General features: G+C 71.4%; 55 protein-coding genes (1 of these 55 only partly in view). 22 read left to right on the forward strand and 33 right to left on the reverse strand.

Annotated elements, in window-relative coordinates; genetic code table 11:
* Window positions 1–110 precede the first annotated feature (110 nt).
* The 15 genes from ACZ516_RS15155 to ACZ516_RS15225 all read right to left on the reverse strand — a co-directional run bounded on the left by ACZ516_RS15155 (window position 111) and on the right by ACZ516_RS15225 (window position 17,467).
* Entirely contained in the window at window positions 111–782 is a 672-nt protein-coding gene (locus ACZ516_RS15155) for a response regulator (protein WP_469010504.1), read from the reverse strand.
* Window positions 779–2,125: a sensor histidine kinase gene (locus ACZ516_RS15160; protein ID WP_469010505.1), complete on the reverse strand. Its 1,347-nt coding sequence runs from the start codon at window positions 2,123–2,125 to the stop codon at window positions 779–781. The genes ACZ516_RS15155 and ACZ516_RS15160 overlap by 4 nt, the downstream gene beginning before the upstream one ends.
* 61 nt (window positions 2,126–2,186) lie before the next feature.
* The gene (locus ACZ516_RS15165) at window positions 2,187–3,002 is read right to left on the reverse strand and encodes an ABC transporter permease (RefSeq protein ID WP_469010506.1); all 816 of its coding nucleotides are present in this window, start codon (window positions 3,000–3,002) and stop codon (window positions 2,187–2,189) included.
* Entirely contained in the window at window positions 2,999–3,946 is a 948-nt protein-coding gene (locus ACZ516_RS15170) for an ATP-binding cassette domain-containing protein (protein WP_358585008.1), read from the reverse strand. Before ACZ516_RS15170 ends, ACZ516_RS15165 begins: the two co-directional genes overlap by 4 nt.
* A gap of 141 nt (window positions 3,947–4,087) precedes the next feature.
* Window positions 4,088–5,866, reverse strand: coding sequence for a P-loop NTPase family protein (locus ACZ516_RS15175; RefSeq protein ID WP_469010507.1), 1,779 nt, complete (start codon window positions 5,864–5,866; stop codon window positions 4,088–4,090).
* Window positions 5,856–7,259, reverse strand: coding sequence for an ATP-binding protein (locus ACZ516_RS15180; RefSeq protein ID WP_361083447.1), 1,404 nt, complete (start codon window positions 7,257–7,259; stop codon window positions 5,856–5,858). The genes ACZ516_RS15175 and ACZ516_RS15180 overlap by 11 nt, the downstream gene beginning before the upstream one ends.
* 46 nt (window positions 7,260–7,305) lie before the next feature.
* Complete coding sequence (locus ACZ516_RS15185) at window positions 7,306–8,865, reverse strand: SCO6880 family protein (protein ID WP_358913113.1); 1,560 nt, start codon at window positions 8,863–8,865, stop codon at window positions 7,306–7,308.
* On the reverse strand, window positions 8,862–10,232 hold the full coding sequence (locus ACZ516_RS15190) for a hypothetical protein (protein WP_358585013.1): 1,371 nt from the start codon (window positions 10,230–10,232) through the stop codon (window positions 8,862–8,864). Before ACZ516_RS15190 ends, ACZ516_RS15185 begins: the two co-directional genes overlap by 4 nt.
* On the reverse strand, window positions 10,222–11,067 hold the full coding sequence (locus ACZ516_RS15195; protein ID WP_469010509.1) for a DUF8175 domain-containg protein: 846 nt from the start codon (window positions 11,065–11,067) through the stop codon (window positions 10,222–10,224). Before ACZ516_RS15195 ends, ACZ516_RS15190 begins: the two co-directional genes overlap by 11 nt.
* Before the next feature lie 233 nt (window positions 11,068–11,300).
* The gene (locus ACZ516_RS15200; protein WP_055570172.1) at window positions 11,301–11,609 is read right to left on the reverse strand and encodes a hypothetical protein; all 309 of its coding nucleotides are present in this window, start codon (window positions 11,607–11,609) and stop codon (window positions 11,301–11,303) included.
* A gap of 297 nt (window positions 11,610–11,906) precedes the next feature.
* The gene (locus ACZ516_RS15205) at window positions 11,907–13,367 is read right to left on the reverse strand and encodes a hypothetical protein (protein ID WP_469010510.1); all 1,461 of its coding nucleotides are present in this window, start codon (window positions 13,365–13,367) and stop codon (window positions 11,907–11,909) included.
* A gap of 756 nt (window positions 13,368–14,123) precedes the next feature.
* Window positions 14,124–14,807, reverse strand: a complete 684-nt coding sequence (locus tag ACZ516_RS15210; RefSeq protein WP_469010511.1) for a DUF4232 domain-containing protein — start codon at window positions 14,805–14,807, stop codon at window positions 14,124–14,126.
* 194 nt (window positions 14,808–15,001) lie between these two features.
* Window positions 15,002–15,682, reverse strand: a complete 681-nt coding sequence (locus ACZ516_RS15215; protein WP_469010513.1) for a hypothetical protein — start codon at window positions 15,680–15,682, stop codon at window positions 15,002–15,004.
* Window positions 15,683–15,767: 85 nt separating this feature from the next.
* Complete coding sequence (locus ACZ516_RS15220) at window positions 15,768–16,811, reverse strand: hypothetical protein (RefSeq protein WP_469010514.1); 1,044 nt, start codon at window positions 16,809–16,811, stop codon at window positions 15,768–15,770.
* Window positions 16,808–17,467: a hypothetical protein gene (locus tag ACZ516_RS15225; RefSeq protein WP_469010516.1), complete on the reverse strand. Its 660-nt coding sequence runs from the start codon at window positions 17,465–17,467 to the stop codon at window positions 16,808–16,810. Before ACZ516_RS15225 ends, ACZ516_RS15220 begins: the two co-directional genes overlap by 4 nt.
* 291 nt (window positions 17,468–17,758) lie before the next feature.
* Here ACZ516_RS15225 and ACZ516_RS15230 point away from each other — a divergent pair, with 291 nt between their 5' ends.
* Both ACZ516_RS15230 and ACZ516_RS15235 read left to right on the forward strand, forming a co-directional pair.
* A complete protein-coding gene (locus ACZ516_RS15230; RefSeq protein ID WP_358698731.1) occupies window positions 17,759–18,748 on the forward strand; it encodes a C40 family peptidase in 990 nt (329 codons plus the stop codon).
* 279 nt (window positions 18,749–19,027) lie between these two features.
* The gene (locus ACZ516_RS15235) at window positions 19,028–19,741 is read left to right on the forward strand and encodes a phosphatase PAP2 family protein (RefSeq protein WP_361083464.1); all 714 of its coding nucleotides are present in this window, start codon (window positions 19,028–19,030) and stop codon (window positions 19,739–19,741) included.
* A gap of 63 nt (window positions 19,742–19,804) precedes the next feature.
* Here the strand turns inward: ACZ516_RS15235 and ACZ516_RS15240 are convergent, their stop codons facing one another.
* Window positions 19,805–21,376 carry an FAD-binding oxidoreductase gene (locus ACZ516_RS15240; RefSeq protein WP_469010517.1) on the reverse strand — a complete coding sequence of 524 codons (1,572 nt, stop codon included), beginning with the start codon at window positions 21,374–21,376 and terminating at the stop codon, window positions 19,805–19,807.
* Between the two features lie 72 nt (window positions 21,377–21,448).
* Entirely contained in the window at window positions 21,449–21,604 is a 156-nt protein-coding gene (locus ACZ516_RS15245; protein ID WP_358585032.1) for a hypothetical protein, read from the reverse strand.
* A 152-nt stretch (window positions 21,605–21,756) separates the two neighbouring features.
* Between ACZ516_RS15245 and ACZ516_RS15250 the strand changes: the two genes are divergently transcribed.
* Window positions 21,757–22,581: an SCO4651 family lipoprotein gene (locus ACZ516_RS15250; protein ID WP_361083468.1), complete on the forward strand. Its 825-nt coding sequence runs from the start codon at window positions 21,757–21,759 to the stop codon at window positions 22,579–22,581.
* 95 nt (window positions 22,582–22,676) lie between these two features.
* Window positions 22,677–22,868, forward strand: a complete 192-nt coding sequence (locus ACZ516_RS15255; RefSeq protein ID WP_358698533.1) for a hypothetical protein — start codon at window positions 22,677–22,679, stop codon at window positions 22,866–22,868.
* Between the two features lie 592 nt (window positions 22,869–23,460).
* Here the strand turns inward: ACZ516_RS15255 and ACZ516_RS15260 are convergent.
* Window positions 23,461–23,820, reverse strand: a complete 360-nt coding sequence (locus ACZ516_RS15260) for a metal-sensitive transcriptional regulator (protein ID WP_358585038.1) — start codon at window positions 23,818–23,820, stop codon at window positions 23,461–23,463.
* A 198-nt stretch (window positions 23,821–24,018) separates the two neighbouring features.
* Here ACZ516_RS15260 and ACZ516_RS15265 point away from each other — a divergent pair, with 198 nt between their 5' ends.
* A complete protein-coding gene (locus ACZ516_RS15265; RefSeq protein ID WP_358585040.1) occupies window positions 24,019–24,639 on the forward strand; it encodes a DUF47 domain-containing protein in 621 nt (206 codons plus the stop codon).
* Between the two features lie 7 nt (window positions 24,640–24,646).
* Window positions 24,647–25,645 (forward strand): inorganic phosphate transporter, encoded by a 999-nt coding sequence (locus tag ACZ516_RS15270; protein WP_361083471.1) that lies wholly within the window; start codon window positions 24,647–24,649, stop codon window positions 25,643–25,645.
* 116 nt (window positions 25,646–25,761) lie between these two features.
* Here ACZ516_RS15270 and pstB read toward each other — a convergent pair whose 3' ends face one another.
* The 8 genes from pstB to mshD form a co-directional block, all read right to left on the reverse strand.
* Window positions 25,762–26,538 carry a phosphate ABC transporter ATP-binding protein PstB gene (gene pstB / locus ACZ516_RS15275; RefSeq protein WP_358585043.1) on the reverse strand — a complete coding sequence of 259 codons (777 nt, stop codon included), beginning with the start codon at window positions 26,536–26,538 and terminating at the stop codon, window positions 25,762–25,764.
* Between the two features lie 54 nt (window positions 26,539–26,592).
* Window positions 26,593–27,666 (reverse strand): phosphate ABC transporter permease PstA, encoded by a 1,074-nt coding sequence (gene pstA, locus ACZ516_RS15280; RefSeq protein WP_361083474.1) that lies wholly within the window; start codon window positions 27,664–27,666, stop codon window positions 26,593–26,595.
* Window positions 27,663–28,685, reverse strand: coding sequence for a phosphate ABC transporter permease subunit PstC (gene pstC / locus ACZ516_RS15285; protein ID WP_358913130.1), 1,023 nt, complete (start codon window positions 28,683–28,685; stop codon window positions 27,663–27,665). The genes pstA and pstC overlap by 4 nt, the downstream gene beginning before the upstream one ends.
* 112 nt (window positions 28,686–28,797) lie before the next feature.
* Entirely contained in the window at window positions 28,798–29,925 is a 1,128-nt protein-coding gene (gene pstS, locus ACZ516_RS15290) for a phosphate ABC transporter substrate-binding protein PstS (RefSeq protein WP_358585049.1), read from the reverse strand.
* Window positions 29,926–30,102: 177 nt separating this feature from the next.
* Window positions 30,103–30,558 (reverse strand): NUDIX hydrolase, encoded by a 456-nt coding sequence (locus ACZ516_RS15295; protein ID WP_469010519.1) that lies wholly within the window; start codon window positions 30,556–30,558, stop codon window positions 30,103–30,105.
* On the reverse strand, window positions 30,555–31,565 hold the full coding sequence (locus tag ACZ516_RS15300) for a CHAD domain-containing protein (protein WP_361083784.1): 1,011 nt from the start codon (window positions 31,563–31,565) through the stop codon (window positions 30,555–30,557). The genes ACZ516_RS15295 and ACZ516_RS15300 overlap by 4 nt, the downstream gene beginning before the upstream one ends.
* A gap of 1 nt (window position 31,566) precedes the next feature.
* A complete protein-coding gene (locus tag ACZ516_RS15305; RefSeq protein WP_469010520.1) occupies window positions 31,567–33,930 on the reverse strand; it encodes an RNA degradosome polyphosphate kinase in 2,364 nt (787 codons plus the stop codon).
* A gap of 530 nt (window positions 33,931–34,460) precedes the next feature.
* Window positions 34,461–35,390, reverse strand: a complete 930-nt coding sequence (mshD, locus tag ACZ516_RS15310) for a mycothiol synthase (RefSeq protein ID WP_361083485.1) — start codon at window positions 35,388–35,390, stop codon at window positions 34,461–34,463.
* A 246-nt stretch (window positions 35,391–35,636) separates the two neighbouring features.
* Here mshD and ACZ516_RS15315 point away from each other — a divergent pair, with 246 nt between their 5' ends.
* Both ACZ516_RS15315 and ACZ516_RS15320 read left to right on the forward strand, forming a co-directional pair.
* Window positions 35,637–37,475: a bifunctional metallophosphatase/5'-nucleotidase gene (locus ACZ516_RS15315; protein WP_358913140.1), complete on the forward strand. Its 1,839-nt coding sequence runs from the start codon at window positions 35,637–35,639 to the stop codon at window positions 37,473–37,475.
* A gap of 67 nt (window positions 37,476–37,542) precedes the next feature.
* Window positions 37,543–38,892, forward strand: coding sequence for an LmeA family phospholipid-binding protein (locus ACZ516_RS15320; RefSeq protein WP_469010521.1), 1,350 nt, complete (start codon window positions 37,543–37,545; stop codon window positions 38,890–38,892).
* 23 nt (window positions 38,893–38,915) lie between these two features.
* Here the strand turns inward: ACZ516_RS15320 and ACZ516_RS15325 are convergent, their stop codons facing one another.
* From ACZ516_RS15325 to ACZ516_RS15345, 5 genes are all read right to left on the reverse strand, one after another.
* Window positions 38,916–40,331, reverse strand: a complete 1,416-nt coding sequence (locus tag ACZ516_RS15325; protein ID WP_361083489.1) for a sensor histidine kinase — start codon at window positions 40,329–40,331, stop codon at window positions 38,916–38,918.
* Window positions 40,328–41,065: a response regulator transcription factor gene (locus tag ACZ516_RS15330; RefSeq protein WP_358584807.1), complete on the reverse strand. Its 738-nt coding sequence runs from the start codon at window positions 41,063–41,065 to the stop codon at window positions 40,328–40,330. The genes ACZ516_RS15325 and ACZ516_RS15330 overlap by 4 nt, the downstream gene beginning before the upstream one ends.
* Window positions 41,066–41,137: 72 nt before the next feature.
* Window positions 41,138–42,163 (reverse strand): S1C family serine protease, encoded by a 1,026-nt coding sequence (locus ACZ516_RS15335; protein ID WP_469010523.1) that lies wholly within the window; start codon window positions 42,161–42,163, stop codon window positions 41,138–41,140.
* A 146-nt stretch (window positions 42,164–42,309) separates the two neighbouring features.
* Window positions 42,310–43,332, reverse strand: a complete 1,023-nt coding sequence (locus tag ACZ516_RS15340) for a LacI family DNA-binding transcriptional regulator (protein WP_320590568.1) — start codon at window positions 43,330–43,332, stop codon at window positions 42,310–42,312.
* A 53-nt stretch (window positions 43,333–43,385) separates the two neighbouring features.
* A complete protein-coding gene (locus tag ACZ516_RS15345; RefSeq protein WP_469010525.1) occupies window positions 43,386–44,150 on the reverse strand; it encodes a response regulator transcription factor in 765 nt (254 codons plus the stop codon).
* Between the two features lie 264 nt (window positions 44,151–44,414).
* On the opposite strand from ACZ516_RS15345, the gene ACZ516_RS15350 reads away from it, so the two are divergent.
* The 8 genes from ACZ516_RS15350 (at window position 44,415) to ACZ516_RS15385 (ending at window position 49,677) form a co-directional block, all read left to right on the forward strand.
* Entirely contained in the window at window positions 44,415–45,260 is an 846-nt protein-coding gene (locus tag ACZ516_RS15350) for an alpha/beta hydrolase (RefSeq protein WP_469010526.1), read from the forward strand.
* A gap of 13 nt (window positions 45,261–45,273) precedes the next feature.
* The gene (locus ACZ516_RS15355) at window positions 45,274–45,528 is read left to right on the forward strand and encodes a MoaD/ThiS family protein (RefSeq protein WP_358584814.1); all 255 of its coding nucleotides are present in this window, start codon (window positions 45,274–45,276) and stop codon (window positions 45,526–45,528) included.
* 5 nt (window positions 45,529–45,533) lie between these two features.
* Window positions 45,534–46,802: a hypothetical protein gene (locus ACZ516_RS15360; RefSeq protein ID WP_469010527.1), complete on the forward strand. Its 1,269-nt coding sequence runs from the start codon at window positions 45,534–45,536 to the stop codon at window positions 46,800–46,802.
* Between the two features lie 131 nt (window positions 46,803–46,933).
* Entirely contained in the window at window positions 46,934–47,686 is a 753-nt protein-coding gene (locus ACZ516_RS15365) for an LmeA family phospholipid-binding protein (protein WP_358698813.1), read from the forward strand.
* 199 nt (window positions 47,687–47,885) lie between these two features.
* Entirely contained in the window at window positions 47,886–47,966 is an 81-nt protein-coding gene (locus ACZ516_RS15370) for an Ms5788A family Cys-rich leader peptide (protein WP_351229977.1), read from the forward strand.
* Window positions 47,967–48,121: 155 nt separating this feature from the next.
* Complete coding sequence (locus ACZ516_RS15375) at window positions 48,122–48,967, forward strand: sulfurtransferase (RefSeq protein WP_358584820.1); 846 nt, start codon at window positions 48,122–48,124, stop codon at window positions 48,965–48,967.
* Between the two features lie 59 nt (window positions 48,968–49,026).
* Window positions 49,027–49,314: a DUF1416 domain-containing protein gene (locus ACZ516_RS15380; protein WP_358584821.1), complete on the forward strand. Its 288-nt coding sequence runs from the start codon at window positions 49,027–49,029 to the stop codon at window positions 49,312–49,314.
* A gap of 102 nt (window positions 49,315–49,416) precedes the next feature.
* Complete coding sequence (locus ACZ516_RS15385) at window positions 49,417–49,677, forward strand: DUF3099 domain-containing protein (RefSeq protein WP_205036447.1); 261 nt, start codon at window positions 49,417–49,419, stop codon at window positions 49,675–49,677.
* A gap of 15 nt (window positions 49,678–49,692) precedes the next feature.
* Here ACZ516_RS15385 and ACZ516_RS15390 read toward each other — a convergent pair whose 3' ends face one another.
* Entirely contained in the window at window positions 49,693–50,055 is a 363-nt protein-coding gene (locus tag ACZ516_RS15390) for a DsrE family protein (protein WP_358584823.1), read from the reverse strand.
* 244 nt (window positions 50,056–50,299) lie between these two features.
* Here ACZ516_RS15390 and ACZ516_RS15395 point away from each other — a divergent pair, with 244 nt between their 5' ends.
* Genes ACZ516_RS15395 through ygfZ form a run of 3 tightly spaced genes read left to right on the forward strand, consistent with a single transcriptional unit; the run spans window position 50,300 to window position 52,336 of the window.
* Window positions 50,300–50,872, forward strand: a complete 573-nt coding sequence (locus ACZ516_RS15395; protein ID WP_469010530.1) for a heme-binding beta-barrel domain-containing protein — start codon at window positions 50,300–50,302, stop codon at window positions 50,870–50,872.
* Window positions 50,873–50,888: 16 nt separating this feature from the next.
* On the forward strand, window positions 50,889–51,314 hold the full coding sequence (locus tag ACZ516_RS15400; protein WP_358584826.1) for a Fur family transcriptional regulator: 426 nt from the start codon (window positions 50,889–50,891) through the stop codon (window positions 51,312–51,314).
* A gap of 56 nt (window positions 51,315–51,370) precedes the next feature.
* Window positions 51,371–52,336: a CAF17-like 4Fe-4S cluster assembly/insertion protein YgfZ gene (gene ygfZ, locus ACZ516_RS15405; RefSeq protein WP_358698815.1), complete on the forward strand. Its 966-nt coding sequence runs from the start codon at window positions 51,371–51,373 to the stop codon at window positions 52,334–52,336.
* A 54-nt stretch (window positions 52,337–52,390) separates the two neighbouring features.
* Here the strand turns inward: ygfZ and dtd are convergent, their stop codons facing one another.
* The gene (gene dtd / locus ACZ516_RS15410) at window positions 52,391–52,828 is read right to left on the reverse strand and encodes a D-aminoacyl-tRNA deacylase (RefSeq protein ID WP_358584830.1); all 438 of its coding nucleotides are present in this window, start codon (window positions 52,826–52,828) and stop codon (window positions 52,391–52,393) included.
* Between the two features lie 171 nt (window positions 52,829–52,999).
* Between dtd and ACZ516_RS15415 the strand changes: the two genes are divergently transcribed.
* From ACZ516_RS15415 to ACZ516_RS15425, 3 genes are all read left to right on the forward strand, one after another.
* Entirely contained in the window at window positions 53,000–53,602 is a 603-nt protein-coding gene (locus tag ACZ516_RS15415) for an RsiG family protein (RefSeq protein ID WP_469010533.1), read from the forward strand.
* Window positions 53,603–53,688: 86 nt separating this feature from the next.
* Window positions 53,689–55,032 (forward strand): GNAT family N-acetyltransferase, encoded by a 1,344-nt coding sequence (locus ACZ516_RS15420; protein WP_469010535.1) that lies wholly within the window; start codon window positions 53,689–53,691, stop codon window positions 55,030–55,032.
* 261 nt (window positions 55,033–55,293) lie between these two features.
* Window positions 55,294–55,866, forward strand: partial view of a winged helix-turn-helix domain-containing protein gene (locus ACZ516_RS15425; RefSeq protein WP_469010536.1) — the 5' portion only. 333 nt of this gene lie beyond the right edge of the window; the window shows 573 of its 906 coding nt (coding positions 1–573); it begins with the start codon at window positions 55,294–55,296; its stop codon lies beyond the right edge, outside the window.

Genomic DNA, 55,866 nt, shown 5'->3' on the forward strand with positions numbered 1-55,866 from the left:
GGACCCTGTGGGAGAGTAGGACGCCGCCGAACTAATTTTGATAAAGCCTCAGGCCCTGGACATTGTCCGGGGCCTGAGGCTTTTTTGCGTTCAGGAGCTTTCTCGCGTGCTCAGGCCGGGGTCACCAATTTCGTGTCGTACGCGAGAATCACCGCCTGCACTCTGTCCCGCGCGCCCGTTTTCGCGAGGATGCGGCCCACATGGGTCTTCACCGTGGATTCCGCGAGGTGCAGACGGACCGCTATTTCGGTGTTCGTCCAGCCCTGGCCGATGACAGCGAGGATCTCGCGTTCCCGATCCGTGAGAGAGATCAGCCGCGGATGGGACGCGGGATCCGCAGGCCCTGAGCCGGCTGCGGGGAGACGCTCCGCGAAGGTGTTCAGGAGGCGACGGGTCAGGCTGGGGGCGACCACCGCGTCGCCCGAGGCGACCGCGCGGATTCCGGAGAGGAGTTCCTCGGGCAGGGCGTCCTTGATGAGGAACCCCGAGGCGCCCGCGCGCAGACCGTCGTACGCGTACTCGTCGAGGTCGAACGTGGTGAGGATCAGGACGCGGGTGCGGTCGCCGGACGCGACGATGCGGCGCGTGGCCTCGATGCCGTCCAGGCCCGGCATGCGGATGTCCATCAGGACCACGTCGGGGTGGAGTTCGGCGGTCATGCGGACCGCCTCGCTGCCGTTGCCGGCCTCGCCCGCCACCGTCATGTCGTCCTGGCTCTCCAGGAGCATGCGGAAACCGAAGCGCTGCATGGGCTGGTCGTCCACGATGAGCACGGTCGTCACGATGTGTCGCTGTCCTTCGGGAGACGGAGGTGGACCCGCCAGCCGCCCGGCGGGGAAGGGAGTGGACCTGCCTCAAGTGTGCCGTCGTACAACGCTGTTCGCTCCCGCATGCCGGTCAGGCCCCGGCCGCTGCCCGGGGACCGGGAAGGGGTGCCGCCCGTGCCGGTGTCCGTGACGGTCACCGTGACGGCGGTGTCGCTGCAGGAGACGTCGACGGTGGCGGTGGCGCCGGGGCCGGCGTGTTTCAGGGTGTTCGTGAGGGCTTCCTGCACCACGCGGTAGACGGTGAGCTGGCGGCCCGCGGTGACGGAGCCGGGGCGGCCGCGGACGGTGCTTCGTGTCGGCAGACCCGCGGCCCGTACGCCGTCGATGAGGCGGTCCAGGTCGGTGAGGGTGGGTTGCGGGGCGCGATCGGCCGCGGCGGGGGTGTCCTCGCGCAGGACGTCCAGGAGGCGCCGCAGCTCTGCGAGGGCCTGGCGGCTCGTGGTCCCGATGGCGTCGAGGGCCTGGGCGGCACGCTCGGGGGACTTGGCGGCCGCGTACGAACCGCCGTCCGCGAGGCCGGTGATGACGGACAGATTGTGTCCGATGATGTCGTGCATCTCGCGGGCGATACGGGTGCGTTCGGCCGCGGCGGCGAGCCGGGTCTGCTGGTCGCGTTCCACTTCGAGCCGCCGGGCGCGGTCGACGAGGGCCCGGGTGTGGTCCTGGCGGGAGCGGACGGCGACGCCCGCCAGTGCGACGAGGGCGAAGGACCAGACGTGCGGGACGACCAGCTCGTACCAGCCGCGGGACGGGTAGGTGAGGACGCAGACGGCCATGGGAAGCGCGATCATGGCGGCCGCTCGCCCGAGGGTCTTCAGGGGGAGGCGCAGGGCGATGTTGAAGACCACGACGAATTGGATCAGGGCTGCCTGGAGCCAGGCGCCCGTCCCATTGCTGACCAGCGTCGCCACCGTCATCACCGCGAGGGCGATCAGCGGACGGCGGCGGCGCCACAGCAGGGGCACGGAGAGGGCGAGGCTCATCAGGAGGACCTGGCCCTGCGGCACGTGCGGGTCGGCCGCGGTGGTGCGCCAGCCGCCCTGGCCGTCGGTGAGGGCGGCGATCACGAAGAACCCCGTCACCAGGAGGTCCCACACCAGAGGGCGGCGGGTGTCGAAGGCGCGCACCCGCTGGATGGAGCGCTGGACGAGCCGGGTGAGGGGATGCGGCTCGGTGGCGCTCTCCGGGTCGGTCACGCCCCCTGGCGCGGTCTCCGGGCCGGTCGCTGTCACCGGAGCGGTCGCGGGCACCGTCTCGGTCGCGCCCGCCGGTTCAGTCGGCGGCTCGGCTTCGGGCATGCGCTCATCCTCGGGCACCGGCCTCATCCTCGTACACGAGTTTCTCGTGAGCCGGGTGCCGTCACACGTCCCGCCGCTTGAGCAGCGCCGTCGCCGCCGCGAGGGCCACGGCGGACCAGAGGGCGAGGGTGAGCAGGGCGGTGCCGGGGGCGATGGTGTGCTCCACCCGGGAGACCGAGCCGAGGGCGCTCGCCGCCTGGGCCGGGAAGTACCGGATGGCGCTCTGGACGGCGTCGAAGGGCAGCATCGACAGCACCTCCGGCAGGATCAGCACGGAGCCGACGAACGCGCCGATGGCGCCGGGCACCGAGCGCAGCAGGGCGCCGAGGCAGAGGGCGAAGAGGCCGAGCAGGGTGAGGGCGGCCGCGCTGGTGGTGAGGGCGGCGAGGACGTCGTCATCGGTGAGGGCGAGTTCTTTGTCGGTGCCGGAGAGCCAGGTCTGGGCGGTGAGGAATGTGACGGTGTTCGTCGTCCAGGAGGCGGTGAAGGCGACGACGGTGAAGACGGCGGCCTTCGACCACAGGAGGGGCAGGCGCTGCGGGACGGCGGTGAGGGAGGCCCGGATCATGCCCGTCGCGTACTCGCCGGCGGTGACGAGGATGCCGAGGACGGCGAGGCAGATCTGGGAGAGCTGGGTGCCGAAGAGGGTGAAGACGACGGTGTCGATCTCGGCGTCGTCGTCGTCGTAGGTGCTGCCCATGACGATGCCGACCGACAGGACCAGGGCGCTCGCCGTGATGAGGGTGATCCAGGTGGAGCGGAGCGTCCAGAGCTTGTGCCACTCCGCGCGCAGGATGCCCTTGGCGCTCAGGCGGTACGCGGGGGCGGGGACGCCGGTTCCTGAGGTGGTCTCGGTGGGGTGCGTGAGGGTGTTCATGCCGCCGTTCCTTCCGGCTGGGGGGCGGTCGTCGGGGCGAGGTACTCGACGGAGTCGCGGGTGAGGTCCATGAACGCCTGCTCCAACGACGCGGTGTGCGGCGTGAGTTCGAAGAGCGGGATGCCGTGGGCTGCGGCGGTGCGGCCGATGTGCTCGGCGTCCGTGCCGCGTACGTCGAGGACGCCGGGGGCGTTGCCGGTGATCTGTACCGCGGGGGCGGCGAGCAGCTCGGTGAGGAGGCCGGCCTCGGGGGTGACGACCTTGACGGAGCCGGTGCCGGACTCGCGTACGAAGCGGTCGACGGTGGTGTCGGCGAGGAGCCGGCCGCGGCCGATGATGACGAGGTGGTCGGCGGTCAGCGCCATCTCGCTCATGAGGTGCGAGGAGACGAGGACCGTACGGCCCTCGGCGGCCAGGGACCTGAGGAGGTTGCGGATCCACAGGACGCCCTCGGGGTCGAGGCCGTTGACCGGTTCGTCGAGGATGAGGGTGGCGGGGTCGCCGAGCAGGGCGGCGGCGATGCCGAGGCGTTGGCCCATGCCGAGGGAGAAGCCCTTGACGCGCCTGCGGGCCACCTCGTGGATGCCGGCCAGCTCCAGGACCGCGGCCACGCGGCTCCTGGGGATGGAGTGCGTGTGGGCGAGCGCCATCAGGTGGTGGTAGGCGGAGCGGCCCGGGTGGACGGAGCGGGCCTCCAGCAGAGCGCCCACTTCGCGCAGGGGAGCGGGGTGCGCCGTGTAGGAGCGGTCGCCGATGGTGGCGCGGCCGCGGGTGGGGGCGTCCAGGCCGAGGAGCATCCGCATGGTCGTGGACTTGCCCGCGCCGTTGGGGCCGAGGAAGCCGGTGACGGTGCCGGGGAGGACCTCGAAGCTGAGGTCGTCGACGGCCTTCTTGGCGGGCTTGCCGCCGTAGTGTTTGGTCAGTCCGTATGCCCTGATCGTCATGTGTCCGATGCTGGCCGGTGCGGGGGCGCGGATCGTCGGACCGGGGGCGGGACGTGGCGGCCGGGGGTAGTACCGGGGTACGACGGCGACCCTGAGGCGTGCTTGCCGGGGTGCCGGGCTTCGAGTGTGGGAGCGCCGTCGTCAGAGGGGCAGGGCGCTGTCCGGCCAGCGGGATCTGGCCTGTTCTCGGGAGCGGAGCAGGGCTCGGGTGGGCATGCCCAGGTCGGCGCCGGAGGTGAGCAGCTCCGGGAGCTGGGGCAGGGGGGCCACCGCGGCGGCGTCGTCCAGGACGAGCGTCATTGGTGGGTCGAGCCGACCGGAGGATGACCGTTCGGCCATGCGCCGGCCGTGCTCGACCACGCTGGAGGCGAGTGCCGTCAGCAGCGGCATGGCACCCGGGCCTTGGCGGGACTTGGGATCCTCGATCGCCTCCCCCACCACGAAAAGCGTGCCCCCTTCACGGACAAAGGAATCCAGGGTGAGCGCATCAGTTCGGTTCGGGGTGCAGGATTCGCGGACGTGGACCGTGAAGAGGGCGGACAGGGCGCGGGTGGTCAACTCCTGCGCAACGTCCCGGCGTTCCGGGTACGCCGTGAGCGCGGCCTCCAGTTCGCCGGCGGCGCCGGGCGCGGCCTTGGGATGCGTACGGAGGATGCGGACCGCCTCTTGGACCTGCGTGCCCTGGGACCAGCGGTGGACGTTCCGCATCGGCTTGTCGGCCACGGCGGCGGCGTGCAGGAAGCTGCGCATCAGCAGTTCCGCCGTGTCGGCCACCGCCGCGTCCAGTCGGGCGGCCGGCCTTATCGGGGCCAGGAGGGCGACGGCGCGGCGGGTGGCCGTCGCCTTGTCCTGGCAGCCGGAGGTGGGGGACCAGTGCATGCGGGCGGGGGTGTCGCAGAGGTGGGAGGGGTCGTAGAGGAGGACGGGGCCCAGTTTGGCGCGGGCGTCCTTCGTCTCCTCCCACAGGGTGGGGTCGGAGGTCAGGACCAGGGCGGCGGCCTCGGCGTCCTGGATGGCCTGGAGGGCGTGGGGTCTTCTTGTCTCGGGGGTGCCGAGGACGAGGGGTCCTGCGAGGGGCGTGGGCGGGGTTTTTGTGCGGGGCCCTGCGAGGGGCGTGGGCAGGGTGGGTGTGTTGGGGCTCGCGGCTTCGGTGTGGGGTTCTCGGCCGGTCGGCCTGGGCGGTTCGTGGGGTTCTGGTGCGCCTTCGGCGCCCGTTTCCCACCCGCCCGCCCTTACAGGCCCGTATGTTCCTGGTGCGCCTTCGGCGCCCGGCTGCCAGGCGCCCGCCGTCGTAGGGCCGTGGGATCCTGGTGCGCCTTCGGCGCTTGTTTCCCATCCGCCCGCTTTTACAGGCCCGTTCGGCCCCAGTGGGACTTCTGCGTCCGGCTGCCAGTCGTCCGCCCTTACAGGCCCGCCCGGTCCCACCGCGCCTTCGGCGTGCCCCGGCCGGCGGAGGTCCGGGATCGCGGGGGCGTTCCTGCCCGGGGTGTCCTCGGTGATGTCCATGGGGCGGCCGGAGGGGCTTTCGGATCCGTGTCGTGCTCGGGTCGCCCTCCGTACCGCTCGCCACCTCGTGGCCGTGCCCAGCGTGAAGATCGTCAGGACGAGCAGGGCCAGGAGCTGGCCGATGAACAGGCCCCAGAACAGGCCGTACCCCGAGAGCTGCGGCGGCGGGGTGTCGGGCCAGGCGCCCGGGAGGTCCTGGGGGTGGCCGATCAAGTGGCGTACCGCCAGCGGCGTACGGCCGAACGTCACGCCGTCCGGCACGGCGCCCCGCGCGAACCATGCCGCGAGGCGCGTCGCCGACCACACCAGGACCGTGGAGATCAGCAGAAAGCCGAGGATCCCCAGCAGGAGGCCGTCCGGGACCCCCCGCTCGGCACCTGCGCCCCGGCGGCCCCGCTCCCAGTCATCCCGCATGCTGCTCCATGTACGCCGCCCGTTCCTCCGCCTCCAGCTCGGCCGCCCGCAGCGCGTCGTCGGCCGGCATGCCGGAGCTCGCCAGCTCGGCGGAGGACTCCGTCATGGCGCGGTCCGTGAAGACCAGGGGCCGTTCCGTCTCGGTGATGAGGTGCTTGACCACCTGGACGTTGCCGTTCACGTCCCACACCGCGATGCCCGGGGTGAGGGTGGGGATGATCTCCACGGCCCACCTGGGCAGGCCGAGGACCCGTCCCGTCGCCCTCGCCTCGTCGGCCTTCTGGGCGTAGATCGTGCGGGTGGAGGCCATCTTCAGGATCGCCGCCGCCTCCTTGGCCGCCGCGCCGTCGACCACGTCGCTCAGGTGGTGGACCACCGCCACGAACGACAGACCGAGCCGCCGGCCGAACTTCAGCAGCCGCTGGAACAGCTGCGCCACGAAGGGGGAGTTGATGATGTGCCAGGCCTCTTCCACCAGGAAGATGCGCTTCTTGCGGTCGGGCCGGATCCAGGTGTGCTCCAGCCACACGCCGACGATCGCCATCAGGATCGGCATCGCGATGGAGTTCCGGTCGATGTGGGACAGGTCGAAGACGGTCAGGGGCGCGTCGAGGTCGACACCGACCGTCGTGGGGCCGTCGAACATGCCCCGCAGGTCACCGTCGACCAGGCGGTCCAGGACCAGCGCCACGTCCAGGCCCCACGCGCGTACGTCGTCTATGGCCACGTTCATCGCCTCGGCCGACTCCGGCTCGGGGTGGCGCAGCTGCTCGACGATGTCGGTGAGGACCGGCTGGCGCTCCACGATCGTCTCGTTGACGTAGGCGTGCGCGACCTTCAGGGCGAAGCCCGAGCGCTCGTCCAGGCCGTGGCCCATGGCGACCTCGATGATCGTGCGGAGCAGCGCGAGCTGGCCCGTCGTCGTGATCGCCGGATCGAGCGGGTTGAGCCGGATGCCCATGTCGAGGGCGGCCGTCGGGTCGAGCCGGATGGGCGTTATGCCCAGCTCCTGGGCGATGAGGTTCCATTCGCCCACCCCGTCCTCGCCCTGCGCGTCCAGGACGACGACCTGGCGGTCCTTGAACCGCAACTGCCGCAGGACGTACGTCTTCTCCAGCGCCGACTTGCCGTTGCCGGACTCGCCGAGCACCAGCCAGTGCGGTGCGGGCAGCTGCTGCCCGTACAGCTGGAAGGGGTCGTAGATGTACCCCTTGCCGGAGTACACCTCACGCCCGATGATCACGCCCGAGTCGCCGAGTCCCGGCGCGGCCGTCGGGAGGTAGACCGCCTGGGCCTGCCCCGTCGACGTACGCACCGGAAGCCTGGTCGTCTCGACCTTCCCGAAGAGGAAGGACGTGAAGGCGTCCGTGAGGACGGTCAGCGGATCCCGCATCGCAACAGCCTGCCTCTACGTCGATACCGTCTAGCGCTCACGCGCTCTAGCGTCGGATGCCGGTCGCGAACGGCAGCGTGTTGACGAAGGCCCTGTGGTGCTCGCGGTCGCACCACTCCAGCTTCAGATACGACTTGCCGGCGGAGGCGCGGATGGTGCGCTTGTCGCGCGCGAGCGCCTCCGGGGAACGGGACGACACCGTGATGTAGCCCACGAGGTTGACGCCCGCCGCGCCGCTCGCCAGGTCCTCGCCGCGCTGGTCCAGGCGGGAGTTCGAGGCGACGTCGCGGGGGTCGACCGTACGGTTCATCTTGGCCTGGCGGCTGGCCTCCGCCTCGTCGTTCGTCTTCTCGGTCAGCATCCGCTCGATGGCCACCTCGGTGGGTTCGAGGTCCATCGTCACGGCCACCGTGCGGATGACGTCCGGGGTGTGGACGAGCAGCGGGGCGAGGAAGTTGACGCCGACGGGGGTCATCGGCCACTCCTTCACCCAGGCCGTGGCGTGGCACCAGGGGGCGCGGGTGGAGGACTCGCGGGTCTTGGCCTGGAGGTAGGTGGGCTCCATGGCGTCCAGCTCGGCGGGCCAGGCGTTGCGCTTCGTCATCGCCTGGATGTGGTCGATGGGGTGGTCCGGGTCGTACATGGAGTGGACCAGGGAGGCGAGGCGGCCCTGGCCGAGCGGCTGCCGTACGCGGATGTCGGCTTCCTGGAGCCGCGAGCAGATGTCGGTCAGCTCGCGGGCCATGACCACGGCGAGACCGGCGTCCTTGTCGAGCTTGCGGCCGCCGTGCGGGCGCGCCGCGCGGGCCATCGCCTGCGCCTCGGCGGCCAGGTCGCGGGAGTAGTGCATGCAGGCGACGAGGTAGGCGCGGTGCTGCTCGCTGCTGGTCGACACCATCGACTGGAGCTGGTCGTACGACTCCTGGAGCCACGGCAGCGCCCGGTGGTCGCCGCGCTGGGCGACGTCCTTGGCGTGGGCGTCGGGGTCGGCGGGCAGGGTGCGGGCGAGCATCTGGAGGCGGGTGACGAAGCCGTCGCCGTTCGCCACGTGCTTCAGAAGCGTGCCGAAGCGGTCGACGAGGGCCTCCTGGTCCTCGCTGTCGCGCAGGCCCACGCCCGGGCCCTCGATCTCGATGGCGGCGGTGACGGTGCGCCGGTCGGCGTGCAGCAGTACGGCGATCTCGTCGGGGCCGAAGGGTGCGGCGAGCCAGTTGATGCGGCCGATGCCGGGCGGCGGCCCGACCTCGATCTCGCGGCCGTCGAGCCTGATCCCGGCCTCCGGGGCAGCGGAGCGGTAGGCGGTGCCGCGCTTCAGGGAACGCTTGTAACTGCGGTTGATCTCGAACCACTTGTAGAACGTCCGGCCCTTGTACGGGACGTACACCGCGGCGACGGCGAGCATCGGCAGGCCGGAGAGCAGCACGATGCGCAGGGAGAGGACGGGGACGAGGAGCCCGCACATCATCCCGAGGAAGGCCCCCACGATGATCAGGGCGATCTCACCGGTCTCGCGGTTCTTGCCGACGATCGCGTTCGGCCGGGCGCGGCCGATCAGATATGTGCGGCGGGGCGCGACCGGATGGGACACGTGGGACTGGGTCGTCAACGCCCTTCACCTCCCGTGCGGTTGGGACTGCTGCTGTTGCGGGCGCCGCCGCGGTTGCCCGCGTGCGGCGTGTTCGTCGCGCTGGAGCGCGGCGCGGGTGCGGCGGAGGGGACGGATCCGCCGCCGGTCGAGGAGCCGCCGGTCGCGGGGCCGCCGGCGGGCGTGCGGGCGCTGTGGGCGGCGACGCCGCCGCCGACGGGGTTGGCGGGCCGGGGCTGGCTGCTTCCGGCACCGCCGCCGCCCGAGCCGTTGCCCCGGGCGCTGTGGGTCTTGATGCCCTGGGAGACGAGGGAGGCGGGGGAGCTGATCACGGCGGCGGCCTTGTTCTCGGCGCCGCGCATGATGCGGTTGTTGCGGGAGCCGGCGATCTCGTCGCCGAAGCCGGGGACGAAGCGGTAGATCATGGCGCTCGCGAAGATGGCGAGCAGGATGATCGACAGTCCGGAGACGACGGCGGAGAACGCGTCGGGGCCGTCGTCGGCGGAGAGCGCGCCGGCGAGGCCGAGCACGATCACGATGATCGGTTTGACGAGGATGACGGCGATCATGATGCCCGCCCAGCGGCGGACGTGCGACCACAGGTTCTTGTCGACGAGGCCGGCGTAGACGACGGTGCCGAGGAGCGCTCCTACGTACAGGAGCGCCGCCCTGATCACCAGCTCCAGCCACAGGACGCCGGCGGCGAGGATCGACACCAGCGAGACGACGATCAGCATGATCGGGCCGCCGCCGATGTCCTCGCCCTTCTTCAGGGCGCCGGAGAACGTGCCGAAGAACTGGTCGGTCTGGCCGCCGGTGGCCTTCGCGATGACGTCGGAGACGCCGTCGGTCGCCGAGACGACGGTGTACAGGATCAGGGGGGTGAAGGCGGAGGCGAGCACGGTGAGCCACAGGAATCCGACGGCCTCGGAGATCGCGGTGGTCAGCGGCACGCCGCGGACGGCTCGCTTCGCCACGGCGAGCAGCCACAGCAGGAGCGTGAGGATCGTGGACGCGGCGAAGACGACGGCGTACTGCTGGAGGAACTTGGGGTTCGTGAAGTCGACGTTCGCCGTCTCCTTGACGGCGTCCGACAGCTTGTCGACGGTCCAGGAGGCGGCTTCGGCGCAGCCTTTGGCCAGGGAGCTGAGGGGGTCGGCGGAACCGTCCAGGGGTTCTTGGGTGGGGTACTTGCCGTCAAGGCTACGGGGGCTGCCGCCGCCGGACTCGCCTTTTTCGCAGTACTTTTTGGCGGGGCCGACGATGAGGTCACACCGGTCTTCCCTCGGCTCCGGCGCGGCGTAGGCACGCGAAGCCAGCAGGATCGCCGTCACTTGGACGGCCGAGGCCACGGCGGTGAGTTTGAGTGCGCGACGGCTACCGGGCATACGTGAACCCTCCGTACTCGTGAATGGCCTTGGCGATCTCGTCGGCCGTGGAGATCTTGTTGTCGCCGTTCACCGGAGCGGGGCCGTCCTTCGACCGGAAGCTCTCGACCTTCCAGTCGTCATCGGCCCACCGCAGCTTGAGGGTCAGTGTGAACCAGTCATTGCTGACGGGGTTCGTCGTGTCCTCCCCGGCGGTGCCGAAGGCGCCCGTGCACCACACCTCGACGGTCGCCGCGTCCTTCGAGTACGAGGTGGTCTTGGTGCCGACAGGCACAGTGCGTGAGACATAGGTCTGACCGGGAGCAGACTCGCCCTTTTCGTTCAGACCGATCTTGCCCAGGAACTCCTTGGAGTACGTCTTGTTGAACGTGCTCTCCAGTTCACTCACCTTGTCGGCGATGAACAGACTCCTGACGATCTCGACTCGTCGGGTGGGCTTGAGGATGTCAGCCGAGACCAACGACACCGCGTAGTTGGACGCCGCGCTCTGCGCGCCCTGTTCATCCCGCGGGAACCCCGAAGGGATGCCTGCGGTTTTGCCGTCGACGGGCTTTTTTCCCGTGGGGGACGTCGATGTCGTGGTCGGTTTTTTGGGGTCGGCGGAGGCCGGGTCGTCCTCGCCGTCGCCGCGGTTGGCGAAGGCGATCGCGGCGATCAGGAGGACGACGACGCCGACCACCGTCACCAGGCCGCGCGAGGACGTCCGCCCGGACCGGGTGGATCTGCGCGGGACGCCGTAGACGTCGTCGCCTCCGCCCTCCCCCTCGGGGAGCCGCGTCCTGGTCTCTCCCGAGCCGCCGAAGAGGCCGTCGTTCCGCTCGTCGCCGGGACTCATGCCGGGTTCGCCCCCTCAACCTCTCGCTGGACCGTCACGTAGGACACGTATGACGGTAGCCGTGCTGGTTCCCGCGCGGACGCGGTGTGGTGACTCGACATCAGGGAGTTGCAACCTCAGCCGGTGGGCACGACGGACGGGTGGGGGAGAGGGGACGTGGGGGACATGGGGGACGTGGGGACAGGGTGGGGACGTGGGCGCCTGGTGGCGGAGGCGTGGGACGAGGGCGGGCGCTAGACCGCCATGCCGTACACGATGGTGAACAGCGTGCCGAGCGAACCGATGATGAAGACGCCGGTCAGCCCCGCGATGATCAGGCCCTTGCCCTGTTCCGCGCTGAAGGTGTCGCGCAGCGCCGTCGCGCCGATGCGTTGCTTCGCCGCGCCCCAGATGGCAATGCCGAGACAGAGGAGGATGGCGATCGCCATCACGACCTCGATCATCACGCGTGCCTCGTTGCCCAGGCTCCCGAAGGGACCCCAGTCGGGGGCGATCCCGCCGATGATGGTGGTGATGTCGCCCTTTTCGGCTGCCATAAGCATGTGTAACTCACCGCCCCTAGTGGGTTGTTCTGCCACCTCTGCCTACCTAGGTGCAGAGGTCAGCTCATTCTCGCCGACAATCGGGCCCGCGAGTGTCGCCTTGGCGCCATTCGTTGGCCGACTTCGTACGTTTCCTCGTGGGTGAGGTCTGGTGACTCTGTGTATCACGCGGTAGGACGCCGGGCAATGAGGGACCGGCGTGCCTCTGACCTGGACTTCTGACCCGGAGTCCGGAGGATGGCCGATGAGCGGGGTTCTGAGCGGGGGTCAGGTGAGCGGGACTCAAGTGGCCGGGATTCAGGAGAGTCCGAGGCCGGCGGTCGCGCGGGTGACGAAGGAGCAGTCGGTGTAACGGTACGACGGGCTGAGCCTCGCGCCGTCGGCCCGGTCGTCGACGGTGGCCCGTTTGTAGAGGAAGTGGTACTCGCCGGCGGGCAGTCTGAGGGTGGTCCTGGGGTACTTCGTGACGCCGGCCCGGCAGGCCTTGTCGCCCTGGGACTTGGTGCCGTAGATCCGGCAGGACGCGCAGGGCTCGAGTGTGACGCGGCCGGTGGTGGGGCCGGTGTAGAGGACTTCCAGTTCGCCGGAGCCGAGGTTGGCGACGACGAACTCGACGCTCGCGCCGCCCGCGGAACCGGACGGGGGCAGGTGGCGGCCCGCGCTCGGGCGTTCCTCGGCGATCTCGGCGGCGATGGCGACGTCCTTGGCGCGGTCGCGTTTCTCGCTGGCCGGGTAGGACGTGGCGAAGCCGTTCAGGGTGGCGGCGGCCTTCGCGAAGTGGGCGTCCTCGAACTCGTCCAGGCCGCAGGCGTAGACGCCGCTCTCCAGGGCGCGGTCGGTGTCGCCGCGCAGGGCGCCGGCGTCGACCACGTCGCCGGGCAGGGCGGCGGTGGTGGTGGCGAGGGCGCGCAGTTCGTCGACGGCGGTGCAGGGGGCGGGGCCTTTGAGGGCGGCCGTTCGGGCGGCGATGGCGTCGCGCAGCGCGGGTTCGACCTTGCCGGCCTGGTCGGAGGCGGGGAAGGTGCGCAGCAGTTCGGTGAGGGGGCCGTCGGCGGAGGCCCGGCCGAGGTCTGCCGTACCGCATTCGTAGAGGGAGGTGGCGAGGTGGTCGTCGGGCCGGTCGGCGAGGGCGCCGAGGTGGTCCTTGCCGGGGGTGCCGAGGGTTTCGGGCACGGTACGCAGGTGTTTGAGCGGGGTGATGGCCTCGCAGTACCGCTTCGCGGTGTAGGGGGCGGCGACGGAGTCGTAGTAGGAGGCGAGGCTGGTGGGCAGTCGGTCGGCGGCCTTCGATCCGGGGTGGTCCGCGGCGAGGTCGCGGTAGATGTGGAGGGCCTTCTTGTACCGGGTCTCGGTGGCGTCCTCGAAGGGGCGGCCGTCGAGGTCCGCGACGATGCGGTCGGCCTTGTGGAGGCGGTCGAGGAGCATCTGTTCGACGGCTTCGTCGCGTGCGCTCTCGTACGCGAAGGCGGCGGCGGAGGGCACGGCGAGCAGGACGACACCGAGGGCGGCGGCGAGCGGCGCGCGTACCGGCCAGGGGCGGTGGTCGCGGGTGGCCCGCAGGGCGCCGTGGACGGCGGCCAGGAGCAGGAGGGCGACGTAGCCGAGGAGTACGCCGCCGGGCACGCCGTCGACGTCGGCGGGCAGCGCGAGGACGAGCAGCGCGGCGCTCACGCCACAGCAGAGGGCGGCGAGGAGCCACCGGCGGAGCAGCGCGTAACCGAGCCCGAGCCCACTGAGGTTGAGCAGCGCGACGGCCACGGCGTGTACGGGCCTGCCCCGGTGACCGGCGTCGCGGTCCGGGGGCAGGGCGGGGAGGGGCGGCGGAGTCGGGGAGAAGGTCGGGGGTGGTGGGTTCGGGGGTGCGGTTGGGGGCCCGGGGGGTGGTGGTCCGAAGGGGGCGGCGGGGTGGAGGTTGCCCGTGGTGGGGTGGGGGGCTGGTCCGGGGGCGAGGGCAGGGGGGTGGTGGGCCCCTGTGTCGCCGGGTAATGGGGAGGCGGGCGGGGCCGCCGTGCCCTCGGAGCGGGTGGCTGGGGGGTTGCCGGCGGCCTCGGACGGGAGGGGGTGCCGGTTGCCTTCGGTGTCGGGGGTGTGGGCCGCGTCGGGGGGCCGGATTCTCGTGGTGTCGGGTTCATTCCGGTCCTGGCCGGTCTGGCCTTGCGCTGCCTTGTCCGGGGCGGTTTGGCGCTGGGTGGCCCTGTCCCGGGCGGCTTGGCCTTGGGCGGCCTGGTCCCGGGCCGGCCGGTCCCGCGGCTCGGCGGGGGGCGGGACGCCCTTGTTCCCGGCCCCGGTGGGAGGCCGGTCGTCGTCGGGTGGGATGGCGCGTCGGTCTCTCGGGTCCATGGTCGGCTCCCCCCAGCCGTGGCACCGCGTCATGCCGTACCCGGCGGTCGCGTGTCGCACAACGCTCAATCCAGCAACCATCGGGGATGGCCGGGGGCGCGTCAATCGGGCGTGGGGGCGGGGGTGGACCCCTGTGACCAGCGATTTCGCTGAGCACAGGGGGGTGCGTGGGGCTCAGCCCGCAGGGGAGTCGCTGACCTTCCCGACGGGGCCGATGGCCAGCTTCGGGCCGTTGGAGGAGCCTTCGCCGGCCACGGGCAGGGACCCGGCGGGCCAGTCGACGGTGACGGTCTTCGTCTCGTTCGGCGGGGTCACCAGGATCTTGGTGATGCGGACTCCGCTGCCGCCGGAGGTGTTGGCCGGGAAGGTGATGTTGAACGCGGCGGTCTCGCCGTCCTTGAGGATCTCGGCGTGGGTCTGTTCGCCGTTGCGGTCGACGGACAGCGTGTCGCCGACGGCCGTCTTCAGGTCCACTCCCGCGTAGCCGCTGATGGAGCAGTCGCGACCACCGCCGTTCTTGAAGGCGACCGTGACGATGCCTTCGGTCTTGTCGGTGCTGTTGTCGATGGCGGTCACCTCCAGCTCGTCGCTGCGGCAGATGCCGGTTTTCTTGTTCTCGATGGAGTCGGTGCTGTCGTCGGGGCTGCTCTCGCCACCCTCGCTGCTGCTGCTGCTGCCGCCGCCCTCGCCGCTGCCGCCACCGCCGTCCTTCCCCGACTCGGCGGACGCGGTCGGCTTTGACCCGCTCGGGGCGCCGACCGCGTCCGCGGTGTCGTCGTTGTCGCAGGCGGTGAGGGCGAGCGCGCCGGCCAGCGTGAGGCAGGCGAGCAGGGACTTCGAGAGGTGCGTGAGCTTCATGGGGTCCCCGTGAGGTGCGTGACTGGTGTCGGTACGGGCCGTCGTGCCCGGCCTGACCACCAGCGAAGCCGTCCCCGGCGGGCGGGGGCAAGGAGCGCCGGTGGATCAGGGACGCTGGAACGCATACGGGGGTCCTGACCTGCGGAAACGAGGCCCGTGTGGAACACGGTCCTGGGACGGTCCCGCCGGGCCCGTCAGACCCTGGGAGCCCCGTACCACCGCCACTGGGTCAGTCGGGCGCGGCCGGGGAGTTCGCCGCGGCCCGTGGCCCACAGGAGGGTGGCCCACGGGTCCGTGTCCGTCGGGGCGTCGGGGAAGAGGCGGTGCAGGACGCGGGCGCAGAGTTCGCCGGGCGGCGACCACGTGTCGCCGATGCCGAGCCCGTGCGCGATGTCGTACGTGTGGACGAGGGTCTCCACGACCCCCATCGCGGCGAAGCCCTCGGGATCCGAGGTGCCGAAGCCATGGTGGGCCCGGACGGACGGCGGCGTCGTGGCGACCATGGCGGTCAGCAGGGCGCCGCACGCCTCCACGACCATGAGCAGTCCCGCAGGACCGGCGGTGGGGTCGGCGAGGGTGACGTTGGCGGGGCCGCCGGGCGTCCGGCTGACCCAGTGGAAGGGGACGACCCCGTCCTGCGGCGGGTGCTCCGGGCCGAGTTGGGCGGCGTACGCGAACAGGTCGTCCGCGAGGTGCTCACCGGTCTCCCAGCAGTCCCAGTCCAGACCGCCGGCCTTGGCGCCCCAGTCGGCGTCGTCCGGCGCCCGGCGCAGAACGGCGACGGCGAGCCGTACGGCCCGGGTGACGTCATCGGCGGTCACGGGAGCGAGGAGGACGGGGTGGGCGGGGGCCGTGGTTTCTCCGGTGTCAGACATGGGCGGACCGTAGCAACTGCCGTGCGGCGCCGCCGCCGTCGCTGTCCTGGACGCAGACCCTGACGCCCCGGACGACGAACGGCGGTCAGCGGTTGACGGACTGGATCTCGCGGACCACGACGTCTTGGTCCGTGCCGAATTCGCCGGCGGGCAGCTTGCCGCCCTCGCCGTTGGTGCTCGTCCAGGTGACCTGCCATGTGAGAGTGGCGCGGAGCTTGTACGGAGCGTCGGCGGAGGACCGCAGATATCGCACGCCGCACGGCGGATCCGTGTCCGCGGGCGTGCCCTTCGCGCGGGGGTTGCCGATCCGGCCCTCCTCGAACGAGCACTCCCCGGAGGCCGGGTACGTCTCCGCGTCCGCCGTGCCCGGCTCGATCTTCAGGGAGAGCGGCTTGGCGGTCGTCGTCGCCGACAGGCCCGTGCCCGGCAGGCTCGCCGTCACCGAGACCGTCTTGAACCTGGCCCTGTCCAGCCATACCCAGGTCGGCAGATTGACCTTCGTCTCGCCCTGCGGTGCCATCTCGACCTCGGTGTCAGGCACCGGGAGCTGGCCGTAGGCGTACTCGGCGAGGATTTCGGGCGACACCGCGAGCGGCTCCCGCGGGGTCTGGCCGTCCGGGACCCAGAACGGCAGCTTGTCGCAGGCCTTCGCCTCCGGCTCGTCCTTGCGCTTCTCATCCACGGCAGCCGCCCAGAACTTTCCCTCGCCCTGCTTGTCGAGGTTGTAGTCCTTGTACGGCTTGCCTTCCTTGAAGTACGAGTCGAAGACCCCGCCGACGACTTCACCGATACCGAGGAAACCGATTTTCCGGATCGCCTTGACGGTGGCCTCGATCTCCTTCGGGGAGTAAGCCGGTTCGTACCAGCAAGCCGGCGGGTCCCAGTCGCTGTCGGCAGGAGAGAGCGTGCCGGTCTTCGTGGATCGGGGGCTGCCCTTGACGGTCGTCTGGATCCTCGTCTCGACGCCGAGGTTCCTGCCTTGGCGCGTGCCTTTTGCGTACTGCCCGTCCCCCACGTTGTTCCCGCCGCCGGTGACGCCGCCGCCCGCGTGGGCGGTCCAGGGAATCAGCGCCAGAGCTGCGCCGAGGGCGGCAGCGAACCGAAGGGCCGACGGCTTCCCCGGGCTCACATGCACTTCTTGGCTCCCGCCGTGGAGGTGACGGAATCCGTCTGCCAGATGCCCTTGTCGTTCTTCTTGACGCGGGTGTTGAAGAAGGAGTAATCGCTCGCGGAGCCCTTGATCGACCGGTCGACCTTCCCGGTCTTGAGATCCTTGGGATAGGTCTTGGTGCCGTCCTGGCAGTACGTCACCGCTGCGACCCCTTCCCTGAGGAAGGTGACCCGCCGGTCGTAGTACCGCGTGGTCCCGACGAAGCTCTTCTTCTTCTCCCGGAAGCCCTGGATGTACTCCGCCGACGACACCAGCGCCTCGCCCTTCGCATAGAACTTGAGCGCCGGATGGTCCTCGGCGTCGACGGTCACCGCCTCGATCAGGGAGTTGACCCACCGCTCGTTGTCCGCGAGGACGGCGTCCTTCTTCGGGTCGCCGGTTTCGCCGCCCTCGAAGACGTTCTTCACGTCCTTCGGGAGCCTGATCTCCGGGCGGGTGATTCCGTCGTCCGCCGATGCCTTGGGGGACGTGGTCTTTCTCTGGTCGCCGACATCCGCGCCCGCCACCTTCTCGTTGTCCTTGGCCGCCCCGTCGCCTCCTCCGCAGGCGGAGAGCGAGAGGACGGCGGCCGCGGTGAACGCGGTCGCGGCGAGCAGGGCGGGGCGGCGGATCACGGACAACTCCCGGAGGGGTGAGGGTTCACTGGAGTGAACCAAGCTATCGATGCGGGAGGGGCGGGACCAGTGACGGGCGGGACGAGCGGGGCCCCATATCCGCTCAAACGCATCGCTTCCGGCCCGCGGCCGAGCGTGGTTGGCTCGCAATGATCGAGCAAAGCGGTGAGTGGGAGGGGAGGGTGCGCGGTTCGGCGGGCGGGCCCGATGCGCGCATGCTTCCTGCCACGGTCGTACGCGGCCTCTACACTGAGCGGCGGCGGACTCCCGGCGGGTGAGGGGTGGTTGACGGTGCGTAAGGCGTGGCTGGTCGCGGCCGTCGGGCTCGGGGGTGCCCTCAGCTTCATCGGCCTTCTCGTCGTCGGGACGTACATGGCGGCGGGAAGCCTCGCCGGCGGCGCGAGCGGCGGGTCCGTCGGGCTCGCCAAGGGCGCCGTGCCCGCGACGTATCAGCCCCTCGTCCAGAAGTGGGGCAATCTCTGCAAGGCCATCAACCCCGCGCTGCTCGCCGCCCAGCTCTATCAGGAGAGCGGGTGGAACCCGCGCGCGACGAGCCCGGCCAAGGCGATGGGCATAGCGCAGTTCATCCCGGGGACCTGGGCCACGCACGGCGTCGACGGCGACGGTGACGGCGACCGCGACATCTGGGACCCGCAGGACGCCATCCCGTCTGCGGCCTCGTACGACTGCAAGCTCGCCGGCTACGTGAAGGACGCCCCCGGGGACCCCACGAAGAACATGCTCGCGGCGTACAACGCGGGCGCGTACGCCGTGCTCAAGTACGGCGGCGTGCCGCCCTACCGCGAGACGCAGAACTACGTGAAGACGATCACCACCCTCTCCAAGAGCTTCGCCCGGCCCGTGGGACGCGTGCAGCCCTCGCAGCAGGCGGCGGGAGCGATCTACTTCGCGCAGAAGAAGCTCGGCACCCCCTACCTGTGGGGCGGCAACGGCACGCCCGAGCAGAACGGCCGCTTCGACTGCTCCGGTCTCACCCTGGCCGCCTACCGCTCCGTCGGCGTGACGCTGCCGCGCGTGGCCAACGACCAGTACAACGCGGGGCCGCACCCCAAGCGGGACGAGCTGCTCCCCGGTGACCTGGTCTTCTTCTCGGACGACCTCACCAATTCGCGCGCCATCCGGCACGTTGGGATCTACGTCGGCGGGGGCTACATGATCAACGCCCCGCGCGCCGGTGCCGTCATCCGCTTCGACCCGATCGACACGCCGGATTATTTTGGCGCGACTCGTGTCACGGACGAGGGGGCGAAGGCGCTCTGAACCGGCCGCCCGAGGCCTCGGCAGGCAGGCGTACGGAGGCGAACGGGGGGCGTGCGGAGGCGCGCGCGAGGTGTGACGTGGCTTGAACTCTCCGTTAAAACACTCCCCTGAGCTGCGGTGATGTGTCTCTCTTCGGTAACGTCTGAGTGATCTTTCGGTGGAGAGTGGAACGTAGGGGTGGGGACCGAGCGTTCCCTTGACTGGACCGACCACGGGGGTTGATGGAAAGGGCGCCCAGAAGGTGCGCCCGTAGGCTAGGAGACAAGGGGCCGCAGCGCCATGGCTGGACTCGATGAATCCGGGTCGAACCCCGACGTCGGCCTGCTCTACGACATCAACGGCCTGACGCGGGAGACGCCGCACTGGCTCGACCGCGCCCTGGCGTTCGTCGGCGAGTACGGACTGCTGATCGCCCTCGTGCTGCTCGTGGTGTGGTGCTGGTGGGGCCAGCGCAGGAGGGGCGCCCTCGACGACGCCGCCTCGTCGGTCGCCGCCGTCGTCTGGGCGCCCCTGGCCGCCGGCATCGCGGTGCTGGTCAACGTCCCGATCAGAGGCTTCGTGGAGCGGCCGCGCCCCTTCCGCGACCACGCCGGCATCCACGTCCTGGCCGAGGGCAAGGACGACTTCTCCTTCGTCAGCGACCACGCGACGCTCGCCATGGCCATCGGCGCCGCGCTCTTCGTCGCGAACCGCAGGTTCGGCTTCGTCGGGCTCGGTCTCGCGGCCCTGGAGGGCCTGTGCCGGGTCTTCATGGGCGTGCACTACCCGACGGACGTGGTCGGCGGCTTCGCGCTCGGCACGGCCGTCGCTCTCCTCCTGTCCCCGCTCGCCATGGCGCTGCTCACGCCGCTCGCCAAGGCGGTCGGGCGGTCCCGGCACGTCGGGTGGCTGGTGTGGGACCGCCGGGTCGGCCCGGTCGCCGCCCCGCTGAGCGAGCCGGCGCGGCCCTCCCGCCTCACGGCCGACCCCGACGAGCGGGACCTCGCCGCCTAGGGGGTCCTAGGGGGCCCTAGGGGGTCCCGCTGGTCCTCGCACGCACGAGAGGCCCCCGGGGCCTCACAGCGCCTGCGGGAAGTCGAAGAAACGGCCCGGGTCGTACTGCTTCTTCAGCTTCTTCAGGCGCGGCGCCGCGTCACCGAAGTACGCCTCACGCCAGTTCGTCAGCGTCGGGTCGGTGTAGTTCTGGTACGCCGCACCGGACGCGTACCGCCCCATGGCCCCATGCGCCTTTTTCAGCCACGCTCGCGCCGGTGTCCCCGAGGTCCCCGCGCGCCACGACGCGATGTACTGCGCCAGCATTCGCGAGCGGCGGTGCACGAACGCCGTCGCCGTCGGGTCGACGCGGTTGATGGCGCCTCCGAGCGCGGTCAGCGCGATGCTGCCGGCGCTCGCGCCCGTCACGTTCTCGATCTGCGACAGCAGCGCGCGGATGCCCGCCGCCGACAGCGAGCGGTCGAAGAAGTCCGAACTCGCCGCGTACGTCTCCCGCTTCAGGGCGCCCTGCGGACTGCGCCCCGGCGTCGTGCCCGGCAGATGGCACTGGGCGTCGGTGGCGAACGACGAGCAGCCCGCGTACACCTCCATCGCGTCCTGGTACGACCGCCGCTTCAGGGAGACGCTGCGCGCCGGGGAGCCGATCTTGTCGGCGAGGCGGTCGACGGCGTTCTGCAGCTCGCCGTACGTGCCCAGCGAGAAGCAGGCGACGGAGACGGTCGGGGTGCCGCCCGGGGTGTTCGCCAGGTGCAGGGAGGACCAGATCTCGTCCGGCTGGTCCGGGCCCCACTGCTGCCAGGCCTTGACGACCGCCGCCGCCTTCGCCCACGGCCAGGACATGTACGCGGAGACGCCCTGCGGCGCGGGACGCGTGCGGTACGACAGCTCGGTGACGATGCCGAACTGGCCGTTGCCCGCGCCACGCAGCGCCCAGAAGAGGTCCTTGTGCTCCGACGCGGAGGCGGTGAGCGTCTTGCCGTCCGCCGTGACGAGGGTGGCGGAGGTGAGGTTGTCGCAGGTCAGGCCGTACGCGCGGGAGACCACGCCGTGGCCGCCGCCGAGGGTGAGGCCCGAGATGCCGACGGTCGGGCAGGAGCCCGCCGGGATCGTGACGCCCTTCGCGGCCAGCGAGCGGTAGACGTCGATCAGCTTGGCGCCGCCGCCGATCGTGGCCGTCGTGCCGCTCGCCCGTATCTTGCTCAACTTCGATACGTCGATGACCAGGCGGCCGGTGCCGGAGGACCAACCCGCGTACGAGTGGCCGCCGTTGCGTATCGCGACCGGGGTGCGGTGGGCGCGGGCGTAGGCGAGGGCGGTGCGGATGTCGTCCTCGTGCGCGACGTACGCCACGGCCGTGGGCGACAGGTCGTCGAAGCGCGTGTTGTACAGCTGCCGGGCCGCCGCCCACTTGGCCTCGCCGGGCCGCACCAGGGTGCCGTCCAGGTCCCTGGCCAGCGCCTTGAGGGTGGCGGGCGAGGACGAGGCGGCGCTCGTCGTCCGCAGGGGCGTGGTGGCACCGCCGCCGCCACCGGTGCTCGGCGCCGCTCCCGCCCGTGCGTCGCTTCCCGTGCAGCCGGCGACCGTGGCGGCGGCCAGCGTGGCGGCCGTCGTACCGATGAACGTACGTCGTTCCATGACACCTCCCGTTGCTTCCCGCAGAACCAGACGGCGCGGGGGGCGGGCGGGTTCCCCACGGCAGTCAGGGGTTCAGGGGGACGCCTCGTGTTCGGCGGCGTCCGTGCGGGCCTTGCTGCGGGCCCTGCGGGCCGGGCCGCGCCAGCCGCAGGAGCAGTGGGCCGCGGTGAACCGGCCCTTCTCGACCGTGGTCGTGCGATGGGATGCGGAGACTTCCTGATCGGCCACGCTGCCACGGTACCGAGCCAGGGTGAACCCGGTCGGTCGGGTTCGGGCGGGTTCGGTGCGGGGGCCGCCGCGTGACGGCTCCCCGTACCGGTCGTTAACCGGGAGAACGGGGGGATCGGCACAAGCGCGGAAACGCTTGGGGGTAACAGGCGATGGGGCAGCAGCACAGGCGCACCGGCCGAGCGGTCGCCGCGGTCGTGGCGGCGGGGCTGGCGGCCGTCGTCACCGGCTGCTCGGACGGCGCCGTCGCCGAGGGCGGCGGGGCCGGGGCCCCCGGGAAGCCCGCGGAGGTGGTGCGGCGCTCCGCCGACCTGCTCGTCCGGGCCGGCAGCGCCAGGGCGCATACGTCCATGGAGATGGCCAGCGGCGGGACGCGGGTGACCGTCCGGGGTGAGGGCGCCTACGACTTCCGGCGCCGGCTCGGGCAGTTCAAGGTGGTGCTCCCGCAGGGCCCCGCCGGGGGTCCGGCGCGGCGGCCGATCACCGAGCTGATGGCCGGCGGGGCGCTCTACATGAAGAACCGCGGGGCGGGGGTGCCGGCCGACAAGTGGGTGCGGATCGAGACACGTTCGCTCTCCGACGGGAACCTCGTCACCGGCGGTGCCACGGATCCCCTCGCGGCCGCCGAACTGCTGCGCGGGGCGCGGCAGGTGACGTACGTGGGGGAGGGGCGGGTCGGGGGCGTCGAGGTGCGGCACTATCGCGGGGTCGTCGATCTGCGGGCCGCGGCGAAGGAGGCTTCCGCAGGTCAGCGGGGGGCGTTGGGGGCGGCGGCAGCGAAAGGGTTCAGCAAGGGGAGGGTGCCGTTCGACGTGTACGTCGACGGGGTGGGGCGGGTGAGGAAGCTGCGTCAGCGGTTCACCGTCTCCGACGCCGATGTGGCGTCGACCACGCTGCTCTACCGGTTCGGGGTCGCGGTGGGGGTGCGACTTCCGGCCGAGAAGGACATCTTCGCCGGGAAAATCGCCGGTCCCTAGTCGCGTACGGCTGGTGGAAATGGTCCGTCCGTGCCATGCGCGGTGTGTAGGCCGCTCCCTACTCTAGGAAGTCGGTACGGGTCCAGGAAGAGGTGATGAACGTGGCTCCTTTGCGTGGCGGTACGGCGGTTCAGGACCACGTCGCCCTCGCCGAGATCGAGCTGTGCGGGGAACTCATCATCGCGGCGAGTGCGGCGGGCGAGCGGTTGAGCTTTGACCGGATCGACGAGGTGCTGCGGGTCTACGACTCCCGCGAGGCGCTCTCCGAGCAGGGTGACCCCGCCTGACCCTGCGGGGGGCCGCCGCACCCTGTCCCGCCGCTCCGCGGCGGATGTCCTCCCGGCGGGGCCGTGCCCTGCGGGCCGCCCTGGCCCGCCGCTGCGCGGCGGATGTCTCCCACCCACCCGCCCGTTTACCCCGCATCCGTCGGTGAACGAACAGACACGCGGCCACGGGACATGGGGTGGGTGGGAAAGCTCCGTGCGGCGGGGGATGCCGGCCCAGGGTCCAGCGGCGCGTGGGGGAGGGGCTTACCTCGCGGGGAATGCGGGGTGATCGGGTGGGTGGGTGGGAGAGGCCCTTGCGGTGGGTGGTTGCTGGCTCAGGGGGACAGTGGCGCGTGGTGCAGGGGCCTGCCTGGCCGAGTGATGCTGGGAAAGCCCCGTACGGCACGGGGTGCCGGTCCAGGGATCAGCGGCGCGTGGTGGAGGGGTTCCCGGCCTGCGGTTGATGCGGGGTGCTCGGGTGGGTGGGTGGGAGAGGTTCTTGCGGTGGGGGATGCTGGTTCAGGAGGCAGCGGCGCTTAGGAGCGGTCCCGCCCGCCCCGGCGAGCAGGGGTACGCCACCCCCCCCGGACCCCCCACCCCCTAGCGGGAGCGGTTACGTGCGGAGCATCCGCGCGATGGCCTTCGTCGCCTCTTCCACCTTCGCGTCGATCTCCGCGCCGCCCTTGACCGCCGCGTCGGCCACGCAGTGCCGCAGGTGTTCCTCCAGGAGCTGGAGGGCGAAGGACTGGAGCGCCTTGGTGCTCGCCGAGACCTGCGTGAGTATGTCGATGCAGTAGACGTCCTCCTCGACCATGCGCTGCAGGCCGCGGATCTGCCCCTCGATGCGGCGCAGCCGCTTGAGGTGTTCGTCCTTCTGCTTGTGGTACCCGTGCACACCGTGAGCGTGATCACCGTGCTCGGAGGGCGCGTCGGCCGCCTCCGGGGTCACCGCTGCCGCGTCGGTGGTGGTCATCGCGTCCTCCTCCTGGAAGGGGCTGGGGGCATTTCTACTGATCCATATACCCCTGGTGGGTATATTCTAGCCGATGTGCCGGGGGGTGTGCCGACCACTGTGCCTGATGGGCGACACTGGGGAGCGGCCGGTTAGCCGTGGCCGGATGATGCGCCTAGCATCAGCCTGACCGCATCCAGAGCACCCCGAGGACCCCACGTGCGCTTTCGTCTGACCCCCAGGGAGACGAGCTTCTACGACATGTTCGCCGCATCCGCGGACAACATCGTCACGGGCTCGAAGCTCCTCATGGAACTGCTCGGAGCGGACTCTTCCGCGCGGGCCGAGATCGCAGAGCGTATGCGGGCCGCGGAACACGCGGGAGACGACGCGACGCATGCGATCTTCCACCAGCTGAACTCCTCGTTCATCACGCCGTTCGACCGCGAGGACATCTACAACCTCGCGTCGTGCCTGGACGACATCATGGACTTCATGGAGGAGGCCGTCGACCTGGTCGTCCTGTATCAGGTCGAGGAACTCCCCAAGGGCGTCGAGCAGCAGATCGAGGTCCTGGCACGGGCCGCCGAGCTGACGGCCGAGGCCATGCCGAACCTGCGGACGATGTCGAACCTGACCGAGTACTGGATCGAGGTCAACCGTCTGGAGAACCAGGCCGACCAGATCCACCGCAAGCTCCTCGCCCAGCTCTTCAACGGCAAGTACGACGCCATCGAGGTGTTGAAGCTCAAGCAGATCGTGGACGTCCTCGAAGAGGCCGCCGACGCCTTCGAGCACGTGGCGAACACCGTGGAGACCATCGCGGTCAAGGAGTCCTGACCCCTCCATGGACACCTTCGCTCTGATCGTGACCATCGGCGTCGCGCTCGGCTTCACGTACACGAATGGCTTTCACGACTCCGCGAACGCCATCGCCACCTCCGTCTCCACCCGCGCCCTGACGCCCCGCGCGGCGCTCGCCATGGCCGCGGTGATGAACCTCGCCGGTGCCTTCATGGGCAGCGGCGTCGCCAAGACCGTCAGTGAGGGGATCATCGAGACCCCGCACGGCGACAAGGGCATGTGGATCCTCTTCGCGGCCCTGATCGGCGCGATCGTGTGGAACCTCGTCACCTGGTACTTCGGGCTGCCCTCCTCCTCGTCGCACGCGCTCTTCGGCGGCATGGTCGGCGCGGCGCTCGCCGGCGGGATCGGGGTCATCTGGTCCGGGGTGATCGACAAGATCGTCATCCCGATGTTCCTCTCCCCGTTCGTCGGCCTCATCGTCGGCTATCTGGTGATGTGCGCGATCATGTGGATGTTCCGCAGGTCCAACCCGCACAAGGCCAAGCGCGGCTTCCGCATCGCGCAGACGGTGTCGGCGGCCGGCATGGCGCTCGGCCACGGTCTCCAGGACGCGCAGAAGACGATGGGCATCGTGGTGATGGCCCTGGTCATCTCCGACGTGCAGAGCGCGGACGCGCCCATCCCGATCTGGGTCAAGATCGCCTGTGCGCTGATGCTGTCGCTCGGCACGTACGCGGGCGGCTGGCGCATCATGCGGACCCTCGGACGTAAGATCATCGAGCTGGACCCGCCGCAGGGCTTCGCCGCCGAGACGACCGGCGCGGGCATCATGTTCACCACCGCGTTCATGTTCCACGCGCCGATCTCGACCACCCACGTCATCACCTCCGCCATCATGGGCGTGGGCGCCACCAAGCGCGTCAACGCGGTGCGGTGGGGCGTCGCCAAGAACATCATCCTGGGCTGGTTCATCACCATGCCGGCGGCCGCGCTGGTCGCCGCGGTCAGCTTCTGGATCGTGAACCTCGCGTTCCTGTAGCACCGGCGACGCCAGGACAGTCGTACGAAAGGCCCGCCCCCGGGAGCCAGGGGCGGGCCTTTCTTGTTGCCCCCGCGGTGGCACCGCCATGCAGCACCGCGGGGAGTCCGTACGATCTAGCCGAAGCGGCCCGAGATGTAGTCCTCGGTGGCCTGCACGGACGGGTTGGAGAAGATCCGTTCCGTCTCGTCGATCTCCACGAGCTTGCCGGGCTGGCCGACCGCGGAGAGGTTGAAGAAGGCGGTGCGGTCCGAGACGCGGGCCGCCTGCTGCATGTTGTGCGTGACGATGACGATGGTGAAGCGCTCCTTCAGCTCGCCGATCAGGTCCTCGATGGCGAGGGTGGAGATCGGGTCGAGCGCCGAGCAGGGCTCGTCCATCAGCAGCACCTGCGGCTCGACGGCGATGGCCCGCGCGATGCACAGCCGCTGCTGCTGGCCGCCGGAGAGGCCCGAGCCGGGCTTGTTGAGGCGGTCCTTGACCTCGTTCCAGAGGTTCGCGCCCTTGAGGGACTTCTCCACGACGTCGTTCAGCTCGGACTTCTTGTACGAGCCGTTGAGCCGCAGGCCCGCCGCGACGTTGTCGTAGATCGACATGGTGGGGAAGGGGTTGGGGCGCTGGAAGACCATGCCGATCGTGCGGCGCACGGACACCGGGTCCACGCCGCTGCCGTAGAGGTCCTCGTCGTCCAGGAGGACCTTGCCCTCGACGCGGCCGCCGGGGGTGACCTCGTGCATGCGGTTCAAGGTGCGCAGGAACGTGGACTTGCCGCAGCCGGACGGGCCGATGAAGGCCGTCACCGAGCGGGGCTCCACGGTCATCGAGATGTCGTCGATCGCCTTGTGGGAACCGTAGTAGGCGGTCAGGCCCGATACGTCGATTCGCTTGGCCATGGGGATCACTGCTTCTTTCGAGGGGGAGTGCGAGAGGGTCGCTGATATGGCCGCTCAGCGGCCCGTCTTGGGGGCCTTCCAGCGCGCTACGCCGCGGGCCGCCAGGTTGAGGATCATGATGAAGCCGATGAGGGCGAGCGCCGCCGCCCAGGCCCGGTCGTACGACGCGTCGGTGCCGGCCGCGTACTGCTGGTAGACGTACAGCGGCAGCGAGGCCTGCGAGCCCTCGAAGGGGTTCGTGTTGATCAGGGGGTTCACCCAGACCAGGAGCAGGACCGGCGCGGTCTCACCGGCGATGCGGGCCACCGAGAGCATGACGCCCGTGGTGATGCCGCCGATCGCGGTGGGCAGGACGACCTTGAGGATGGTCCGCCACTTCGGCACGCCGAGGGCGAGCGAGGCCTCGCGCAGCTCGTTGGGGACGAGCTTGAGCATCTCCTCGGTGGAGCGGACGATCACCGGCATCATCAGGATGGCGAGCGCCATGGCGCCGGCCCAGCCGGAGTAGCCGAAGCCGAGGATCAGGATCCAGAAGCTGAGGACGAACAGGCCCGCGACGATCGAGGGGATGCCCGTCATGACGTCCACGAAGAACGTGATGACCTTGGAGAGCTTGCCCCGCCCGTACTCCACGAGGTAGATCGCGGTGAGCAGGCCGATCGGCACGGCGATGACGGAGGCCAGCAGCACCTGCTGGAGGGTGCCGATGAGGGCGTGGTAGATGCCGCCGCCGGTCTCGTCGTCGGACAGGACGCCCATGGAGTGCGTCAGGAAGTAGACGTCGAAGACCTCGCTGCCGCGCTGGACGGTCTCGTAGATCAGCGAGGCCAGCGGGACGATGGCCAGCAGGAACATGACCCACACCAGCGAGGTGGCGAGGCGGTCCTTGGCCTGGCGGGTGCCCTCGACGGTCATCGCGAGGACGTAGGACCCGACGATGAACAGCAGGGCGGCGATCAGCCCCCACTGGATGCGGCTGTCCAGGCCGGCCGCGACGCCGATGCCCGCGGCGACGGCGATCGAGCCGAGGGCGACGGCGAGGGGGGACCAGCGCGGCAGGCTGGCCGCCCGGAGCGTCGAGGGGCGCTGGGTGAGCGGCCCGGCCGGGGTGGGTGTCGTGGTGCTCATGCGTTGGCCCCCGAGTACTCCTTGCGGCGCGCGATGATCAGGCGGGCCGCGCCGTTGACCAGCAGGGTGATGACGAACAGGACCAGGCCGGAGGCGATGAGCGCGTCCTGGCCGTACTCACTGGCCTCGTTGAACTTGCTGGCGATGTTCTGTGCGAAGGTGCCGCCGCCGTAGTCGAGCACGGAGGCGTTGATCAGGAAGGACGGGGAGAGCACGGTGGCGACGGCGATCGTCTCGCCGAGCGCGCGGCCGAGGCCCAGCATCGAGGCGGAGATGATGCCGGAGCGGCCGAAGGGCAGCACCGACATGCGGATGACCTCCCAGCGCGTAGCGCCGAGGGCCAGGGCGGCCTCCTCGTGCATCTTCGGGACCTGGAGAAAGACCTCGCGGCTCACGTTGGTGATGATCGGCAGGATCATGATCGCGAGGAGGATGCCGACGGTCATCAGGGAGCGCGGGGCGCCCCCGTTGTACTCCAGGACGCCGGTCCAGCCGAAGTAGTCGTCGAGCCAGCTGTAGAGCCCGGTGAGGTTGGGCGCGACCACGAGGGCGCCCCACAGGCCGTACACGATCGAGGGCACGGCGGCCAGCAGGTCGATCACGTAGGCGATGGGGGTGGCCAGCTTGCGCGGCGCGTAGTGCGAGATGAACAGCGCGATGCCGATGGCGACGGGGACGGCGATCACGAGGGCGATCAGCGAGCTGACCACGGTGCCGAAGACCAGGACGGCGATGCCGAAGTACGGCTTGCCCCCGGTGCTCGCGCCGGCCGGGTCCCACTCGAAGGTGGTGAGGAAGTTGCCCGTGTTGTCGGCGAGCGCGAGGGCCGTGCGGTAGGTGAGGAACGCGGCGATGGCGGCCATGACCGCGAGGAGCGCGATGCCTGAGCCCCGGGAGAACCCGAGGAAGATCCGGTCGCCCGGGCGGGTGGCGCCGCGTGCGGCGGCCTTGCTCACGGGGGCGACGGGCTGCACGTCGGCGACGGGAGGGGGTGCGGTCGTGTTGCTGGATATGTCCATGGGGTTCTCCGGTCTGCGGAGCCGGCCCGCGCCGGTGGCGGGCGCTCCGTGGCGGCGGTGCACCGGACGGTGCGGCCGGCCCGGTCCGTGGGGCCGGCCGCACTCGGTTCAGCTAGCTCAGGCTCGCGACGGTGGAGCGGACCTTGGTGATGATCTCGGCCGGGATCGGCGCGTAGTCGTTCTCCTTGAGGACGTTCTGGCCGTCCTCGCTCGCGATGTAGGTCAGGAAGGACTTGGTGGCGGCGAGCGTGTCGGCCTTGTTGCCCTTCTCGCAGACGACCTCGTACGTCACCAGGGTGATCGGGTAGGCGCCCTCGGCGGTGGGCTTGTAGTTCAGCTCGAGGGCGAGGTCCTTGCCCTTGCCGACGACCTTGGCCTCCGAGATCGCCTCGGAGGCGTTGTCGACGGTGGCCTTCACCGGCTCCTTGGCGCCCGTCTTCAGGTCGACGGTCTTGATGCCCTCGCCCGCGTAGGACAGCTCGAAGTAGGAGATGGCGCCCGGGGTCTGCTTGACCTGGCCCGCGACACCGGCGGAGCCGTTCGCGGACTGGCCGCCCTTGGGCTCCCACGACTTGCCCGGCTCGTAGGGCCAGGCGTCGGGGGCGGCGCCCTTGAGGTACTTGGTGAAGTTGTCGGTGGTGCCCGACTCGTCGGAGCGGTGGAAGGCCTGGACCTTCGTCTTGGGGAGCTTGGCGTCGGGGTTGAGCTTGGCGATCGCCTTGTCGTCCCAGGTCTTGATCTTGTCGTTGAAGATGTCGGCCACGGTCTTGGCGTCCAGGGTCAGCTTGTCGACGCCGGGGACGTTGAAACCGATGGCGATCGGGCCGCCGACCATCGGCAGGTCGATGGCCTGGCTGTCCTTGCAGACCTTCTTCGACTTGGCGATCTCGTCGGGCTTGAGCGCGGAGTCGGAACCGGCGAACGCCGTCTGGCCCTGGAGGAACGCGGTGATGCCGGCGCCCGAACCCGTCGGGTTGTAGTTCAGCTGCACGTCCTTGCAGTTGGTCGTGTAGACCTTCCGCCAGGCGTCGATCGCGTTCTTCTGCGCGGACGAACCGGAGGCCGCGAGGCGGCCCTTGGCGTCGTCGCACTTGATGTTGGCGTTGGCGTTGGTCTCCTTGCCGCCGTCGCCCGAGCCGCTGGTGTCGTCGGAGCCGCACGCCGTGAGGGCCAGGGCGCCGGAGACGGCGAGGGCGCCGAGGGAGAGGGCGCGGAGCCGGTTCTTGCGCTGAAGCTTCACTTTTCGGGTTTTTCCTTCCGGGAGCCGCCGGCCCGTTGCTGGCGGCGTGCGATGTCTGTCTTGGTAAGGCCGAAATTAGGCAGTACAGGTGAAGCCACCGAGCGGCCGGAGTGAACGGGGGGTGAACCTCGGCGGTCGGCCTGGTGCGACATCGCTCCACGGAACGTATCCGGTCGGCTACGGCAGGTTAAGCACCCTGAGCAGGGCGTCGACGAGCTCGCGATCCCGGGTCTGGGTGAGCCGGTCGCGGGCCGGCGCCGGGGGCAGCCAGATGATGCGGTCGACCTCGCGACGGGGCGTGAACTGACCGGTGCCGGCCCGCGCCGCCCAGTAGTCGACTTGCTTGGGGCGGCCCTGCGCGGCGTAGCGCACGGTGGGCAGCCGGGCGCCGGGCGTGCAGCGGTGCCCGGTCTCCTCCTCGACCTCGCGCAGGGCGGCGGCCAGCGGGGACTCGCCGGCCTTCAACTTGCCCTTGGGGTGCGACCAGTCGTCGTACTTGGGGCGGTGGACCAGGCAGATCTCCAGCGCGCCGTCGGCGGGGGAGCGGCGCCACAGCACGCAGCCCGCGGCCCGGACGGTACCCCCGCTCCCGCTGCCCCCGACGTCACCCTCGCCCGCCGTCTCGTACGTCATCCCGCGCTCACCGGCTCGTGCTGCCAGGCCCGCTGGAAGCTGAACCTCGCCGCCTCGACCTCGTGGCGCTGATCGGCGTGGAGCACACCGAGGGCGTACGCAGTCGCCGGGGCGATGCGGGGGGTGCGGGCCGCCTGGGCCGCCGCCGACGCCGCGGCGGCCGCCTCGCGGTGGAGGTCGAGGGCCCGGCTCGCGTCGGCCAGGCGGGGCTCCGGCGGTACGTGGCCCAGCAGCACCTCCTGGGCGTACCGGTGCAGGCGCAGCAGGGAGCGGACCGTCAGCCAGGGGGCGTCCTGGGTGTCGGGGGCGGTCTCCGCGGCCAGGCCGTGCGTGAGGGCCTCCGCGTTGTACGGGTGTCCGGCCTGGCCGAGGGGGAGCGCGGCGACCGCTTCCGCGAGGTCCGACTCGGCCTGGGCGGCCAGCGGCTTCAGGTCGTCCGCGCAGCCGCTGAGGGGCACTTCGCTGGCCAGTACGGCGACACTGTCGGCCACGGCGTGGAAGCGGGAGGAGCCGAGGGCCTGGAGGGCCGTGGAGTGGGCCCGGGTCCGCGCCAGGGTCAGCTGCCGCTCCAGCAGGGCGGCGGCCTTGGCGGCGCCGACGGTCAGGCCGCGGGGAGCGGTGCCCCGCTTGTCGCCTCGCGTGCCGCCCTCCGGCGCGGCGGGGCCCGGCAGCGCCGAAGGGCCCGAGAGGCGGTGCAGGGCGTCCAGGAGGCGGCTCAGGCGGCTCGCGTACGCGTGTTCCTGGGCCAGCGTCCCCGAGAGCCAGGCCAGTTCGGGGCGCAGGGCGGCCGCCCACTCCGCGTCCAGGAGCGGTCGGAAGGTGTGCAGCGCGGCGCTGAGGCGGCGGGCCGCGCGGCGCAGGGCGCGGGCCGCCGCCAGGGCCTCCTCGGCGCCCCGCGCGTCCGTCGTGGCCTCGCGGTGCAGCCGCAGCGAGCGGAGGAACTCCGTCGCCTGCTCCCGCAGATGGGCGGCGAGGACCTCGCTCTCGGTGCCGGGGGTGCCCGTCATCTCAGGGTTTCGCTGTGCCACGCCGGCGCCTCCGGGCGTCTATGAGCATCTCCTGCACGTTCCGCAGGGGCTGGCCGTCCTGGTCCACCGAGTGGCGGGTCCAGTTGCCGTCCGCGCCCAGGTGCCAGGAGGCGGTGGTGTCCGACATGCCGGTCTCCAGGAGCCGGCCGAGGGCCGCTCGGTGCGCCGGGTCCTGGACCCTGACCAGCGCCTCGATACGGCGGTCGAGATTGCGGTGCATCATGTCGGCGCTGCCGATCCACACCTCCGGTTCGCCGCCGTTGCCGAAGGCGAAGAGGCGGGAGTGCTCCAGGAAGCGGCCGAGGACGGATCGTACGCGGATGTTCTCGGAGAGCCCCGCGACGCCGGGCCGGACCGCGCAGATGCCGCGCACCCACACGTCCACCTCGACGCCGGCCTGCGAGGCGCGGTACAGCGAGTCGATGATCGCCTCGTCGACCATGGAGTTGACCTTGATGCGGACGTAGGCGGGGCGGCCCGCGCGGTGGTGCTGGATCTCCTTGTCGATGCGCGAGACGAGGCCGTCGCGCAGGGACTTGGGGGCCACCAGCAGCCGGCGGTAGGTCTCGCGCCGCGAGTAGCCGGAGAGGCGGTTGAAGAGGTCGGAGAGGTCCGCGCCGACCTCCGCGTTGGAGGTGAGCAGGCCGAGGTCCTCGTAGAGGCGGGCGGTCTTCGGGTGGTAGTTGCCGGTGCCCACGTGCGAGTAGCGGACGAGGGTGTCGCCCTCCTGGCGTACGACGAGGGAGAGCTTGCAGTGGGTCTTCAGGCCGACGATGCCGTAGACGACGTGGCAGCCGGCCTCCTCCAGCTTCCGCGCCCACTTGATGTTGGCCTGCTCGTCGAAGCGGGCCTTGATCTCGACCAGGACGAGGACCTGCTTGCCGGACTCGGCGGCGTCGATGAGCGCGTCGACTATCGGGGAGTCGCCCGAGGTGCGGTACAGCGTCTGCTTGATGGCGAGGACGTCGGGGTCGGCCGCCGCCTGCTCCAAGAACGCCTGCACGGACGTGGAGAAGGAGTCGTACGGGTGGTGCAGGAGTACGTCGCGTTCGCGAAGGGCAGCGAAGATGTCGGGCGCGGACGCCGACTCGACCTCGGCGAGGTCGCGGTGGGTGCCGGCCACGAACTTGGGGTACTTCAGCTCGGGCCGGTCCAGCTTGGCGATGCTGAAGAGGCCGGTGAGGTCGAGCGGGCCGGGCAGCGGATAGACCTCGGCCTCGCTGATCTTCAGCTCGCGCACCAGCAGGCTCAGGACGTTCGGGGCGATGCTCTCCTCGACCTCCAGGCGCACCGGGGGCCCGAAGCGGCGCCGCATCAGCTCCTTCTCCAGGGCCTGGAGGAGGTTCTCCGCGTCGTCCTCCTCGACCTCCAGGTCCTCGTTCCTGGTGAGCCGGAACATGTGGTGCTCCTGGATCTCCATGCCCGGGAACAGCTCCTGGAGGTGGGCTGGAGCGGCGATGACGTCCTCTATGGGGACGTAGCGCTGGGGGGAGGCCTCCAGGAAGCGGGAGAGCAGCGGCGGGACCTTCACACGTGCGAAGTGGTGGTGGCCGGACACCGGGTTGCGCACGACCACGGCGAGGTTCAGCGAGAGTCCCGAGATGTACGGGAAGGGGTGCGCGGGGTCGACGGCCAGCGGGGTCAGGACGGGGAAGATCTGCTGCCGGAAGAGGGTGAAGAGCCGGGACTGCTCCTTCTCGGTCAGCTCGTGCCAGCGCACCAGCTGGATGCCCTCGTCGGCGAGGCCGGGCGCCACGTCGTCGTGGTAGCAGGCGGCGTGCCGGGCCATGAGTTCGCGGGAGCGGTTCCAGATGAGTTCGAGGACCTCGCGGGGCTGGAGCCCGGAGGCGGAACGGGTGGCGACGCCGGTCGCGATGCGGCGCTTGAGGCCGGCGACGCGGACCATGAAGAACTCGTCGAGGTTCGAGGCGAAGATCGCGAGGAAGTTCGCCCGTTCGAGGAGGGGGGTCTGCGGGTCCTCGGCCAGTTCCAGGACGCGTTCGTTGAACGCGAGCCAGCTGCGCTCCCGGTCCAGGAAGCGCCCCTGCGGCAGCTCGACGCCGTCGTGCCCCACCTGGGAGTCCTCGTCGTACGCGTCGAGGTCGGCGTCGATGTCCGGCGCCAGGTCGGAGATGGTGGCGGCGATGGTGTGCGGCCTGTGCGCCGCGATGGATCCGACGGAAGGCTGGGCGTGCTGGACCTGTCCCTGCGGGTTCGGCTGGCTCATGTGCCCATTGTTCCGCGCGCTCACGCCGATGGGCGCGTCGGAGAGCGCGGGAGCGAGGCGCGGCCGGTCGTTCTCCGGCGCGTTCGCCGGTGGCGGGTCGGGCACGGCGGGCGTCATTGGGCGAGCGTCGCAAGCCTGTCTGAATCAGTGGTTACGGAGACATGACGTGCGGGACATCGACGGAAGGCCTCCGGGCATCCTCGCGGCACGGGGCCTTCCGCCGATCGTAGAGGTCAGGCCGTCCGGCGGCGGAGCAGACGGAAGGCGGCGTACGCGGCGGCGGCCGCGAGGGCGAGGACGATGCCGGCCACCGTGGGGCGCGGTGCGGTGCTCCCGCATATCCACTCAGTGCGGGCCTCACAGCGTCGGGCACGAGGGGCGGCCGGGCGTGTGCCTGTCACCAAAGCACGCGCGGTGGCGAGGTCATGGCTGCCTCCGTCGATCTGGAATCGGCCTCCGGTCGCGGGGCAAGTGGTGGCCCGTGTCGGCCAGTTCTCCGACGGCGCCTCGACGACCTCGCGCGCCGTGGGCAGCTTGTCGCCCGGGCTCCGACAGGCTGGGGGCAGGGCCTGTCGGGCGATCCGGCGAAGGGGCGGCGTCAATGGGCGCCGCCCCTCGGGTCGTACGGTCTGGGGGAAAAGTGCTGGTCAGGACTCCGTGCGGTACATCAGATCCGTCTCGTGGGTCACGAAGCCGAGGCGCTCGTAGACGCTCACGGCCGCCTTGTTGTCCGCGTCCACGTACAGCATCGCGGTCGGCAGGCCGGCCTTCGCGAGGTGGCGCAGGCCCGTCGTCGTCAGGGCCTTGCCGAGGCCGCCGCCCTGGGCGCCGGGGCGCACCCCGACGACGTACACCTCGCCGAGGTTCTCCTGCGCGTGCACCTTCGTCCAGTGGAAGCCGATCAGCTCCCCGTCCTTCTCGGCGAGGAAGAAGCCGGCCGGGTCGAACCACGGCTCCGCCTTGCGGGCGTCCAGGTCGCGCTGGGTGAGGGAGCCCTGCTCGGGGTGGTGGGCGAAGGCCTCGGCGTTCACCGCGAGCCAGGCCGCGTCGTCCTGCCCGGGCACGAAGGCACGTACGGACACGCCCGCCGGGAAGACCGGTTCCGGCAGGTCCAGGTCCGCCAACGGCCTGCGCATCTGCCGCAGTTCGCGGAAGAGGCTGAGGCCGAGGACCTGGGCCAGGTGCCGGGCGGCGGAGTGCCCGCCGTGCGCCCACACGCGCAGCCGCCGCCCGGACTCGCCGAGCAGCGCGCTGCCGAGCGCCCGGCCGTGGCCGCGGCCGCGGCAGGAGGGGTGGACGACGAGTTCGGCGGCCGGGGCCTCCACCGGGTCGGTGTCCTCCAGCTGCGCGTACCCGACGAGTTCGTCGCCGACGCCGAGCAGCAGGTGCCGCACCCCCTCCCGTGCCCCGCCGCGGAGCTGCAACCGCCCCTGCTCGGACACCGCCTGCTGCCCGTCGGTGCGGGCGGCCTCCGCGAGCAGCGCGAGCACGGCGTCGGCCTGCGCGGGGTCGAGGGCGGCGAGGGTGTCGATCTTCCGGAGGGGGGCGGGAGCCTGGGCGGGCCGGTCGTCAGTCATGGGTCGAGGGTACGGCGAGCGGCGACGGGAGGGCGGCTGGAACGGTCCGGAACCGTGCCGTCCGGGGCGCCGGGTCACGTACCCCTCCGAGGGGGAAGAACCGGACATCGGGCGAAGTGCCCGTATCGCTCCCGATGGCAACCACCTCGTAACCCGTAACCCCCTGTTGCGCTACGCGCGTTGACTCTAGGCTGCGCTCGGCGGAATCGCCCTTCCAGTCGTCTCACACCATCCCCAGGGGGACACGTGTCAGCCACATCCCGGCCCCGCGGGCCACGGCCCGGACGCCGCGCCACGCGCGTACTCGCCGCGGCCGCCTCGCTCGCCACCATCGGCGCGCTGGCCGCCGCCCTTCCCGCGAGCGCGGGACAGGCCCACGCGGGCGGGGGCGAGGGCGGCGGGAAGCGCACGGTGGACGTGCAGCTCCTGTCGTTCAACGACTTCCACGGCAACCTCCAGCCGCCCGCCGGCTCGTCCGGCCAGGTCACGGAGAAGCAGCACGACGGCACCGAGAAGAAGATCGACGCCGGTGGCGTCGAGTACCTCGCCACGTCCCTGCGCACCGCCCGCAAGACGCACCCCTACAGCGTCACCGCGGCCGCCGGTGACCTCATAGGCGCCAGCCCGCTGCTCTCCGGCCTCTTCCACGACGAGCCCACGATCCAGGCGATGAACAAGCTGGACCTGGACGTCACCAGCGTCGGCAACCACGAGTTCGACGAGGGTGCCAAGGAACTGGCCCGCATGCAGTACGGCGGCTGCCACCCCAAGGACGGCTGCTTCGAGAAGGACAAGGCCGGCAGGCCCAAGGAGTTCGAGGGCGCCGACTACCCCTACCTCGCCGCGAACGTCACGGACGAGAAGACCGGCAAGCCCATCCTCAAGCCCTACTGGGTGTGGAAGCACAAGGGCGTGAAGGTCGGCTTCATCGGCGTCACCCTCGAAGGCACCCCGAACATCGTCTCCGCCGACGGCGTCAAAGGCCTGAAGTTCCACGACGAGATCGAGACCGTCAACAAGTACGCGAAGATCCTCGACCGGCAGGGCGTGAAGTCCATCGTCACGCTCATCCACGAGGGCGGCGCCCCCGCGAGCCAGACGTACAACTACGACTGCGACTCGCCGGGCGCGGGTGACGGCATCTCCGGGCCCATCACCGACATCGCCAAGGGCATCACGCCCAAGGTCGACGCGCTCGTCACCGGGCACACGCACGCCGCGTACGTCTGCACGATCCCGGACCCCTCGGGCAAGCCCCGCATGGTGACCTCGGCGTCCTCCTACGGGAAGCTCTACACGGACACCACGCTCACGTACGACCGCAGGACCAAGGACATCGTCCGGACGAGCGTGCGGTCCGCGAACCACGTGGTGAGCCGGGAGCAGGCCAAGGCCCCCGACATGACCTCGCTGATCAACCGCTGGGACAAGCTGGCCGCGCCCGTCGCGAACCGGCCCGTCGGTTACATCGCCGGTGACATCCCCGGCCGGGGCGCGGGCGTGCCCGAGTCCCCGCTGGGCGACCTGATCGCGGACGCGCAGCTCGCGCACGCCAAGTCCCTGGACCCCGAGGCCGACCTGGCGCTGATGAACCCCGGGGGCATCCGCTCCGACCTCGTCCACAAGGCGAGCGGCGGTGAGGGCGACGGCGTCGTCACCTACGGCGAGGCGTTCACCGTGCAGCCCTTCAGCAACACCGTCAACCTCGTCGACCTGACCGGCGCGCAGCTCGTCACCGCCCTGAAGCAGCAGGTCAGCGGCGCCAACGAGGCCTCCCCGAAGATCCTCCAGGTGTCGGACGGACTGACGTACACGCTGGACATGACGAAGACGGGGGCCGACCGGGTCGTCACCGACTCGATCAAGCTGAACGGCAAGGCGCTTGATCCGTCGGCCACCTACCGCGTCGCGCTGAACTCCTTCCTCGCGGGCGGCGGCGACGGCCTGCCCGAGCTGGGCAAGGGCGCGAAGCCGCTCGTCGGCGCCGACGACCTGAAGGCGTTCAACGACTATCTGACCGCCAACTCCTCGGCGGCCAAGCCGATCGCGCCGCCGAAGGCGGACCGGATCACGATCGTGAAGTAGCGCTCACCTCGGCGCTTACCGGAGGTAGAGCTTGGGGTGGGGTGTGAACGTATGGTGAGATCATCTGATGCGTTCCCCCCACCGCATAACCCCGCAACCGCCCCCGGACCAGCCCTACAGCACCCCCAACCAACCCGCCGGAACCCCGAGCCGGCCCGCCGGTGCCACGGATCGGCCCGCCGGATCCCCGAACCGGCCCGTCGAAACCCCGGTAAAGCCCTACCGCAACCCGTACGACGAGCTGGCCGACCTCGCTCCGAACCCCCTGGAGGAGTTCCTCCACGAGGACAAGTCGGCCGATGCGGAAGCGCCTTGGGAGCCGCCCAACCACCGGCGGGGCAGTCGCCGCCGGGGTCGCGGCCGGGGCAAGGGCCGGGGCAGGGCCCGCCGCCGTTTCGCCCGGCTGCCGCTCGCCGCGAAGGCCCTGGTGGCCGTCCTCGTCGCCACCGCGTTCCTCGCCCTCGGCGACCGCTGGGCGCTGCTCTACGCCGAGCACGAGGCGGCGGAGAAGTTCAAGCAGCAGCTGGACCTGAGCGCGGCGCCCGAGGTCGACATCGAGGGGTTCCCGTTCCTCACCCAGGTCCTCGACCAGCGCCTGGACCGGGTGAAGGTGACCGTCCCGGACGTCGCCGCCGACCGCGTCTCGCTCGCCAAGGTCTCCGCGACCGCCACGGACGTCACGCTCCTCGGGGATGGGCCCACCTCCATCAAGGGCGCCCGCATCGGCGCGATGGACGGCGAGGTGCTGCTCTCCTTCGACGACCTCAACCGCGAACTGGGCGCCTCCCAGGTCACGTTCACCGGTAGGGGCCGCGACCAGGTCCTCGCGCGCGGCACGCTGCCCGTCGCCGGGCACGACCTGAAGGTGCGCGCCGACGCCCGTATCCAGCGCAACGGCGAGCGCGGGATCTCCACCGACATCGGCGGCATGAGCCTGCAACTGGGCGACCTCGCGACGTACCGGCCGGGCACCCGCGAGAAGGAGGGCCTGCACCTGTCGCGCAGTTCCGCCGACCGGGTGGCCAAGGAGACGGCGAAGGCGAAGGCGCTGCTGTCCGTCCCCGCCATCGTGAAGCGGCTCGGCGTTCCCGACTCCGTCGTGCGCAAGGCCCTCAAGAGCGACGCCAAGCTGGGCGAACTCACCGGGTCACCCGAGTTCGTGGACGACGTGATGGGCCTGAACCTCATCGACGTGGCGATGGGCCACCCCGCGCTGCTGAAGAAGCTCGGCCTGGACCCCGCCCTGCTCAAGGGCCTCGCCCAGCTCACCCGCCCCGCCCTCGCCGACCGCCTCACCCTCGCGTTCCAACTGCCGAAGCTGCCGGGCGAGGGGACGGTGGCGCTGCGGGACGTGACCGTGGAGAAGGAGGGCATCCGCGTGCGGCTGACCGGGACGGGCCTCGGCTTCGCGCCGTAGGCCGGTAGGCCCTACCGGCTCGCTCAGGGGAGTTCGCTGGGCGGGGGCGTCGACGCTCCCGGGAGGCGGACGGAGGCCACCGTGCCGCCGCCGTCCGCCGCGGCCAGCGTCACCTCGCCGCCGGACTGGCGCACCGTGCGGTCCACGATGGACAGGCCGAGGCCGGAGCCCGGCAGGCTGCGGGCGGACGGCGAGCGCCAGAAGCGGTCGAAGACGTGGGGGAGTTCGTCGGCGGCGATGCCGGGGCCGTGGTCGCGCACCGTCAGTTCGCCGCCCCGCAGGCCCACTTCGATGGTCGATCCCGACGGGCCGAACTTGACCGCGTTGTCCAGGAGGTTGACGACGGCGCGCTCCAGGGCGGCCGGTTCCGCGCGGACGTACCAGGGCGCGAGGTCGGCGGCGAAGGTCAGTTCGGGGCCGCGCAGGCGGGCCCGCTCCAGGGCGGTCTCCACCAGGTCGTGCAGGGCGATCACCTGCACCTTGCCGCCGCCGTGGCCCGCGTCCGGCCGGGACAGTTCCTGTAGATCGCCGATCAGTGAGGCCAGCTCCGTCATCTGGGCCTTGACGGAGGCGAGCAGGGCCCGGCGGTCGTCGGGCGGGATGGCCCGGCCGGTGTCCTCGCTGCGGGCGAGCAGCTCGATGTTGGTGCGCAGGGAGGTCAGCGGGGTGCGCAGCTCGTGGCCGGCGTCGGCGATGAGCTGCTGCTGGAGGTCGCGGGAGGAGGCCAGCGAGGCGGTCATGGAGTTGAAGGACTCCGACAGGCGGGCGATCTCGTCGTGGCCGTCCACGGGGATGCGCAGGTCGAGGTCCTCGGTGCGGGCCACGTGTTCCACGGCCTCGGTGAGCCGGTCCACCGGGCGCAGACCGGTGCGCGCCACCCAGAGGCCGGCGGCGCCCGCGCCGAGGATGCCGATGCCGCCGACGGCGGTGAGCAGCAGGGCCAGCTTGTTGAGGGGTTCGTCGATCTCGGAGAGCGGGCGGGCCAGGGACACCGTGTAGCGGCCGTCGGGGTCCACCTGGGTCAGGACGCGCACCGCCGCCCCGTCGTCGGTCCTGGCGTCGTGCAGGGCCTGGGGCCGCAGGTGCTGGGCCACTTCGACGTCGCTGTCCTGGACGACCACGGGGGTGGAGCCGCGGCCCACGCAGCGGGAGCCGTCCGCCTGGACGATCTGGACGAAGACGGTGGTGGTGCCGGGGGACGTCTCGGCGTTGGGGCGGGTGCGGTCGTCGTTGCACTCGGCGGCCGTGACGTCCAGGTAGACGCGGCCGACGTTCAGGCTGCGCAGCGAGTCGTCCAGCTGGCCGCGCAGCTGGGCGCGGGTCAGCACCCAGCAGGAGACGGCGACCGCCGCGACCGCGAGGGCCACGGCGACGGTGACGAGCAACGCCAGCCGCGAGCGCAGCGGCAGCCCCCGGAACCGCCGGACGGGCCCGCTCACTCGCCGCCCCTCAGGACATAGCCGACGCCCCGCACGGTGTGCACGAGGCGGGGCTCGCCGCCCGCCTCCGTCTTGCGGCGCAGGTACATGACGTAGACGTCCAGGGAGTTGGAGGTGGGCTCGAAGTCGAAGCCCCAGACGGCCTTGAGGATCTGCTCGCGGGTCAGGACCTGCCGGGGGTGGGCGAGGAACATCTCCAGGAGGGTGAACTCCGTGCGGGTCAGCTCCACGGTGCGCCCGCCCCGCGTGACCTCGCGCGTCGCCAGGTCCATGCGCAGGTCGGCGAAGGCGAGGGTGTCGCCCTCCTCGGCCCGCCCCGCGCCGGCGGCGTACGAGCTGCGCCGCAGGAGCGCGCGGATGCGGGCGAACAGCTCGTCCAGTTCGAACGGCTTGACCAGGTAGTCGTCGGCGCCCGCGTCGAGCCCGGTGACGCGGTCGCCGACCGTGTCGCGCGCGGTCAGCATCAGGATCGGCGTGGTCGATCCGCCGGCGCGGAGCCTGCGGGCGGCGGTCAGGCCGTCCATGCGGGGCATCTGGATGTCGAGTACGACGAGGTCGGGGCGGTGCGCGGCGGCCTTCTCCAGCGCGTCGGCGCCGTCCACGGCGACCTGCGTGCCGTACCCCTCGAAGGCGAGACTGCGTTGCAGCGCCTCCCGCACGGCGGGCTCGTCGTCCACGATCAGGATGCGCTGCTGCTCGCGGTCACCGGCGCGGTCGCCTTCGGCGGGGCTCATGGGCTTCGGACTTCCTCGGGTAAGGGGGCGAAAACGGGGCCGTATCAGCCTCGCACGCGGAGGTGGCCGGGGTCAGTCCGTGGCGCCGGAGCGGAGGGTGTCGAGGTCGGCCTTGACCGTGTTGACCGGGATGGCGAAGCCGAGGCCGACGCTGCCGGACGCGGCGTCGCCGCCGGCCTGCGCCGACGAAGCGGGCGAGTACATCGCGGAGTTGATGCCGATGACGTTGCCGTTCATGTCGATGAGGGCGCCGCCGGAGTTGCCGGGGTTGAGCGAGGCGTCGGTCTGGAGGGCCTTGTACGTGGTCTTGGACGAGCCGGTGTCGCCGTTGAACTCCTGCCCGCCGAACTCGAAGGGCCAGCCGCCCCGGGGCCCCTGCTGCTGTTCCTGCCCCTCGCCGGTGGGGACGGTCACGTCCCGGTCGAGCGCGGAGACGATGCCGCTGGTGACGGTGCCGGTCAGGCCCTCGGGGGAGCCGATGGCGACGACCTCGTCACCGACCTTGACGCCGTCGGAGTCGCCGAAGGTCGCCGGCTTCAGCCCGGAGGCGTTCTTCAGCTGGATGAGCGCGAGGTCCTTCTTGCTGTCGGTGCCGACGAGCTCGGCGTCGTACGTCTTGCCGTCGTTCGTCCGCACCTTGATCGAGGTGGCGCCGGAGACGACGTGGTTGTTGGTGACGATCTCGCCGTCGCTCCTGGTGATGACCCCGGAGCCGGTGGACTTGCCCTGGGCGGTGGTGGCGCTGATCTCCACGATGCTGGGCGCGACGGCCTGCGCGACCCCGGAGACGGTGCCCCGCTTGCCGGCCGGCACGACGGCGGTGCTGGTCGCGGAGGTGGTGGTGGCGCCCTGGTCCGTCAGGGTCTGCACGGCGTACGCGGTGCCGCCGCCGACGGCCGCGGCCGCGATGGCCACCGCGGCGAGCAGGGCCGCGGGGCGCTTGGCGCGGCGGTTCCTCGGGAGGGTGGGGATGGCCCGGGTCGCCTCCGGCGCGTAGGCGGGCGGGGGCGGGTACGCGCCCTGCGTACCGCCGTGGTGCACCGGCGCGGACGGCTGCTGCGTGGGGTACTCGCCGCTGTGGCGGAAGGTCTCGGTCATGCCTTCGAGAGTGACCGGCGCACATGAGAGCTGCCTGAGTACGTCCTGAGAAGCCCGGCAGAAGTGCGTATGCCCCATATAAAGCCCGGGGTGCCGCTTGCCGGGCCCGGGGCGAGGCGGCTACGCGGGCGTCCCCGCCGGAGTGCTCACCGGCAGCCGCAGGACTGGCGTACGACCAGCCGCGAGGGGAACAGCTTCAGGCGCTCCCGGCGGGAGCCGGCCACGCGCAGGCCGTCGTCCAGGACGAGGTCCACCGCGGCGCGGGCCATCGCGGGCCGGTCGGAGGCCACCGTGGTCAGCGGCGGATCGGTCAGGCCCGCCTCCTTGACGTCGTCGAAGCCGGCGACGGCCAGCTCGCCGGGTACGTCGATGCGCAGCTCCCGCGCGGCCCGCAGCACGCCGATCGCCTGGTCGTCCGTGGAGCAGAAGATGGCGGTGGGCCGGTCGGGCCCGGCGAGCAGCTCCAGGCCGACCTGGTAGGCGTCGTAGCGGTTGTACGGGGCTTCGAAGAGGCGCCCCTCCACCGACCGGCCGGCCTCCCGCATGGCGCGCCGCCAGCCCTCGACGTGGTCGGAGACGGGGTCGCCGACGGTCGGGGTCCCGGCCATGCCGCCGAGGCAGGCGACGTACTCGTGGCCGTGTTCGAGCAGGTGCCGGGTGGCGAGCTGCGCGCCGCCCACGTCGTCCGTGACCACCGCGACGTCGTCGATGGCCTCGGGCCGCTCGTGGAGCAGCACGACGCGCGCGTCCCAGGCGTCTATCTCGGCGGCGGCCTGGTCGGTCAGGCCGTGGCTGACGAGGATGAGGCCGGAGACCCGCATGCCGAGGAAGGCGCGCAGATAGTGGGTCTCGCGCTCCTCCACGTAGTCGGAGTTGCCGACGAGGACCATCTTTCCGCGCTCGGACGCCGCCTGCTCGACCGCGTGCGTCATCTCCGCGAAGAACGGCTGGCGCGCGTCCGGCACGATCATGCCTATGAGGTCCGTGCGCCGGGACGCCATGGCCTGCGCGACCCGGTCCGGGCGGTAGCCCAGCTCCTTGATCGCGGCGAGTACACGCTCGCGCGTGGCCGGGGCGACCGGCCGGGGTCCGTTGTTGATGACATAGCTGACGACGGCGGTCGAAGTACCCGCCAGTCGCGCCACGTCATCCCGAGTCACCTTGGCCACGCGCGGAGTCTACGCGGATGGAACTCCCGCTGGGCAGGCCGTACGGCGGCTTCCTACGAACCGGCCTTCGCGGCCGACCGCGCCTTCTCCTGCGCCTTCTCCTCGGCCTCCTTCTTGGCCTTCTCCTCCTCGGCCGCCCGCTCGACCTTCTCCGGCACCACGAAGCGGTAGCCGACGTTGCGGACGGTGCCGATGAGCGACTCGTGCTCGACGCCGAGTTTCGCGCGCAGCCGCCGCACGTGGACGTCGACCGTGCGCGTGCCGCCGAAGTAGTCGTAGCCCCAGACCTCCTGGAGCAGCTGGGCGCGCGTGAAGACCCGGCCCGGGTGCTGCGCCAGGTACTTCAGCAGCTCGAACTCCTTGAAGGTCAGGTCGAGGACCCGGCCCTTCAGCTTCGCGCTGTACGTCGCCTCGTCCACGGAGAGGTCGCCGTTGCGGATCTCCATGGGGGAGTCGTCGGAGGTGATCTGCTGGCGGCCCATCGCGAGCCGCAGCCGCGCCTCGACCTCGGCGGGCCCTGCGGTGTCCAGGAGCACGTCGTCGATGCCCCACTCCGCGGTGACGGCCGCGAGGCCGCCCTCCGTGACCACGAGGACCAGCGGGCAGCCCGGTCCGGTGGAGCGCAGCAGCTGGCAGAGGCTGCGCACCTGGGGAAGGCCCCGGCGGCCGTCGACGAGGATGACGTCGGCGCCCGGGGTGTCGACGAGGGCGGGCCCTTCCGCCGGGGCGACGCGCACGTTGTGGAGGAGCAGGCCGAGGGCGGGGAGCACCTCCGTCGACGGCTGGAGGGCATTGGTCAGGAGCAGCAGAGAGCTCATCGCGTCTCGCCCCCGAGCTGTCGGGCCCGCTCGGGCAGGGGGGAGCCCCACCCCGGCTCTGTCCTGCGGTCGTGCACGGTTCGCTCGCCCATAACGTCGGTTCCTCCTCGGTCCCTGCGGAGGGCTCCCCCCGGCTCCTGCGAGCCGGCGGGCGTTTACGGCACTGCTTCGTACGTGTTCTCGGTGGCTCGGTGACGCGCCTGAAAGCACAAAAGGACCCGGGGGCTGCGTCGCCCGGATCCTCTGCCCAGCACAATAGCTCACATGAGTTCCGGTCCGGCAGGTCAAGCGGCGCGATCCTCTGTGCCGCCGATCACTCCAGCGTCGTCCCGCGTTCCACGGCGCGCCATGCTCCGTACGCCGGACGGGGTCGCCGTCGACGCCGCGTACGACCCGGGTCCCGGGGGCGCGGACGAGGTCGCGATCGTCGTCGCGCACGGCTTCACCGGTGACCTCGCGCGGCCCCACGTGCGCCGCATCGCGGGCGTGTTCGCCCAGCGTGCGGCCGTGATCACCTTTTCCTTCCGGGGCCACGGGGCCTCCGGCGGGCACTCCACGGTGGGCGACCGCGAGGTGCTCGACCTGGCGGCGGCGGTGGAGTGGGCGCGCTCGCTGGGCCACGCGCGCGTGGTGACCGTCGGCTTCTCGATGGGCGGTTCCGTCGTCCTGCGGCACGCCGCGTCGCACCGGGGGCGCACGGAAGCGCGGACGGACGCGGTGGTCGCGGTGAGCGCCCCGGCGCGCTGGTACTACCGGGGCACCGCGCCCATGCGCCGGCTGCACTGGGTCGTCACGCGCCCCGCCGGGCGCGCGCTCGGCCGCCTCGGGCTGCGCACCCGGATCCACCCGCACGAGTGGGACCCCGTCCCCCTTTCGCCGGTCGAGTCCGTCCCCCTCATCGGCGCGACCCCGCTGCTCGTCGTGCACGGCACCGGGGACCCGTACTTCCCCCTCGACCACCCCCGGACGCTGGCCGCCGCCGCGCCGCACGGGGCCGAGCTGTGGCTGGAAGAAGGCATGGGGCACGCGGAGCACGCGGTCTCGGACGAGCTGGCCGGGCGGATCGCGGCGTGGGCCACGGCATCATGGACGTCGGCAACCGCCGACTGAGAGGAGAGGTCGCATGGTGAACGGCACCATTCGTTACTGGGCCGCCGCCAAGGCGGCCGCGGGCGTCGCCGAGGAGCCGTACGCGGCGACGACGCTCGCCGAGGCGCTGGACGGCGCCCGCGAGCGGCACCCCGGCGAACTGGCCCGGGTGCTGCGGCGCTGCTCCTTCCTGATCGACGGTGCCCCCGTAGGTACCCGCGGGCATGAGACCGTACGGCTGGCCGAGGGCGGCACGGTCGAGGTGCTCCCGCCGTTCGCAGGAGGATGAGCGCCATGTCCGATCAGCCGTACGAGGGGTATGAGGGGTACGAGGGTCACGACCCGTACTCCGGGCAGCGCCACCCCCACCCCCACTCCCCGTATCCCGAGCAGCAGCAGTACCAGCAGCAGCCCTACCCGGAGCAGCAGCAGTACCCGCAGCAGCCCTATCCGCAGCAGCCTCACCCCGGGCAGCAGCCGTACGCCCAGCAGCCGTATCCGGAGCAGCAGCAGTATCCGCAGCAGCCGTATCCGCAGCAGTCCTACGCCCAGGAGCGGTATCCGCAGGAGCGGTACCCGCAGGCGCACGGCCATGAGCAGCACGCCGCCCAGGACCAGTACCTCCAGCAGTGGGAGGGGCAGACCTGGGAGACGCAGGCGCAGCCGCCGGTGGCGGTGGACGTGACGGAGACGGCGTACCTGCCCCTCCAGGGCGAGGCGCCGGCACCGGTCGCCGCGCGAAGTGCCGCGCCCGCTTCGGAGGAGGGGCCCACCTACGGCCGCGCCACCACCACCGGCAACGCCCGGGTCACCGACGCCCAGCGGGCCCGCGCCGAGGGGCGCTCGCCCGTCATAGAGCCGGGGATGCAGCCCGCCGCCCTGACCGCGGTCCTCGGGCTGCTGCTCGCCGCGGGGGCCGCCGTCGGGCAGTACGCGCTGCTCGTGCCGCTGGTGATCCTCCAGGCCGTGACCGCCGCCGGCTGGTTCCGCCTCAACGGCATGTGGCCGGCCCGGCAGGGCATCGCGCTCGCCTTCCTGGGCGGGGTCGCCGCCGACGCCGCGCTGCTGGCCGTGGGCAAGGAGCACGCGCCCGCCGCCATCCTCGGCACGCTCGGGGTGTGGGTGCTGCTGGTGCTGGTCCTCCAGCTGCGCAGCCGCGCGGGCGCCGACGAGCGGATGTACGGGCTGATGGCCACCGTCGTGTCGGCCGCCCTCGCGATCATCGCGGCCGGGCACCTCGCGGCCGCCGCCGACGCCGTCACCGTGGGCTGTGTCGCGGTCGCCGCGGCGATCCTCGCCCGCGCGCTGCCGCTGCCCACGCCCGCCTCCGTCGTCGTCGCGCTGCTCGCGGCCACCGGGGCCGGTCTCGCGGCCGGCGGGATGACGGACCTCGGCACCAAGGGCGCGCTGCTCGCCCTCGGCGCGGGCGTCTGCGCGCTGGTCGGACACCGGGTGGCCAGTTACGACTACCCGTCGAGATTCGTGCACATGACGGCGGGCGTCGCGCTGCCGCTGGCGGCCGCCGCGCCGGCCGTCTACGTCCTCGGGCGCGCCATCGGCTGACCCGCGCCCTCGGCGCAGCGTTCGTCACAGCTGTACGACAGGTCCCCGGCCGCCCCCATCGGCCGGGGACCTGTCCTTTAGGCTCGCGGGGGACAGCCGACACGGGGGATCAAGGTGGGGGAACGCCGGACATGAGCAAGCGCGCCGTACGAATACTGCTGATCGTCGTCGTGGTCCTCGGGGGTCTGTTCGTGGCGGCCGACCGGCTCGCCGTGAACTTCGCCGAGGGCGAGGCGGCGGAGAAGCTGCGCACCAACGAGGGCCTTGCCGAGGAACCCGACGTCTCCATCAAGGGCTTCCCCTTCCTGACCCAGGTCGCGGGCGGCGAGCTGGACGAGGTGGAGGTCGGCATCAAGGACTACGACGCGAAGTCCGGCGCCGACTCGATCCGCATCGCCGACCTGGAGGCCCGCATGAAGGGCGTGAAGTTCTCCGGCGACTACAGCTCGGCGACCGCCGCGACCGCCTCGGGGACGGCCCGCGTCAGCTACGACGAGCTGCTGAAGGCGAGCAAGTCCGAGCCCGTGGACCTGCCGCTCGGCGCCCAGGGCAAGGTCATCGGCCTCTCCGACGGCGGCAACGGCAAGATTAAGGTCGAGGTCGAGGTCAGCAAGGGCGGCGCGAAGCTCCCCAAGCCCGTCCACGTGCTCAGCTCGGTCCGCGTCGAGGGTGACCACATCAAGGTGCACGCCGACGAGATCCCGAAGAAGCTGGACGTCCTCGGCATCTCCATCCCGCTGCCCGAGGGCATGGTCCGGGACGTCACCGACTTCGACCAGAAGATCGACGACCTGCCGGCCGGGATCAAGCTGAAGAGCGTCGAGGCCGCGCCGGACGGCGTGGACATGTCGGTGACCGGCTCGAACGTGAGCCTCACCGGCTGATTCCCGCCGCCCTCCCGGGGCCCCTGTCCGCAGTGCGAGACGGGGCCGTCCGGCGGGCGGATGTGACGCGAGCTACAGGGAGCCCGCGACCCCACCGGGGCGGTCGCGGGCTTCAACCATTCTCAGATGGTGGGCGATCGTGTCTCACTATGCGGAGCGCCGGTGACACAGCCGCCCCGGCATCCCTACGATCGGCACCATGAAGCGACAGGCGGACCTCACGAAGCGGCGGGCAGTAGACCTGTGCCGCGTCGCCGCCATGCTCTGTCGCCCCGTCTAGCGGGAGCCGTCACTCCCGTATTCCCCCGGCCCGACGACGACTTCGGTCAGGGCCGCCCCCCGTGCACGTACGCCGCGCCTCCCCGCGTTTTGCAGGCGTACCCGCACGTCCCCTCGCACAGCCGTACCGCCGTAACTGCCCCGGAGGAGAGAAACATGAGCCGCAGCGACGTCCTGGTAGACGCCGACTGGGTCGAGGCCCACATCGACGACCCGAAGGTCGTCATCGTCGAGGTCGACGAGGACACCTCCGCCTACGACAAGAACCACATCAAGAACGCGGTCCGCATCGACTGGACCAAGGACCTCCAGGACCCGGTCCGCCGCGACTTCGTCGACCAGGAGGGCTTCGAGAAGCTCCTGTCGGCGAAGGGCATCGCGAACGACTCCACCGTCGTCCTCTACGGCGGCAACAACAACTGGTTCGCGTCGTACGCCTTCTGGTACTTCAAGCTCTACGGCCACCAGGACGTGAAGCTCCTCGACGGCGGCCGCAAGAAGTGGGAGCTGGACTCCCGCGACCTGGTCGACGGCTCCGAGGTCCCGAACCGTCCGGCCACCCAGTACAAGGCCAAGCCGCAGGACACCTCGATCCGCGCCTTCCGCGACGACGTCGTGGCGGCCATCGGCGCCAAGAACCTGGTCGACGTGCGCTCGCCCGACGAGTTCAGCGGCAAGCTGCTCGCCCCGGCCCACCTCCCGCAGGAGCAGTCGCAGCGCCCCGGCCACGTGCCGAGCGCCCGCAACATCCCGTGGTCGAAGAACGCCAACGACGACGGCACCTTCAAGTCCGACGAGGAGCTGAAGGCGCTCTACGAGGCCGAGCAGGTCGACCTCGCCAAGGACACCATCGCCTACTGCCGCATCGGTGAGCGCTCGGCCCTGACCTGGTTCGTCCTGCACGAGCTGCTCGGCCAGACCAACGTCAAGAACTACGACGGCTCCTGGACCGAGTACGGCTCGCTCGTCGGCGTGCCGATCGAGCTCGGCGCCAACAAGTAGCGCTCCCGACCTCCCCCCTCCTCCCCTCCCTCTCATCTCAGGACCCTCAGGAGTACGACATGTGTGGAGCAAAGGCCGGCGGCCCCGACGCTTCGACGATCAAGCCCGGTGAGACCACCATCCAGGGCCAGGTGACCCGCGACGGCGAGCCCGTCACCGGGTACGTGCGCCTGCTCGACTCGACCGGCGAGTTCACCGCCGAGGTCCCCACCTCGGCGACCGGCCAGTTCCGTTTCTACGCCGCCGAGGGCACCTGGACCGTCCGGGCGCTGATCCCCGGCGGCACGGCCGACCGCACGGTCGTCGCGCAGCAGGGCGGCCTCGCGGAGGTCGCGATCGCGGTCTGATCCGCCTCGCGCCGAGAACGGCCGAGGGGCCGCACCCCAGGGGGTTGGACGCCACTGGAACGGGGTGCGGCCCTTCGGCGTGTCCGGGCCTAGTCTGGAGACATGTACGCGCGACGGCGCCGCAGCTACTTCGTCATGATGGGCACGTGCATCGCCCTGTTCGTCCTGGCCTGGGGCGTCGTGCGGCTCTGGTCGATCCCCGTCGCCGTCGGCATGTGCGTCGTGGCGATGGTGATACCGCCGCTCGCCGCCATGGTCGCCAACCGGCGGGGGCCCGACGACCGCTGGTGGGACGACCCGTCGGGCGACCCGAAGTCCGACGAGTGGTGGGACGAGCTGGACGGCCGGCGCCCCCGTCAGTAACGGCCGGCGCCCCCGTCAGTAGACGAGCGCCTGGACGCCGTCCGTCGTCGCCTCCTGGACGAAGACCTGCGCGCCCGCGATCCGCACTCCGGGGATGACATCCTGCTCGGAGATCTCACGGCGCGCCGCGCACTGCGTGCAGAGCGTGATCCGGCCCGCCGCCATGATCGAGCCGATCAGATCCGGCAGCGGCGCGGCATGCGGAAGATCGAACTCCGCCGCGCGGCCCGGCAGCGCGAACCACGAGGACTCACCGGTCAGCCACAGCGACACCTCCACCCCGCTGGCCACGGCCACGGCCGCCACCGTGAAGGCCTGGGAGCAGCGCTCGGGGGCGTCGGCCCCGGCGGTCACCTTGATCACGAGCTTCTTCGCCATGGCCGCATCGTAAGGCCCCTCACAGAGAGGGACGGGCTTCGCCCGACTACAGTGGGACCGGCTCTGATACCTGCCCCAACAGCTCACCGAGGAGCACCCCGTGCTTGAGGCCTTCTTCTCCGCCCTGCTGGTTCTTGTCTGCGTCGGCGTTCTCGCCTTCGCCGGGCTCACCGTGAAGAAGCTGTACCAGGGCCAGCGCTGACCCCCACCCGTCGCCCGACCACACAGATCGCCTGAGCTTCCCATGATCGAGATTCCGTCCGACCTGAACCCCTCCCTCGTCCCCCTCGCCTTCCTCCTCGGCAACTGGGCGGGCGCGGGCGTCACCGACTTCCCCGGCGCCGAGAAGGCGAACTTCGGCCAGGAGGTCTCCTTCACGCACGACGGGCGGGACTTCATCGAGTACCGCTCGTACACCTGGGTGCTCGACGCCGAGGGCAACAAGGTGAAGCCGCTGGAGACCGAGTCCGGCTTCTGGCGTGTCGACAAGGACCGGAAGGTCGAGGTCGTCATGGTCCGCCACGACGGTGTCGTCGAGGTCTGGTACGGCGAGCTGGCCGACAAGAAGCCGCAGATCGACCTGGTCACGGATGCCGTCGCGCGCACCGCGGCCGCGGGCCCCTACACCGGCGGCAAGCGGCTCTACGGCTATGTGAAGGGCGACCTGATGTGGGTCGGCGAGAAGCAGACCCCCGAGGTGCCGCTGCGCCCCTACATGTCGGCGCAGCTCAAGAAGGTCGTCACGCCCGAGGAGGTCGCCGACATGGCGCGCAATCTCGGTGATCTCCCCGACGACGGCATCGCTTTCTTCAAGTAGACCTAGACTTGGCGGCGTGGCGAGCACCGACTCCGACTGGAAGAGCGACCTGCGGCAGCGCGGCTACCGGCTGACACCGCAGCGCCAGCTTGTCCTCGAAGCCGTCGACGCCCTGGAGCACGCGACCCCCGACGACATCCTGAGCGAAGTGCGCAGGACGGCGTCGGGGGTCAACATCTCCACGGTCTACCGCACCCTGGAGCTCCTGGAGGAGCTGGGCCTGGTCAGCCACGCCCACCTCGGGCACGGCGCGCCGACGTACCACCTCGCGGACCGCCACCACCACCTGCACCTGGTCTGCCGGGACTGCACGGACGTCATCGAGGCCGACACCTCCGTGGCCGCGGAGTTCACCGCCAAGCTGCGGGACACCTTCGGCTTCGACACCGACCTGAAGCACTTCGCGATCTTCGGGCAGTGCGGGAAGTGCCGCCAGGAGTAGCGCAGAGCCCGGCCAGAAATAAAAGCCGGCGCCCGCTGGTCGTACTCTTTGTGAACATGAAGAGCCCCCTGTTGTCCCTGCCCGGCGCCGTCCCCGCCGAGGGCGTGGACGAAGGCGTCGCCGCCCACTACGGCGAACTGTTCCGCGAGCAGCGTTCCCTCGCCGACGGCGCCGGTTTCGTCGACCTCTCCCACCGCGGGGTGGTCACCGTCACCGGCTCCGACCGGCTGAGCTGGCTGCACCTGCTGCTCACCCAGCACGTCAGCGAGCTGCCCGCCGGCCAGGCCACCGAAGCGCTGATCCTCTCCGCCAACGGCCACATCGAGCACGCCCTGTATCTCGTGGACGACGGCGAGACCATCTGGGCGCACGTCGAGCCCGGCACCCAGGGCGCCCTCATCGCGTACCTGGAGAGCATGAAGTTCTTCTACCGCGTCGAAGTCGCCGACCGCACCGACGAGTTCGCCGTCGTGCACCTGCCCGCCGGTTCCATCGCCCCGGTCCCCGAGGGTGTCGTCGTACGGGAGACGGCGTTCGGGCGCGATCTGTTCCTGCCGCGCGCCGGCCTGGAGGCGTACGCGGCGGACAACGGCCCGGCGGCCGGGCTCCTCGCGTACGAGGCGCTGCGGGTGGAGGCCCACCGGCCCCGCCTCGGCTTCGAGACCGACCACCGCACGATCCCGCACGAGCTGGGCTGGATCGGCACGGCCGTGCACCTCCAGAAGGGCTGCTACCGGGGGCAGGAGACCGTCGCCCGCGTCCACAACCTCGGCAAGCCGCCGCGGCGGCTCGTCTTCCTCCACCTGGACGGGAGCGAGGTGCACCTGCCGGTGGCCGGTACGCCGCTGCAGCTTGCCGCCGAGGGGGCGGAGGGGCGGAAGCTGGGGTTCGTCACGACCGCCGTACGCCATCACGAGCTGGGGCCGATCGCGCTGGGGCTGCTCAAGCGGAATGTGCCGGTGGACGCGGAGCTTCTCGCCGGGGGCGTTGCGGCGGCCCAGGAAGTCGTCGTCCAGCCGTAACTGAACCGCCGCTGCGCGGCGGATGTTTCCCACCCACCCGTCTCGGCCCGTCGGTCACATCTCCAGCAGGACCGTGAACGGGCCGTCGTTCGTCAGGGTCACCCGCATCTGCGCCCCGAACCGGCCCGTCGCCACCGTCGCGCCCAGGGCGCGCAGCCGGGTCACCACCTCGTCCACCAGGGGTTCGGCCACGTCGCCGGGGGCCGCCGCGTTCCAGGTGGGGCGGCGGCCCTTGCGGGCGTCGCCGTAGAGCGTGAACTGGCTGACGACGAGCAGCGGCGCGTCGATGTCGCTGCACGACTTCTCGTCGGCCAGCACGCGCAGCGTCCACAGCTTGCGGGCCAGTTGCGCCGCCTTCTCCGCGGTGTCGTCGTGCGTGACGCCCACCAGGACGCACAGGCCCTCGCCGCTGATCTCGCCCACCGTCTCGGGCCCGTCCTCGCCGTCGACGACCACGCTCGCGCCGTCGACCCTCTGCACCACTGCTCGCATGCGGCCATCATGCCGTGCCGGCCCGGGCGGTCGGAGGCGGCCCGTCCGGCGCTGCGGATCCCCCCATCTGGGGCTGATTCCGGGCACTCATTCACATAGCGGCCACTTGGGGTGGCACCATGCTCACACGCGGTGTACCGCGTAGGCCGGTCGAGGGGACGGGTAGAGGACATGAACACACCGAGCACAGGGCACTCGCCCGGCCGCGTCTCGCTGCGGCGTCCACAGGTTCCGCGGCCTCCCACGCAGCGCACGGGCAGCCCGCTGCTGCCCGCCGTGCCCCAGCACGACCTGATGGCGCGGCGCCTGCCCGAGCTGCGCGAGCTGCGCCGGGCCGCGCAGCAGGACGAGGCCGACCTCAGCTATGTGCGGCGGCTGCTGCAAGGGCGCATCGACATCCTGCGGGCCGAGATCGCGCGCCGCAGGGACCGGCCGGCGCCCCGGCCCAAGGGCGCGGTCGTCGACCGGCTCTCGGAGATCCTCGCGGACGCTCCGGCCCGGCACCGCTCCTCCGCCCGGCACGTCACGCTCGGCACCCCGCACAGCGAGGAGTACCGCCTGCTGGCCACGGAGATGCTCGCCGAGGTCGAGCTGTCCGACCTGGCCGCCCGCACGGACGATGAGCTGCACACGGCCATGGGCCGCCTCGTGGGGTACGAGCAGCAGGTCTCGCGGTGCCGGCAGTCCCTCCAGCGCACGGCGGACGACTGCAGCGCCGAGATCGCCCGGCGCTACCGGGAGGGCGAGGCACAGGTCGACGACCTGCTGGTGTGACAGGGGCGGTCGCGGTGCCGGGGGCGGGGCGGCGCCCGGCAAAAATCCCGGTGCGCCGGCGGTGCCGGGCCGCCTAGCGTGGGCGGATGAGCGATCTTGAGGGCGATGTAGCGGACGACGCGGCGGGTGGCGGCGAGGGTGACGCCGAGAGTGGCGGCCAGGGTGGCGGCGAGGGTGGCGTCGAAGTAAGGGCGGTCACCGAGGAGGAGCTGCCCCTCTGGCTGCGCGCGGCCAACGCGGGGTTCCTGCGGCCGCTGGCCACCGTCTCCGGCGAGATGGTGGCGTACGCCCGTGCCCGCGGTGACCTGGACCGGTTGCGGGGCGCCTTCGACCGGGGCCGCTGCGTGGGCACGTACCGCTCGCTGCGGCAGGAGCTGACCGCGGTGGGCGGTGCCGCCGTCCCCGCCAACGCCGTCTCGGCGGTGACCGTCGCGCCCACCCACCGGCGGCGCGGCATCCTCACCCGCATGATGACCGCCGACCTCGCGGCGGCGAAGGCGCGCGGCGACGTGGTCGCCACGCTGATCGCCGCCGAGTACGGCATCTACGGCCGGTTCGGCTTCGGCCCCGCGACCTCGATGGCCGAGTGGACGGTCGACGTGACGCGCTCGGGGCTCGATCCGCGCCGGTCGGGGCCGCAAGAGGCCGGCGCCCGCATCGACCTCGTCGACGGCGACGAGGTGCGCAAGTTCGGCCCCGAGCTGCACGAGCGGTTCAGGGCGGCGCAGCACGGCGCCATCACCCGCGACGAGCACTGGTGGCAGCGGAACACCGGGCAGCAGGCCATGCCCGAACAGCCCTGGCAGGAGCCGTTCTACGCCCTCTACCGCGACCCCTCGGGCCGCGTCGACGGACTGGTCGCGTACCGCGCCACCGACGAGGAGTGGAGCGAGACCCTCCAGCCGCGCAACGTCCTGACGGTGCTCTCGCTGACCGCCGTCACGCCCGCCGCCGAGCGGGCCCTGTGGCACTACGTGTGCTCGGTCGACCGGGTCGTGACGGTGAAGTCCGGCTGGCGGGCCCCCGACGACTTGCTCCCGCAGCTCCTTCCCGACCCCCGTGCCGCCAGGGTGACCGGGCACTCGGACTGGCTCTGGGTGCGGATCCTGGACGTCGTACGGGCCCTGGAGGCGCGTACGTACGGCGGCGCGGGCTCGCTCGTCCTGGAGGTCACCGACGCGGCGGGGCTCGCGGGCGGGCGCTATCGGCTGGACGCGGCGGCCGACGGTGGCGCGGTGTGCGCGCCGACCGGCCAGGAGGCCGATCTGACCTTGGGGGTCGCGGAGTTGGGGCGGCTGTGGCTGGGGGACGAGTCGGCGGCGCGGCTGGTGGCGCTGGGGCTCGTGGCCGAGGAGCGGGCCGGGGCGGCCGCGGTGGCCGACGCGCTGTTCCGCGCGGCCCGGCGGCCGTGGTGCCAGGACATCTTCTGAGGGCGGGGGCGGTCCGCGAAGGGTGAGCCCCGGCCCCCCGTAGCCGGGAGCCGGGGCTCGCTTTTCCGACGGCCGACCGGTCTCCCGGCTCCCCTCCGGATGGGTTCCCGGTCAGTCGGAACTCGCCGGATGGCCAACCTCGACGCGGCCCGACCATGTCGCCGAAGTTGGCCACCAACTCCATCTGACTTATCTCCGCCGGGAGTCGACTCATAACCACCTTTCCGTCAACTCCCCAAAGATGGCCCGAAGTTGTACGGTTTGGTGGTGAGCACGGAACACGCGCCCGTCGGCGGCGGCCGGGGACGGCGTTCCCACCGCGAGGTGGCCGACGCGCTGCGCGACCGGATCAGGTCCGGTGCGCTGCGGCCGGGCCAGCGCATGCCGACCCAGGCCGAGTTGGCCGACGAGTTCGGCGTGGAGCGCGGGGCCGTGCGCGAGGCGCTGCGCATCCTGCACCATGAGCACCTCCTGTCCGATGTGTCCAAGGGCAGCCGCGCGACGGTCGCCGAAGCGACGGAGCGCGCGCCCGCGTGCGTCGGGTCGGTGCGCCCCCAGCCCACGACGGTCGGCCTCGCGCCGCGCGTCGCGGCCGCCTTCGAGGCCCCGCGCGTGAAGATCGACGCGCTCTGCCTGACCTCCGTCTCGCTGACCATGGCGATCGGCGAACCGCTCCGGCGGATCCACGCCGGGGGGCACAAACCGGCCAAGGTCGACGTGCGGGTGCTGCTGCCGAGCCGGGACATCGTCCTGGCCTTCCCCACGCCGGTCGACGGCGGGGACGAGGGCGGCCGGGTCCACCGCCGCTGGCTCGACCAGCGCAACGCCCAGGGG

The sequence above is a fragment of the Streptomyces sp. NPDC034037 genome, from assembly GCF_055575715.1.

Bases quoted from the DNA above. Each gene is read 5' to 3' on its own strand.
- ACZ516_RS15160 (WP_469010505.1), bottom strand. From the start codon at position 2,125: ATGCCCGAAGCCGAGCCGCCGACTGAACCGGCGGGCGCGACCGAGACG.
- ACZ516_RS15165 (WP_469010506.1), bottom strand. From the start codon at position 3,002: ATGAACACCCTCACGCACCCCACCGAGACCACCTCAGGAACCGGCGTC.
- ACZ516_RS15170 (WP_358585008.1), bottom strand. From the start codon at position 3,946: ATGACGATCAGGGCATACGGACTGACCAAACACTACGGCGGCAAGCCC.
- ACZ516_RS15175 (WP_469010507.1), bottom strand. From the start codon at position 5,866: ATGCGGGATGACTGGGAGCGGGGCCGCCGGGGCGCAGGTGCCGAGCGG.
- ACZ516_RS15180 (WP_361083447.1), bottom strand. From the start codon at position 7,259: ATGCGGGATCCGCTGACCGTCCTCACGGACGCCTTCACGTCCTTCCTC.
- ACZ516_RS15190 (WP_358585013.1), bottom strand. From the start codon at position 10,232: ATGCCCGGTAGCCGTCGCGCACTCAAACTCACCGCCGTGGCCTCGGCC.
- ACZ516_RS15195 (WP_469010509.1), bottom strand. From the start codon at position 11,067: ATGAGTCCCGGCGACGAGCGGAACGACGGCCTCTTCGGCGGCTCGGGA.
- ACZ516_RS15200 (WP_055570172.1), bottom strand. From the start codon at position 11,609: ATGCTTATGGCAGCCGAAAAGGGCGACATCACCACCATCATCGGCGGG.
- ACZ516_RS15210 (WP_469010511.1), bottom strand. From the start codon at position 14,807: ATGAAGCTCACGCACCTCTCGAAGTCCCTGCTCGCCTGCCTCACGCTG.
- ACZ516_RS15215 (WP_469010513.1), bottom strand. From the start codon at position 15,682: ATGTCTGACACCGGAGAAACCACGGCCCCCGCCCACCCCGTCCTCCTC.
- ACZ516_RS15235 (WP_361083464.1), top strand. From the start codon at position 19,028: ATGGCTGGACTCGATGAATCCGGGTCGAACCCCGACGTCGGCCTGCTC.
- ACZ516_RS15240 (WP_469010517.1), bottom strand. From the start codon at position 21,376: ATGGAACGACGTACGTTCATCGGTACGACGGCCGCCACGCTGGCCGCC.
- ACZ516_RS15250 (WP_361083468.1), top strand. From the start codon at position 21,757: ATGGGGCAGCAGCACAGGCGCACCGGCCGAGCGGTCGCCGCGGTCGTG.
- ACZ516_RS15255 (WP_358698533.1), top strand. From the start codon at position 22,677: ATGAACGTGGCTCCTTTGCGTGGCGGTACGGCGGTTCAGGACCACGTC.
- ACZ516_RS15260 (WP_358585038.1), bottom strand. From the start codon at position 23,820: ATGACCACCACCGACGCGGCAGCGGTGACCCCGGAGGCGGCCGACGCG.
- ACZ516_RS15270 (WP_361083471.1), top strand. From the start codon at position 24,647: ATGGACACCTTCGCTCTGATCGTGACCATCGGCGTCGCGCTCGGCTTC.
- pstB (WP_358585043.1), bottom strand. From the start codon at position 26,538: ATGGCCAAGCGAATCGACGTATCGGGCCTGACCGCCTACTACGGTTCC.
- pstA (WP_361083474.1), bottom strand. From the start codon at position 27,666: ATGAGCACCACGACACCCACCCCGGCCGGGCCGCTCACCCAGCGCCCC.
- pstC (WP_358913130.1), bottom strand. From the start codon at position 28,685: ATGGACATATCCAGCAACACGACCGCACCCCCTCCCGTCGCCGACGTG.
- ACZ516_RS15295 (WP_469010519.1), bottom strand. From the start codon at position 30,558: ATGACGTACGAGACGGCGGGCGAGGGTGACGTCGGGGGCAGCGGGAGC.
- ACZ516_RS15300 (WP_361083784.1), bottom strand. From the start codon at position 31,565: ATGACGGGCACCCCCGGCACCGAGAGCGAGGTCCTCGCCGCCCATCTG.
- ACZ516_RS15305 (WP_469010520.1), bottom strand. From the start codon at position 33,930: ATGACGCCCGCCGTGCCCGACCCGCCACCGGCGAACGCGCCGGAGAAC.
- mshD (WP_361083485.1), bottom strand. From the start codon at position 35,390: ATGACTGACGACCGGCCCGCCCAGGCTCCCGCCCCCCTCCGGAAGATC.
- ACZ516_RS15320 (WP_469010521.1), top strand. From the start codon at position 37,543: ATGCGTTCCCCCCACCGCATAACCCCGCAACCGCCCCCGGACCAGCCC.
- ACZ516_RS15330 (WP_358584807.1), bottom strand. From the start codon at position 41,065: ATGAGCCCCGCCGAAGGCGACCGCGCCGGTGACCGCGAGCAGCAGCGC.
- ACZ516_RS15335 (WP_469010523.1), bottom strand. From the start codon at position 42,163: ATGACCGAGACCTTCCGCCACAGCGGCGAGTACCCCACGCAGCAGCCG.
- ACZ516_RS15345 (WP_469010525.1), bottom strand. From the start codon at position 44,150: ATGAGCTCTCTGCTGCTCCTGACCAATGCCCTCCAGCCGTCGACGGAG.
- ACZ516_RS15350 (WP_469010526.1), top strand. From the start codon at position 44,415: ATGAGTTCCGGTCCGGCAGGTCAAGCGGCGCGATCCTCTGTGCCGCCG.
- ACZ516_RS15355 (WP_358584814.1), top strand. From the start codon at position 45,274: ATGGTGAACGGCACCATTCGTTACTGGGCCGCCGCCAAGGCGGCCGCG.
- ACZ516_RS15360 (WP_469010527.1), top strand. From the start codon at position 45,534: ATGTCCGATCAGCCGTACGAGGGGTATGAGGGGTACGAGGGTCACGAC.
- ACZ516_RS15365 (WP_358698813.1), top strand. From the start codon at position 46,934: ATGAGCAAGCGCGCCGTACGAATACTGCTGATCGTCGTCGTGGTCCTC.
- ACZ516_RS15370 (WP_351229977.1), top strand. From the start codon at position 47,886: ATGAAGCGACAGGCGGACCTCACGAAGCGGCGGGCAGTAGACCTGTGC.
- ACZ516_RS15375 (WP_358584820.1), top strand. From the start codon at position 48,122: ATGAGCCGCAGCGACGTCCTGGTAGACGCCGACTGGGTCGAGGCCCAC.
- ACZ516_RS15380 (WP_358584821.1), top strand. From the start codon at position 49,027: ATGTGTGGAGCAAAGGCCGGCGGCCCCGACGCTTCGACGATCAAGCCC.
- ACZ516_RS15385 (WP_205036447.1), top strand. From the start codon at position 49,417: ATGTACGCGCGACGGCGCCGCAGCTACTTCGTCATGATGGGCACGTGC.
- ACZ516_RS15390 (WP_358584823.1), bottom strand. From the start codon at position 50,055: ATGGCGAAGAAGCTCGTGATCAAGGTGACCGCCGGGGCCGACGCCCCC.
- ACZ516_RS15395 (WP_469010530.1), top strand. From the start codon at position 50,300: ATGATCGAGATTCCGTCCGACCTGAACCCCTCCCTCGTCCCCCTCGCC.
- ygfZ (WP_358698815.1), top strand. From the start codon at position 51,371: ATGAAGAGCCCCCTGTTGTCCCTGCCCGGCGCCGTCCCCGCCGAGGGC.
- dtd (WP_358584830.1), bottom strand. From the start codon at position 52,828: ATGCGAGCAGTGGTGCAGAGGGTCGACGGCGCGAGCGTGGTCGTCGAC.
- ACZ516_RS15415 (WP_469010533.1), top strand. From the start codon at position 53,000: ATGAACACACCGAGCACAGGGCACTCGCCCGGCCGCGTCTCGCTGCGG.
- ACZ516_RS15420 (WP_469010535.1), top strand. From the start codon at position 53,689: ATGAGCGATCTTGAGGGCGATGTAGCGGACGACGCGGCGGGTGGCGGC.